The 56,271-nt window shown below is 61.8% G+C and carries 51 protein-coding genes, 5 tRNA genes and 1 pseudogene (2 of these 57 only partly in view); 38 read left to right on the top strand and 19 right to left on the bottom strand.

The window, feature by feature from the left end; all coding sequences use genetic code 11:
• The 3 genes from LIY36_RS18515 to cysN all read left to right on the top strand — a co-directional run.
• Positions 1-219, top strand: partial view of a Nif3-like dinuclear metal center hexameric protein gene (locus LIY36_RS18515; protein WP_192297762.1) — the final stretch only. It extends 540 nt beyond the left edge of the window; only the last 219 of its 759 coding nucleotides appear in the window; its start codon lies off the left edge, out of view; the stop codon is at positions 217-219.
• Positions 220-484: 265 nt separating this feature from the next.
• Positions 485-1,402 (top strand): sulfate adenylyltransferase subunit CysD, encoded by a 918-nt coding sequence (gene cysD / locus LIY36_RS18510; protein ID WP_017735179.1) that lies wholly within the window; start codon positions 485-487, stop codon positions 1,400-1,402.
• A 13-nt stretch (positions 1,403-1,415) separates the two neighbouring features.
• Positions 1,416-3,314, top strand: coding sequence for a sulfate adenylyltransferase subunit CysN (gene cysN / locus LIY36_RS18505; RefSeq protein ID WP_192297761.1), 1,899 nt, complete (start codon positions 1,416-1,418; stop codon positions 3,312-3,314).
• Between the two features lie 115 nt (positions 3,315-3,429).
• Here cysN and LIY36_RS18500 read toward each other — a convergent pair whose 3' ends face one another.
• The 3 genes from LIY36_RS18500 to LIY36_RS18490 form a co-directional block, all read right to left on the bottom strand.
• Positions 3,430-4,329: an acyltransferase gene (locus LIY36_RS18500; RefSeq protein ID WP_226456532.1), complete on the bottom strand. Its 900-nt coding sequence runs from the start codon at positions 4,327-4,329 to the stop codon at positions 3,430-3,432.
• Positions 4,330-6,429, bottom strand: a complete 2,100-nt coding sequence (gene pta / locus LIY36_RS18495) for a phosphate acetyltransferase (protein ID WP_192297759.1) — start codon at positions 6,427-6,429, stop codon at positions 4,330-4,332.
• 79 nt (positions 6,430-6,508) lie between these two features.
• Complete coding sequence (locus tag LIY36_RS18490) at positions 6,509-6,799, bottom strand: DUF3565 domain-containing protein (RefSeq protein WP_192297842.1); 291 nt, start codon at positions 6,797-6,799, stop codon at positions 6,509-6,511.
• Here LIY36_RS18490 and LIY36_RS18485 point away from each other — a divergent pair.
• Positions 6,798-7,283: an FKBP-type peptidyl-prolyl cis-trans isomerase gene (locus LIY36_RS18485; RefSeq protein ID WP_017737905.1), complete on the top strand. Its 486-nt coding sequence runs from the start codon at positions 6,798-6,800 to the stop codon at positions 7,281-7,283. The genes LIY36_RS18490 and LIY36_RS18485 overlap by 2 nt on opposite strands.
• A gap of 316 nt (positions 7,284-7,599) precedes the next feature.
• Here LIY36_RS18485 and rpsT read toward each other — a convergent pair whose 3' ends face one another.
• Complete coding sequence (rpsT, locus tag LIY36_RS18480) at positions 7,600-7,878, bottom strand: 30S ribosomal protein S20 (RefSeq protein ID WP_003171647.1); 279 nt, start codon at positions 7,876-7,878, stop codon at positions 7,600-7,602.
• 256 nt (positions 7,879-8,134) lie between these two features.
• On the opposite strand from rpsT, the gene murJ reads away from it, so the two are divergent.
• The 6 genes from murJ to ispH all read left to right on the top strand — a co-directional run bounded on the left by murJ (position 8,135) and on the right by ispH (position 15,651).
• A complete protein-coding gene (murJ, locus tag LIY36_RS18475) occupies positions 8,135-9,673 on the top strand; it encodes a murein biosynthesis integral membrane protein MurJ (RefSeq protein ID WP_226456531.1) in 1,539 nt (512 codons plus the stop codon).
• Between the two features lie 119 nt (positions 9,674-9,792).
• The gene (gene ribF / locus LIY36_RS18470; protein WP_192297757.1) at positions 9,793-10,731 is read left to right on the top strand and encodes a bifunctional riboflavin kinase/FAD synthetase; all 939 of its coding nucleotides are present in this window, start codon (positions 9,793-9,795) and stop codon (positions 10,729-10,731) included.
• Positions 10,732-10,745: 14 nt separating this feature from the next.
• The gene (ileS, locus tag LIY36_RS18465) at positions 10,746-13,577 is read left to right on the top strand and encodes an isoleucine--tRNA ligase (RefSeq protein ID WP_226456530.1); all 2,832 of its coding nucleotides are present in this window, start codon (positions 10,746-10,748) and stop codon (positions 13,575-13,577) included.
• Positions 13,570-14,079: a signal peptidase II gene (gene lspA / locus LIY36_RS18460; RefSeq protein ID WP_226456529.1), complete on the top strand. Its 510-nt coding sequence runs from the start codon at positions 13,570-13,572 to the stop codon at positions 14,077-14,079. Before ileS ends, lspA begins: the two co-directional genes overlap by 8 nt.
• A 7-nt stretch (positions 14,080-14,086) precedes the next feature.
• Positions 14,087-14,524: an FKBP-type peptidyl-prolyl cis-trans isomerase gene (locus LIY36_RS18455; RefSeq protein WP_177325344.1), complete on the top strand. Its 438-nt coding sequence runs from the start codon at positions 14,087-14,089 to the stop codon at positions 14,522-14,524.
• 179 nt (positions 14,525-14,703) lie between these two features.
• Positions 14,704-15,651, top strand: a complete 948-nt coding sequence (gene ispH / locus LIY36_RS18450; RefSeq protein ID WP_192297754.1) for a 4-hydroxy-3-methylbut-2-enyl diphosphate reductase — start codon at positions 14,704-14,706, stop codon at positions 15,649-15,651.
• On the opposite strand, the gene LIY36_RS18445 is transcribed toward ispH, so the two are convergent.
• Complete coding sequence (locus LIY36_RS18445; protein ID WP_226456528.1) at positions 15,605-16,186, bottom strand: GspH/FimT family pseudopilin; 582 nt, start codon at positions 16,184-16,186, stop codon at positions 15,605-15,607. The genes ispH and LIY36_RS18445 overlap by 47 nt on opposite strands.
• A gap of 192 nt (positions 16,187-16,378) precedes the next feature.
• Between LIY36_RS18445 and pilV the strand changes: the two genes are divergently transcribed.
• The 5 genes from pilV to thiO all read left to right on the top strand — a co-directional run bounded on the left by pilV (position 16,379) and on the right by thiO (position 19,675).
• A complete protein-coding gene (pilV, locus tag LIY36_RS18440; RefSeq protein WP_192297841.1) occupies positions 16,379-16,852 on the top strand; it encodes a type IV pilus modification protein PilV in 474 nt (157 codons plus the stop codon).
• Entirely contained in the window at positions 16,849-17,550 is a 702-nt protein-coding gene (locus tag LIY36_RS18435) for a prepilin-type N-terminal cleavage/methylation domain-containing protein (protein WP_226456527.1), read from the top strand. The genes pilV and LIY36_RS18435 overlap by 4 nt, the downstream gene beginning before the upstream one ends.
• A gap of 9 nt (positions 17,551-17,559) precedes the next feature.
• Entirely contained in the window at positions 17,560-18,090 is a 531-nt protein-coding gene (locus LIY36_RS18430) for a PilX N-terminal domain-containing pilus assembly protein (RefSeq protein ID WP_192297751.1), read from the top strand.
• A gap of 11 nt (positions 18,091-18,101) precedes the next feature.
• Positions 18,102-18,503 (top strand): type IV pilin protein, encoded by a 402-nt coding sequence (locus LIY36_RS18425; protein WP_226456526.1) that lies wholly within the window; start codon positions 18,102-18,104, stop codon positions 18,501-18,503.
• 62 nt (positions 18,504-18,565) lie between these two features.
• A complete protein-coding gene (gene thiO / locus LIY36_RS18420) occupies positions 18,566-19,675 on the top strand; it encodes a glycine oxidase ThiO (protein WP_226456525.1) in 1,110 nt (369 codons plus the stop codon).
• On the opposite strand, the gene LIY36_RS18415 is transcribed toward thiO, so the two are convergent.
• Positions 19,662-19,895 carry a PP0621 family protein gene (locus LIY36_RS18415; protein ID WP_192297748.1) on the bottom strand — a complete coding sequence of 78 codons (234 nt, stop codon included), beginning with the start codon at positions 19,893-19,895 and terminating at the stop codon, positions 19,662-19,664. The two genes, thiO and LIY36_RS18415, sit on opposite strands and share 14 nt — an antisense overlap.
• A gap of 126 nt (positions 19,896-20,021) precedes the next feature.
• A complete protein-coding gene (locus LIY36_RS18410; protein WP_192297747.1) occupies positions 20,022-21,047 on the bottom strand; it encodes an outer membrane protein assembly factor BamD in 1,026 nt (341 codons plus the stop codon).
• Positions 21,048-21,196: 149 nt separating this feature from the next.
• Between LIY36_RS18410 and rluD the strand changes: the two genes are divergently transcribed.
• The 7 genes from rluD to LIY36_RS18375 all read left to right on the top strand — a co-directional run bounded on the left by rluD (position 21,197) and on the right by LIY36_RS18375 (position 26,293).
• Positions 21,197-22,159, top strand: coding sequence for a 23S rRNA pseudouridine(1911/1915/1917) synthase RluD (gene rluD / locus LIY36_RS18405; RefSeq protein ID WP_005784662.1), 963 nt, complete (start codon positions 21,197-21,199; stop codon positions 22,157-22,159).
• Positions 22,156-22,881 (top strand): peptidoglycan editing factor PgeF, encoded by a 726-nt coding sequence (gene pgeF, locus LIY36_RS18400; RefSeq protein WP_226456524.1) that lies wholly within the window; start codon positions 22,156-22,158, stop codon positions 22,879-22,881. Before rluD ends, pgeF begins: the two co-directional genes overlap by 4 nt.
• 130 nt (positions 22,882-23,011) lie before the next feature.
• Positions 23,012-25,576 carry an ATP-dependent chaperone ClpB gene (gene clpB, locus LIY36_RS18395; protein WP_192297745.1) on the top strand — a complete coding sequence of 855 codons (2,565 nt, stop codon included), beginning with the start codon at positions 23,012-23,014 and terminating at the stop codon, positions 25,574-25,576.
• A gap of 303 nt (positions 25,577-25,879) precedes the next feature.
• A tRNA-Asn gene (locus tag LIY36_RS18390) sits at positions 25,880-25,955 on the top strand.
• A 9-nt stretch (positions 25,956-25,964) separates the two neighbouring features.
• Positions 25,965-26,041 (top strand) — tRNA-Pro (locus LIY36_RS18385).
• 5 nt (positions 26,042-26,046) lie between these two features.
• Positions 26,047-26,122 (top strand) — tRNA-Lys (locus LIY36_RS18380).
• 94 nt (positions 26,123-26,216) lie between these two features.
• Positions 26,217-26,293: transfer RNA gene (locus LIY36_RS18375), tRNA-Pro, on the top strand.
• Between the two features lie 193 nt (positions 26,294-26,486).
• Here the strand turns inward: LIY36_RS18375 and LIY36_RS18370 are convergent.
• From LIY36_RS18370 to LIY36_RS18360, 3 genes are read right to left on the bottom strand one after another with little or no spacing between them, the layout of a single operon-like run.
• Positions 26,487-27,785: an NAD(P)/FAD-dependent oxidoreductase gene (locus LIY36_RS18370; RefSeq protein ID WP_192297744.1), complete on the bottom strand. Its 1,299-nt coding sequence runs from the start codon at positions 27,783-27,785 to the stop codon at positions 26,487-26,489.
• Between the two features lie 60 nt (positions 27,786-27,845).
• On the bottom strand, positions 27,846-28,019 hold the full coding sequence (locus LIY36_RS18365; protein ID WP_064450648.1) for a DUF3094 family protein: 174 nt from the start codon (positions 28,017-28,019) through the stop codon (positions 27,846-27,848).
• A 54-nt stretch (positions 28,020-28,073) separates the two neighbouring features.
• A complete protein-coding gene (locus LIY36_RS18360) occupies positions 28,074-28,703 on the bottom strand; it encodes a DUF1780 domain-containing protein (protein ID WP_003188431.1) in 630 nt (209 codons plus the stop codon).
• Positions 28,704-28,802: 99 nt separating this feature from the next.
• Between LIY36_RS18360 and LIY36_RS18355 the strand changes: the two genes are divergently transcribed.
• Both LIY36_RS18355 and LIY36_RS18350 read left to right on the top strand, forming a co-directional pair.
• Positions 28,803-29,492: an energy-coupling factor ABC transporter permease gene (locus LIY36_RS18355; RefSeq protein WP_192297840.1), complete on the top strand. Its 690-nt coding sequence runs from the start codon at positions 28,803-28,805 to the stop codon at positions 29,490-29,492.
• Positions 29,493-29,557: 65 nt separating this feature from the next.
• Positions 29,558-29,773, top strand: coding sequence for a hypothetical protein (locus LIY36_RS18350; RefSeq protein ID WP_003171680.1), 216 nt, complete (start codon positions 29,558-29,560; stop codon positions 29,771-29,773).
• On the opposite strand, the gene yacG is transcribed toward LIY36_RS18350, so the two are convergent.
• Genes yacG through LIY36_RS18330 form a run of 4 tightly spaced genes read right to left on the bottom strand, consistent with a single transcriptional unit; the run spans position 29,770 to position 32,658 of the window.
• The gene (gene yacG, locus LIY36_RS18345; protein ID WP_017737928.1) at positions 29,770-29,970 is read right to left on the bottom strand and encodes a DNA gyrase inhibitor YacG; all 201 of its coding nucleotides are present in this window, start codon (positions 29,968-29,970) and stop codon (positions 29,770-29,772) included. The genes LIY36_RS18350 and yacG overlap by 4 nt on opposite strands.
• Positions 29,967-30,590 carry a dephospho-CoA kinase gene (coaE, locus tag LIY36_RS18340; protein ID WP_226456523.1) on the bottom strand — a complete coding sequence of 208 codons (624 nt, stop codon included), beginning with the start codon at positions 30,588-30,590 and terminating at the stop codon, positions 29,967-29,969. Before coaE ends, yacG begins: the two co-directional genes overlap by 4 nt.
• Positions 30,587-31,453 (bottom strand): prepilin peptidase, encoded by an 867-nt coding sequence (locus LIY36_RS18335; protein WP_226456522.1) that lies wholly within the window; start codon positions 31,451-31,453, stop codon positions 30,587-30,589. The genes coaE and LIY36_RS18335 overlap by 4 nt, the downstream gene beginning before the upstream one ends.
• The gene (locus LIY36_RS18330) at positions 31,450-32,658 is read right to left on the bottom strand and encodes a type II secretion system F family protein (RefSeq protein ID WP_226456521.1); all 1,209 of its coding nucleotides are present in this window, start codon (positions 32,656-32,658) and stop codon (positions 31,450-31,452) included. The genes LIY36_RS18335 and LIY36_RS18330 overlap by 4 nt, the downstream gene beginning before the upstream one ends.
• 202 nt (positions 32,659-32,860) lie before the next feature.
• Here LIY36_RS18330 and LIY36_RS18325 point away from each other — a divergent pair, with 202 nt between their 5' ends.
• From LIY36_RS18325 to LIY36_RS18310, 4 genes are all read left to right on the top strand, one after another.
• On the top strand, positions 32,861-33,274 hold the full coding sequence (locus LIY36_RS18325) for a pilin (protein ID WP_230412800.1): 414 nt from the start codon (positions 32,861-32,863) through the stop codon (positions 33,272-33,274).
• A 35-nt stretch (positions 33,275-33,309) separates the two neighbouring features.
• Positions 33,310-34,713: an O-antigen ligase family protein gene (locus LIY36_RS18320; protein ID WP_226456519.1), complete on the top strand. Its 1,404-nt coding sequence runs from the start codon at positions 33,310-33,312 to the stop codon at positions 34,711-34,713.
• A 39-nt stretch (positions 34,714-34,752) separates the two neighbouring features.
• Positions 34,753-34,825: transfer RNA gene (locus LIY36_RS18315), tRNA-Thr, on the top strand.
• A 137-nt stretch (positions 34,826-34,962) separates the two neighbouring features.
• Positions 34,963-35,268, top strand: a complete 306-nt coding sequence (locus LIY36_RS18310; protein WP_226456518.1) for a DUF6388 family protein — start codon at positions 34,963-34,965, stop codon at positions 35,266-35,268.
• 62 nt (positions 35,269-35,330) lie between these two features.
• Here the strand turns inward: LIY36_RS18310 and nadC are convergent, their stop codons facing one another.
• Positions 35,331-36,179 carry a carboxylating nicotinate-nucleotide diphosphorylase gene (nadC, locus tag LIY36_RS18305; RefSeq protein ID WP_226456516.1) on the bottom strand — a complete coding sequence of 283 codons (849 nt, stop codon included), beginning with the start codon at positions 36,177-36,179 and terminating at the stop codon, positions 35,331-35,333.
• Between the two features lie 234 nt (positions 36,180-36,413).
• Here nadC and LIY36_RS18300 point away from each other — a divergent pair, with 234 nt between their 5' ends.
• The 6 genes and pseudogenes from LIY36_RS18300 to LIY36_RS18280 all read left to right on the top strand — a co-directional run bounded on the left by LIY36_RS18300 (position 36,414) and on the right by LIY36_RS18280 (position 42,770).
• Positions 36,414-38,576 carry a DUF1631 domain-containing protein gene (locus LIY36_RS18300; RefSeq protein WP_226456515.1) on the top strand — a complete coding sequence of 721 codons (2,163 nt, stop codon included), beginning with the start codon at positions 36,414-36,416 and terminating at the stop codon, positions 38,574-38,576.
• A 49-nt stretch (positions 38,577-38,625) separates the two neighbouring features.
• The gene (ampD, locus tag LIY36_RS18295; protein ID WP_192297736.1) at positions 38,626-39,189 is read left to right on the top strand and encodes a 1,6-anhydro-N-acetylmuramyl-L-alanine amidase AmpD; all 564 of its coding nucleotides are present in this window, start codon (positions 38,626-38,628) and stop codon (positions 39,187-39,189) included.
• Positions 39,186-40,022, top strand: coding sequence for a regulatory signaling modulator protein AmpE (ampE, locus tag LIY36_RS18290; RefSeq protein ID WP_192297735.1), 837 nt, complete (start codon positions 39,186-39,188; stop codon positions 40,020-40,022). The genes ampD and ampE overlap by 4 nt, the downstream gene beginning before the upstream one ends.
• Positions 40,023-40,213: 191 nt before the next feature.
• Positions 40,214-41,305, top strand: a pseudogene (locus LIY36_RS27890) (methyl-accepting chemotaxis protein); the annotation flags it as partial.
• Positions 41,282-42,211, top strand: coding sequence for a methyl-accepting chemotaxis protein (locus tag LIY36_RS27885; protein WP_442962222.1), 930 nt, complete (start codon positions 41,282-41,284; stop codon positions 42,209-42,211). The pseudogene LIY36_RS27890 and the gene LIY36_RS27885, both read left to right, overlap by 24 nt.
• A gap of 127 nt (positions 42,212-42,338) precedes the next feature.
• Positions 42,339-42,770 (top strand): hypothetical protein, encoded by a 432-nt coding sequence (locus tag LIY36_RS18280; protein WP_226456511.1) that lies wholly within the window; start codon positions 42,339-42,341, stop codon positions 42,768-42,770.
• Here the strand turns inward: LIY36_RS18280 and LIY36_RS18275 are convergent.
• Both LIY36_RS18275 and cra read right to left on the bottom strand, forming a co-directional pair.
• Entirely contained in the window at positions 42,717-43,493 is a 777-nt protein-coding gene (locus LIY36_RS18275) for a TatD family hydrolase (protein ID WP_226456510.1), read from the bottom strand. The two genes, LIY36_RS18280 and LIY36_RS18275, sit on opposite strands and share 54 nt — an antisense overlap.
• Before the next feature lie 2 nt (positions 43,494-43,495).
• Positions 43,496-44,491, bottom strand: coding sequence for a catabolite repressor/activator (gene cra / locus LIY36_RS18270; RefSeq protein ID WP_226456509.1), 996 nt, complete (start codon positions 44,489-44,491; stop codon positions 43,496-43,498).
• A 293-nt stretch (positions 44,492-44,784) separates the two neighbouring features.
• Here cra and ptsP point away from each other — a divergent pair, with 293 nt between their 5' ends.
• The 4 genes from ptsP to LIY36_RS18250 all read left to right on the top strand — a co-directional run bounded on the left by ptsP (position 44,785) and on the right by LIY36_RS18250 (position 52,023).
• The gene (gene ptsP, locus LIY36_RS18265; RefSeq protein WP_226456507.1) at positions 44,785-47,643 is read left to right on the top strand and encodes a phosphoenolpyruvate--protein phosphotransferase; all 2,859 of its coding nucleotides are present in this window, start codon (positions 44,785-44,787) and stop codon (positions 47,641-47,643) included.
• Positions 47,644-48,564: a 1-phosphofructokinase gene (gene pfkB, locus LIY36_RS18260; protein WP_226456505.1), complete on the top strand. Its 921-nt coding sequence runs from the start codon at positions 47,644-47,646 to the stop codon at positions 48,562-48,564. It begins immediately after the preceding gene.
• Positions 48,565-48,575: 11 nt separating this feature from the next.
• Positions 48,576-50,288, top strand: a complete 1,713-nt coding sequence (locus tag LIY36_RS18255; RefSeq protein ID WP_226456503.1) for a PTS fructose-like transporter subunit IIB — start codon at positions 48,576-48,578, stop codon at positions 50,286-50,288.
• A 193-nt stretch (positions 50,289-50,481) separates the two neighbouring features.
• Positions 50,482-52,023 carry an alkaline phosphatase D family protein gene (locus LIY36_RS18250; protein WP_226456502.1) on the top strand — a complete coding sequence of 514 codons (1,542 nt, stop codon included), beginning with the start codon at positions 50,482-50,484 and terminating at the stop codon, positions 52,021-52,023.
• 149 nt (positions 52,024-52,172) lie between these two features.
• On the opposite strand, the gene LIY36_RS18245 is transcribed toward LIY36_RS18250, so the two are convergent.
• Both LIY36_RS18245 and LIY36_RS18240 read right to left on the bottom strand, forming a co-directional pair.
• Positions 52,173-54,698, bottom strand: coding sequence for a PepSY domain-containing protein (locus LIY36_RS18245; RefSeq protein WP_226456500.1), 2,526 nt, complete (start codon positions 54,696-54,698; stop codon positions 52,173-52,175).
• A 136-nt stretch (positions 54,699-54,834) separates the two neighbouring features.
• Positions 54,835-56,271, bottom strand: partial view of a TonB-dependent receptor gene (locus LIY36_RS18240; RefSeq protein ID WP_226456499.1) — the 3' portion only. Its footprint extends 864 nt past the window's final position; only the last 1,437 of its 2,301 coding nucleotides appear in the window; the start codon falls outside the window, past its right edge; its stop codon occupies positions 54,835-54,837.

Genomic DNA, 56,271 nt, shown 5'->3' with positions numbered 1-56,271 from the left:
CAGGGTTACATCGACCATGGGATCGCGGCCGGCGTGGACCTGTTCCTCAGTGGCGAAGCCTCCGAGCAGACCTTCCACAGTGCTCGGGAAAACGACATCAGCTTCATCGCCGCCGGCCATCACGCCACCGAGCGTTACGGTGTGCAGGCGTTGGGGGATTACCTGGCGCGGCGGTTTGCGCTGGAGCACCTGTTTATCGATTGCCCGAACCCGATCTGACAAATACCGCCGAACAAATGTGAGAGCTGGCTTGCCTGCGATAGCATCACCGAGGTGCAACTGATACACCGAGGTGTCTGCATCGCAGGCAAGCCAGCTCCCACCTGTCCCGTGTTCGTGGTGGGTGATGAGCCAAACCTGGGGGCATATTCATATACCGTTTCGATCTAGTCCGCTCCCTGATTAGAAGAAGGTGCTGTGCTAGCATGCCCCGCTCGAACACGGCCCGCTGGCCGTCCACAAGATCGTTTTTCCGTGAGTAACCATGGTCGACAAACTGACGCATCTGAAACAGCTGGAGGCGGAAAGCATCCACATCATCCGCGAGGTCGCCGCCGAGTTCGATAACCCGGTGATGCTCTACTCGATCGGTAAAGACTCCGCCGTGATGCTGCATCTGGCACGCAAGGCATTCTTCCCGGGCAAGCTGCCGTTCCCGGTGATGCACGTCGACACCCAGTGGAAATTCCAGGAGATGTACAAGTTCCGCGACAAGATGGTCGAGGAGCTGGGCCTGGAGTTGATCACCCACGTCAACCCGGACGGCGTGGCGCAGGGCATCAACCCGTTCACCCACGGTAGCGCCAAGCACACCGACATCATGAAGACCGAGGGCCTCAAGCAAGCCCTGGACAAGCATGGTTTCGACGCCGCGTTCGGCGGTGCCCGTCGCGATGAAGAGAAATCCCGTGCCAAAGAGCGCGTGTACTCGTTCCGCGACAGCAAGCACCGCTGGGACCCGAAGAACCAGCGGCCCGAGCTGTGGAACGTCTACAACGGCAACGTCAACAAGGGTGAGTCGATCCGTGTGTTCCCGCTGTCCAACTGGACCGAGCTGGACATCTGGCAGTACATCTACCTGGAAGGCATCCCGATCGTGCCGCTGTACTTCGCCGCCGAGCGTGAAGTGATCGAGAAGAACGGCACGTTGATCATGATCGACGACGACCGCATCCTCGAGCACTTGTCCGACGAAGACAAAGCCCGAATCGTCAAAAAGAAAGTACGTTTCCGTACCCTTGGCTGCTACCCGTTGACGGGCGCGGTGGAGTCCGAAGCCGAGACGCTGACGGACATCATTCAGGAAATGCTCCTGACGCGAACTTCCGAGCGCCAGGGCCGTGTCATCGACCACGATGGCGCAGGCTCGATGGAAGACAAAAAACGTCAGGGTTATTTCTAAGGGGTTGTCACCAATGTCGCATCAATCTGATTTGATCAGCGAGGACATCCTCGCCTACCTGGGCCAGCACGAGCGCAAGGAAATGTTGCGCTTCCTGACCTGCGGCAACGTCGATGACGGCAAGAGCACCCTGATCGGGCGCCTGCTGCACGACTCCAAGATGATCTACGAAGATCACCTGGAAGCCATCACCCGCGATTCGAAGAAAGTCGGCACCACCGGCGACGACATCGACCTGGCGCTGCTGGTCGACGGCCTGCAGGCCGAGCGTGAGCAGGGCATCACCATCGATGTGGCCTACCGCTACTTCTCCACCGCCAAGCGCAAATTCATCATTGCCGACACCCCTGGCCATGAGCAGTACACCCGCAACATGGCCACCGGCGCGTCCACCTGTGACCTGGCGATCATCCTGATCGACGCCCGCTACGGCGTGCAGACCCAGACCCGTCGCCACAGCTATATCGCCTCGCTGCTGGGCATCAAGCACATCGTGATTGCCGTCAACAAGATGGACATCAATGGCTTTGACCAAAGCGTGTTCGAGTCGATCAAGGCCGATTACCTGAAGTTCGCCGAAGGTATCGCGTTCAAGCCGAGCACCATGGCGTTCGTGCCGATGTCGGCGCTCAAGGGCGACAACGTGGTGAACAAGAGCGAGCGTTCGCCTTGGTACACCGGGCAGTCGCTGATGGAGATCCTCGAGACCGTCGAGATCGCCAACGACCGCAACTACACCGACCTGCGTTTCCCGGTGCAGTACGTCAACCGTCCGAACCTGAATTTCCGCGGTTTCGCCGGCACCCTGGCCAGCGGCATCGTGCACAAGGGCGACGAAGTCGTGGTGCTGCCGTCGGGCAAGAGCAGCCGCGTCAAATCCATCGTCACCTTTGAAGGTGAACTGGAACACGCAGGCCCAGGCCAGGCCGTGACCCTGACCATGGAAGACGAGATCGACATCTCCCGTGGCGACCTGCTGGTGCATGCCGACAACGTGCCGCAAGTGACCGACGCCTTCGACGCCATGCTGGTGTGGATGGCCGAAGAACCGATGCTGCCGGGCAAGAAATACGACATCAAGCGCGCCACCAGCTACGTGCCGGGTTCCATCACCAGCATCGTGCACCGCGTGGACGTGAACACCCTGGCCGAAGGCCCGGCGAGTTCGTTGCAACTGAACGAGATCGGCCGGGTCAAGGTCAGCCTCGATGCCGCCATCGCCCTGGACGGTTACGACAGCAACCGCACCACCGGTGCGTTCATCGTCATCGACCGCCTGACCAACGGCACTGTGGCCGCGGGCATGATCATCGCGCCGCCAGTGAGCCATGGCAGTTCGGCGCAGCACGGCAAGCTGGCCCATGTAGCGACTGAAGAGCGCGCCCAGCGCTTTGGCCAGCAACCGGCGACCGTGCTGTTCAGCGGCCTGTCGGGCGCGGGCAAGAGCACCCTGGCCTATGCGGTTGAGCGCAAGCTGTTCGACATGGGCCGTGCAGTGTTTGTACTGGATGGCCAGAACCTGCGCCACGACCTGAACAAGGGGTTGCCGCAGGACCGTGCCGGTCGTACCGAGAACTGGCGTCGTGCCGCTCACGTGGCGCGTCAGTTCAACGAAGCTGGCCTGCTGACCCTGGCTGCGTTCGTTGCGCCGGATGCCGAAGGGCGTGAGGCAGCCAAGGCGCTGATCGGCGCCGACCGTTTGTTGACCGTCTATGTGCAAGCGTCGCCGCTGGCGTGCGCCGAGCGTGATCCGCAAGGCCTGTACGCTGCCGGTGGGGATAACATCCCGGGCGAATCTTTCCCGTACGACGTGCCGTTGAATGCCGATCTGGTGATCGACACCCAGGCGTTGTCGGTGGATGAGAGCGTCAAGCAAGTGCTGGAGCTGTTGCGTCAGCGCGGCGCGATCTAAAGATCGTCGCTACAAAAAAGCCCGCCACCGAGTCATCGGTGGCGGGCTTTTTGTGGAGGGCTTGAAAACAACTCGGTCAAATGTGGGAGCGAGCAAGCCCGCTCCCACATTTTGATCAGTGTTTGCCTGGGAATTGTGTGTGCAGTTTTTCTAGCAGTTGGTCTTTTTCTTCCCATAGCTGGTTGATCCAGCCCTGGAAGGCCGTCCGGTACTCCCCGTCCTGCTCATAATTCTTGCCAATGAACGCGGCCGGGATCTGCACCTCTTCAAACTGCACCACAACGTCCTGCACATTCCCGCACAGCAAATCCCAATAACCAGGGCGCCCGGCCGGGTAGTGAATGGTCACATTGACCAATGACTTCAACTGCTCTCCCATCGCATCCAGCACAAACGCAATGCCACCGGCCTTGGGCTTGAGCAGATAGCGGAATGGCGATTTCTGTTGCGCATGCTTGCCCGGGGTAAACCGCGTGCCTTCAGCAAAGTTGAAAATACCCACCGGGTTGTCGCGAAACTTCGCACAGGTCTTGCGGGTGGTTTCCAGGTCCTTGCCTTTCTTTTCCGGGTGCTTCTCCAGGTATGCCTTGCTGTAGCGTTTCATGAACGGAAAGCCCAAGGCCCACCATGCCAGGCCGATCACCGGGACCCAGATCAGCTCCTGCTTGAGGAAGAACTTCAGTGGGCGAATGCGCCGATTGAGCACGTACTGCAACACCATGATGTCGACCCAGCTCTGGTGGTTGCTGGTCACCAAATACGAGTGCTGGTAGTCCAGGCCTTCCAGGCCGCTCAGGTGCCAGCGTGTGCGACGAACCATATTCATCCAGCCTTTGTTGTTGGTGACCCAGGCTTCGTGGGTGTGGTTCATCAGCCATTCGCTGAAGCGCTTGGCGAACGGCAGCGCCTTGAACAGGGCCACGATAAACAGGAACGAACACAACAGGATGGTGTTCAGCGCCAACAACAGCGACGCGATCACCCCGCGCACGGCGGCAGGTAGGAAAGCCAGCATTTAAATATCCATAGGTCGGTTGGCGGCTTGGATCGCAGTCAGTGCGATGGTGTACACGATGTCGTCCACCTGGGCGCCACGTGGCAGGTCGTTGACCGGCTTGCGCAGGCCCTGGAGCATCGGCCCCAGGCTCACGCAGTCGGCGCTGCGTTGCACGGCCTTGTGGGTGGTGTTGCCGGTGTTGAGATCAGGGAACACGAACACCGTGGCCTTGCCGGCGACCTGGCTGTTGGGGGCCAATTGCCGCGCAACGTTTTCGTTGGCGGCGGCGTCGTACTGCAGCGGGCCGTCGATCAGCAGCGAGCTTTGCTGCTCGTGGGCGAGCAGGGTGGCTTCGCGGACTTTTTCGACTTCTTCACCGCTGGCCGAATCACCGCTGGAATAGCTGATCATCGCCACGCGCGGCGTAATCCCGAACGCGGCGGCCGAGTCGGCGCTTTGCAGGGCGATTTCCGCCAGTTCCGCCGCACTCGGGTGCGGGTTCATCACGCAGTCGCCGTACACCAGCACCTGCTCGGGGAACAGCATGAAGAACACCGACGACACCAGGGTGCAGCCCGGCGCGGTCTTGATCAGTTGCAGGGCGGGGCGGATGGTGTTGGCGGTGGAGTGGATGACGCCGGAGACCAGGCCATCCACTTCATCCAGCGCGAGCATCATGGTGGCGATCACCACGGTGTCTTCCAGTTGCTGCTCGGCCATCGGCGCATTGAGGCTCTTGCTCTTGCGCAGGGCCACCATGGGTTCGACGTAGCGTTGGCGGATCAGGTCCGGGTCGAGGATCTCCAGACCCTCGGGCAATTCGATGCCCTGGGCGCGGGCGACGGCTTCCACGTCCGCCGGTTTGGCCAGCAGCACGCAGCGCGCAATCCCGCGGGCCTGGCAGATCGCGGCGGCCTGCACGGTCAGCGGTTCACTGCCTTCGGGCAGCACGATGCGCTTGTTGGCCGCCTGGGCGCGCTGGATCAGTTGGTAGCGGAACACCGCCGGCGACAGGCGCATCTCCCGTGGCGTGCCGCAGCGTTGGTGCAGCCAGCGCGCATCAAGGTGGCTGGCGACGAAATCGGTGATGATCTCCGCGCGTTCGCGGTCATCGATGGGGATTTCTTTGTTGAGGCTATTGAGCTGGTTGGCGGTGTCGTAGGAACCGGTGCTCACCGACAACACGGGCAGCCCGGCCTGGAATGCGCCACGGCACAGATCCATGATGCGCGGGTCGGGCAGGGTGTCGCTGGTCAGCAGCAGGCCGGCCAGGGGCACGCCGTTGATCGCGGCCAGGCTGACGGCGAGGATGATGTCGTCGCGGTCGCCGGGAGTCACCACCAGCACGCCGGGCTTGAGCAGTTCTACGGTGTTACGCATGGTGCGCGCGCAGATGATGATCTTGGTCATGCGCCGGCTTTCGTAGTCGCCGGCGTTGAGGATCTGTGCGCCCATCAGGTCGGCCACGTCGCGGGTGCGCGGGGCGTTGAGTTCCGGTTGGTAGGGAATGCAGCCGAGCAGGCGGAAGTCGCCGCTGCGCAGTAACGGTGAGTGTTCTTTCAGGCGGGCGGAGAAGGCTTCCATGCTTTCGTCGGTGCGCACCTTGTTGAGGATCACGCCGAGTACTTTCGGGTCTTTCGGGCCGCCGAACAGTTGGGCCTGCAATTCCACGCGGCCGGAAAGTTCGGTGAGCACTTCGTTTTCCGGGGCCGAGACCAGGATCACTTCGGCATCCAGGCTCTTGGCCAGGTGCAGGTTGACCCGCGCCGCATAGCTGGCGCTGCGGGTCGGCACCATGCCTTCGACGATCAGTACGTCCTTGCCGACTGCGGCCTGCTGGTAGAGGGTGATGATTTCTTCGAGCAACTCGTCGAGTTGGCCGTCGCCGAGCATGCGCTCGACATGGGCCAGGCCCAAGGGTTGTGGCGGTTTGAGGCCGTGGGTGCGTGCCACCAGTTCGGTGGAGCGCTCGGGGCCGGTGTCGCCGGGGTGCGGCTGGGCAATCGGCTTGAAGAACCCGACTTTCAGCCCGGCCCGCTCAAGGGTACGCACCAGCCCAAGGCTGATGGAGGTCAGACCCACACCAAAATCGGTGGGCGCGATAAAAAAAGTCTGCATGCGGATTCTCTGGAGGTGCATGGCTTGGGTGGCGCTCTATGGCTGAGCGTCTACCGCGAATCAGGTGCCAAGGTTATCGTTATTCGCGTGCTTGCGCACACCAGCCGCAGGCAAAGGGCTGGCCTATTTTTTCCAGGCGTTGCGCGGGGTCCAGGACCCAGGCGCGGGTTTGCCAGGGCGGCTGGTGGCGCAGGTGCTGGGTGTGGCCGCAGGAGAGCTCGGCGACCCAGTGTTGGTCGTCGTCCAGATGAAAACCGATGACCGTCGAGTCGCGTGTGCGACCCCGTCTGTCCGGGTTGTGTTCGCTTTCGGGCAAATCCTTGTTTAGACTTGTCCGTTCTTCATTCTTATGCAAAAGGTCTCGCCCCATGACGATCGCCGCTAACAAGGCTGTCTCCATCGACTATACCCTGACCAACGACGCTGGTGAGGTCATCGACAGCTCCGCCGGCGGCGCGCCGCTGGTCTACCTGCAAGGCGCAGGTAACATCATCCCAGGCCTGGAAAAGGCTCTGGAAGGCAAGAGCGTCGGTGACGAACTGACCGTTGCCGTAGAACCTGAAGATGCTTATGGCGAGTACTCGGCCGAACTGGTCAGCACCCTGAGCCGCAGCATGTTCGAAGGCGTTGACGAGCTGGAAGTGGGCATGCAGTTCCACGCTTCCGCGCCGGACGGCCAAATGCAGATCGTGACCATCCGTGATCTGGACGGCGACGACGTTACCGTTGACGGCAACCACCCGCTGGCTGGCCAGCGCCTGAACTTCCAAGTGAAGATCGTTGCCATCCGCGACGCTTCCCAGGAAGAAGTGGCTCACGGCCACGTCCACGGTGAAGGCGGTCACCAGCACTGATCGATGTATTGATCAGTTGCTAGCAAAACGCCCCGACCTGTTCGGGGCGTTTTTTTTTGTGCCCGTATTTTGTGGCGGCCGGGCTTTTGTAGTGAGCGGGCTTGCCCCGCGCTGGGTGGCGAAGCCGCCCCAAATCCAATCACCTCGGTCTCTCTGAAACACCGCGGCGGACCGTTTGGGGCGGCTTCGCCACCCAGCGCGGGCAAGCCCGCTCACTACAAGTATTTTCAGGGACACACAAAAATGCCCCGGACCTTTCGGTACGGGGCATTTCTTAACTGTTGCGTAACCTGGGTTACGCGGCAGTTGTTACCACTTAGGCTGCTGCAGCGACGTTCAGAGCCTTGATGTGGCCATTCAGACGGCTCTTATGACGAGCGGCCTTGTTCTTGTGGATGATGCCTTTATCGGCCATACGGTCGATAACTGGCACAGCCAGAACGTAAGCTGCTTGAGCTTTTTCAGCGTCTTTGGTGTCGATGGCTTTAACTACATTCTTGATGTAGGTACGAACCATGGAACGCAGGCTGGCGTTGTGGCTGCGACGCTTCTCAGCCTGTTTTGCACGTTTTTTGGCGGAAGGTGTGTTGGCCACCGTCGAGCTCCTCGAAAGACTTTTTAGGAAATAGCAAACAAAATAGGCCGCGAATCATGCCGATGAGTTGATTGGTTGTCAAGGGCGGTTGATGCGAACTGCTGAGTGGTCGATCTGAAGAGGCGGGTGATTTATTTCCGGCGCTTGACCTGTAAACTCGCGAGCTTTGGCTCTGTGCTGTTTTGCAGGCGCGCAGTATCGCATAAGTAGGCGCGTTGTTCGCCTGCTGTTTATCTAATAGGCGCAAACTCTTTCAATGAACCTCCTCAAATCGTTGGCTGCCGTCAGCTCCATCACCATGATTTCCCGGGTTCTGGGCTTTGTGCGTGACACTCTGCTGGCCCGCATTTTTGGCGCAAGCATGGCCACGGATGCCTTCTTTATTGCCTTCAAGCTGCCCAACCTGCTGCGGCGGATCTTCGCCGAAGGCGCATTTTCCCAGGCGTTCGTGCCGATCCTGGCCGAATACAAGACCCAGCAAGGCGAGGAGGCGACCCGCACCTTCATTGCCTACGTCTCGGGTCTGCTGACCCTGGTGCTGATGCTGGTGACCATCCTTGGCATGCTCGCCGCGCCCTGGGTGATCTGGGCCACGGCCCCCGGTTTTGCCAACACCCCGGAAAAATTCACGCTGACCACCGACCTGTTGCGGGTGACCTTTCCTTATATATTGCTGATTTCCCTGTCATCGCTGGCCGGGGCAATCCTCAACACCTGGAACCGCTTCTCGGTGCCGGCATTCGTGCCGACCCTGCTGAACGTCAGCATGATCATCTTCGCGCTGTTCCTGACGCCGTACTTCGATCCGCCGGTCATGGCCCTGAGCTGGGCCGTGCTGGCCGGCGGCCTGGCGCAATTGCTCTACCAACTGCCGCACCTGAAAAAGATCGGCATGCTCGTACTGCCGCGTCTGAACCTCAAGGACACCGGCGTCTGGCGTGTGATGCGCAATATGTTGCCGGCGATCCTCGGCGTATCGGTCAGCCAGATTTCCCTGATCATCAACACCGCATTTGCTTCGCTGCTGGTCTCGGGTTCGGTGTCGTGGATGTACTACGCCGACCGTCTGATGGAATTGCCGTCCGGCGTGCTCGGCGTGGCCTTGGGCACTATCTTGCTGCCGACGCTGGCGCGCACCTATGCCAGCAAGGATCGTCAGGAATATTCACGTATCCTCGATTGGGGGCTGCGCCTGTGCTTTGTGCTGGTGCTGCCATGCTCCCTGGCGCTGGGCATCCTGGCCGAGCCGCTGACGGTGTCGCTGTTCCAGTACGGGCAGTTCGATGCCCATGACGCCCTGATGACCCAGCATGCGTTGATCGCCTACTCCGTCGGCCTGCTTGGCATCATCGTGATCAAGGTGCTGGCGCCGGGCTTCTATGCCCAGCAGAACATTCGCACGCCGGTGAAGATCGCGATCTTCACGCTGATCGTCACGCAACTGCTCAACCTGGTGTTTATCGGCCCGTTGGCCCACGCCGGCCTGGCCCTGGCCATCAGTGCGGGGGCATGCATCAACGCAGGCCTCCTGTTTTATCAACTGCGCAAGCAGCAGATGTTCCAGCCGCAGCCGGGCTGGGGCATGTTTGCCCTAAAACTGCTGGTGGCGGTCGCGGCGATGTCGGCGGTATTGCTGGGCCTGATGCACTTCATGCCCGCCTGGGACCAGGGCCACATGCTGGAGCGCTTCATGCGCCTGGGTGTGTTGGTGGTCGCGGGGGTGGTGGTGTACTTCGGGATGTTGCTGTTGCAAGGCTTCCGCCTACGGGATTTCAATCGCAAGTCGATCAGTTAGAGCGTTTGCGGCGATAAAACCATTGTTTTATCGATTCGATCCATTTGGCCTGTTCTGTTGCCTGTCGTCCGGGGCCGGGTGTGGTTATAATCGACCACTTTATGAGCAAGAAGCGCGTTATGCAGCTGGTTCGAGGTCTCCACAACCTGCGCCCCCGGCATCGGGGCTGCGTCGCCACTATTGGCAACTTTGACGGTGTTCACCGTGGCCACCAGGCTATCCTGGCCAGGCTGCGCGAGCGTGCGGTCGAGTTGGGCGTGCCCAGCTGCGTGGTGATTTTTGAGCCACAGCCGCGGGAATACTTTACTCCCGAGACCGCTCCGGCGCGTCTGGCGCGCCTGCGCGACAAACTGCAACTGCTGGCCGAAGAAGGCGTGGACCGCGTCCTCTGCCTGGCCTTCAACCAGCGTTTGCAGAGCCTCAGCGCCGCCGAGTTCGTCGACCGTATCCTGGTCGATGGCCTGGGCGTACAGCACCTGGAGGTCGGCGACGACTTCCGTTTTGGTTGCGACCGCGTCGGGGATTTCGATTTCCTGCAACACGCTGGTGTCAACCAAGGGTTTACCGTCGAAGCCGCGCAAACCGTCGAACTCGATGGCCTGCGCGTGAGCAGCACCCAGGTGCGTAACGCCTTGGCCGCTGCCGACTTCGCCTTGGCCGAGCGTCTGCTCGGTCGCCCGTTCCGCATTGCCGGGCGGGTACTGCACGGCCAGAAGCTGGCGCGCCAACTGGGCACGCCAACTGCCAACGTGCAACTCAAGCGCCGTCGTGTGCCGCTCACCGGGGTTTACCTGGTCAGTGTCGACATCGACGGCCAACCGTGGCCGGGAGTCGCCAACATAGGCGTCAGGCCCACGGTTGCAGGTGATGGCAAGGCCCACCTGGAAGTTCATCTCTTGGATTTTGCCGGTGATCTGTATGACCGGCGTTTGACGGTGGTTTTCCACCAGAAGCTGCGTGAAGAGCAGCGTTTCGCCTCCCTTGAGGCGTTGAAAACGGCGATCAATGCGGATGTCGCCGCCGCCCGTGCACTAGCCGCACCTAGCGCCCATCGCTAACCGAAGAGCCTTAAATGACCGACTATAAAGCCACGCTAAACCTTCCGGACACCGCCTTCCCAATGAAGGCCGGCCTGCCACAGCGCGAACCGCAGATCCTGCAGCGCTGGGACAGTATTGGCCTGTACGGAAAGTTGCGCGAGATTGGCAAGGATCGTCCGAAATTCGTCCTGCACGACGGCCCTCCTTATGCCAACGGCACGATTCACATCGGTCATGCGCTGAACAAGATTCTCAAGGACATGATCCTGCGCTCGAAAACCCTGTCGGGCTTCGACGCGCCGTACGTGCCGGGTTGGGACTGCCACGGCCTGCCGATCGAACACAAGGTCGAAGTGACCCACGGCAAGAACCTGGGCGCGGATAAAACCCGCGAACTGTGCCGTGCCTACGCCACCGAGCAGATCGAAGGGCAGAAGTCCGAATTCATCCGCCTGGGCGTGCTGGGCGAGTGGGACAACCCTTACAAGACCATGAACTTCAAGAACGAGGCCGGTGAAATCCGCGCCTTGGCCGAAATCGTCAAGGGCGGTTTCGTGTTCAAGGGCCTCAAGCCCGTGAACTGGTGCTTCGACTGCGGTTCGGCCCTGGCCGAAGCGGAAGTCGAGTACGAAGACAAGAAGTCCTCGACCATCGACGTGGCCTTCCCGATTGCCGACGACGCCAAGCTGGCCGAGGCCTTTGGCCTGGCATCGCTGGCCAAACCCGCCGCCATCGTGATCTGGACCACCACCCCGTGGACTATCCCTGCCAACCAGGCGTTGAACGTGCACCCGGAATTCACCTACGCCCTGGTGGACGTCGGTGATCGCCTGCTGGTACTGGCCGAGGAAATGGTTGAGGCCTGCCTGGCCCGTTACGAGCTGCAGGGCTCGGTCATCGCGACCACCACCGGCACAGCACTGGAACTGATCAATTTCCGTCACCCGTTCTACGACCGTCTGTCGCCGGTTTACCTGGCCGACTACGTTGAGCTGGGTTCGGGCACGGGCGTGGTTCACTGCTCGCCAGCCTACGGCGTAGACGACTTTGTGATCTGCAAGAAGTACGGCCTGGTCAACGATGACATCATCAACCCAGTGCAAAGCAACGGCGTCTACGCGACTTCGCTGGAGTTTTTCGGCGGCCAGTTCATCTTCAAGGCCGACCAGCCGATCATCGAGAAGCTGCGTGAAGTCGGTGCGCTGATGCAAACCGCGACCATCCAGCACAGCTACATGCACTGCTGGCGCCACAAGACCCCGCTGATCTACCGCGCCACCGCGCAGTGGTTCATCGGCATGGACAAAGAGCCGGCCAGCGGTGACACCCTGCGCAACCGCGCAATCAAAGCCATCGAAGACACCAAGTTTGTCCCGGCCTGGGGCCAGGCGCGCCTGCACTCGATGATCGCCAACCGCCCGGACTGGTGCATCTCCCGCCAGCGTAACTGGGGCGTGCCGATCCCGTTCTTCCTGAACAAGGAAAGTGGCGAACTGCACCCACGCACCGTCGAACTGATGGAAATCGTTGCCCAGCGTGTTGAACAGGAAGGCATCGAAGCCTGGTTCAAGATGGACGCGGCCGAACTGTTGGGCGACGAAGCGCCGCAGTACGACAAGATCAGTGACACCCTCGACGTGTGGTTCGACTCGGGTACCACTCACTGGCACGTCCTGCGCGGCTCGCACCCTATGGGTCACGAGACCGGCCCGCGCGCCGACCTGTACCTGGAAGGCTCGGACCAGCACCGCGGCTGGTTCCACTCGTCCCTGCTGACCGGTTGCGCCATCGACGACCACGCCCCGTACCGCGAACTGCTGACCCACGGCTTCACCGTCGACGAGACGGGTCGCAAGATGTCCAAGTCGCTGAAAAACGTGATCGAGCCGAAAAAGATCAATGACACCCTGGGCGCCGACATCATGCGTCTTTGGGTAGCGTCGACCGACTATTCGGGCGAAATCGCCGTGTCGGACCAGATCCTGGCCCGTAGCGCCGATGCCTACCGTCGCATCCGTAATACCGCACGCTTCCTGCTGTCGAACCTGACCGGCTTCAACCCGGCCACCGACATCCTGCCGGCCGAGGACATGCTCGCCCTGGACCGTTGGGCCGTGGACCGTACCCTATTGCTGCAGCGCGAGTTGCAGGAAAGCTACGGTGAATACCGCTTCTGGAACGTGTACTCGAAGATCCACAACTTCTGCGTGCAGGAGCTGGGTGGTTTCTACCTCGACATCATCAAGGACCGCCAGTACACCACCGGCGCCAACAGCAAGGCGCGCCGCTCGGCGCAGACCGCGCTGTACCACATCAGCGAAGCACTGGTGCGCTGGATCGCGCCGATCCTGGCCTTCACCGCCGACGAGCTGTGGGAATACCTGCCGGGCGAGCGTAACGAGTCCGTGATGCTCAACACCTGGTATGAAGGCCTGACCGAACTGCCGGCCGACTTCGAACTGGGCCGCGAGTACTGGGAAGGCGTGATGGCCGTCAAGGTTGCGGTGAACAAGGAGCTGGAAGTGCAGCGTGCGGCCAAGGCCGTCGGTGGCAACCTGCAAGCCGAAGTCACCCTGTTCGCCGAGGAAGGCTTGAGCGCCGACCTGGCCAAGCTGAGCAACGAACTGCGTTTCGTGCTGATCACCTCCACTGCGAGCCTGGCACCCTTCGCCCAGGCTCCAGCGGATGCGGTCGCTACCGAAGTTCCAGGCCTGAAGCTCAAAGTGGTCAAGTCGGCCTTCGCCAAGTGCGCCCGTTGCTGGCACTGCCGTGAAGACGTCGGCGTGAACCCTGAGCACCCGGAGATCTGTGGTCGTTGCGTCGACAACATCTCGGGCGCTGGCGAGGTTCGCCACTATGCCTAACGCCAGTCGTTTCGGACGTCTGGGTTGGCTCGTACTGAGCGTGCTGGTCCTGGTCATCGACCAGGTCAGCAAGGCTCACTTCGAAGGCTCCCTGGAGATGTTCCAGCAGATCGTGGTGATCCCGGATTACTTCAGCTGGACCCTGGCCTACAACACCGGTGCTGCTTTCAGCTTCCTGGCTGATGGTGGCGGCTGGCAGCGCTGGCTGTTCGCCCTGATCGCTGTGGTGGTCAGTGCGGTGCTGGTGGTGTGGCTCAAGCGCCTGGGCCGCGATGACACCTGGCTGGCTGTCGCCCTGGCCCTGGTGCTGGGTGGCGCGCTGGGCAATCTTTACGACCGCATTGCCCTGGGCCATGTGATCGACTTCATTCTGGTGCATTGGCAGAACCGCTGGTATTTCCCTGCGTTCAACTTTGCCGACAGCGCCATCACCGTCGGTGCAATCATGCTGGCGTTGGACATGTTCAAAAGTAAGAAAACCGGAGAGACCGTCAATGACTGATCAGGTATTGGCTGAGCAACGCATCGGCCAGAACACGGAAGTCACCTTGCATTTCGCACTGCGCCTGGAGAATGGCGACACGGTCGACAGCACGTTCGACAAAGCCCCGGCCACCTTCAAGGTCGGCGATGGCAACCTGCTGCCGGGTTTCGAAGCGGCTCTGTTCGGCTTCAAGGCTGGCGACAAGCGCAACCTGCAGATCCTGCCGGAAAACGCCTTTGGCCAGCCCAACCCGCAAAACGTACAGATCATCCCGCGTTCGCAGTTCGAAGGCATGGACCTTTCGGAAGGCTTGCTGGTGATCTTCAATGACGCGGCGAACACCGAATTGCCTGGCGTGGTGAAAACCTTTGATGACACGCAAGTGACCATCGACTTCAACCACCCGTTGGCCGGTAAAACCTTGACCTTTGACGTTGAAATCATCGACGTTAAAGCGCTCTGATCAACGACACGGTTAAAAATGTGGGAGCGGGCTTGCTCGCGAATGCTGAGTGTCAGTCAACAGATTTATTTACTGACCCGCCGCATTCGTGAGCAAGCCCGCTCCCACCTTTGATCTCTACTGTCAGGTGGGTTGGCGTCTAGCTTGAACCCAAGTGGCTGCAAGACACGAGGCACAGCATGCAAATCAAACTCGCCAACCCCCGTGGCTTCTGCGCCGGCGTGGACCGTGCGATCGAAATCGTCAACCGCGCCCTGGAAGTCTTCGGGCCGCCGATTTACGTGCGCCATGAAGTTGTCCACAACAAGTTCGTGGTCGAAGACCTGCGCGCACGCGGCGCCATCTTTGTCGAAGAGCTGGATCAGGTGCCGGACGACGTGATCGTCATCTTCAGCGCCCACGGTGTTTCCCAGGCAGTGCGTACCGAAGCGGCAGGCCGTGGCCTGAAAGTCTTCGATGCCACCTGCCCGCTGGTGACCAAGGTGCATATCGAAGTGGCGCGCTATAGCCGTGACGGCCGTGAGTGCATCCTGATCGGCCACGCCGGGCACCCGGAAGTCGAAGGCACCATGGGCCAGTACGATGCCAGCAATGGCGGCACCATCTACCTGGTGGAGGACGAAAAAGACGTCGCCAACCTGCAGGTGCGCAACCCCGAGCGCCTGGCATTCGTGACCCAGACGACCTTGTCCATGGACGACACCAGCCGGGTGATCGACGCCCTGCGCAGCCGCTTCCCGGCCATCGGTGGCCCGCGTAAAGATGACATCTGCTACGCCACGCAAAACCGCCAGGACGCGGTCAAGCAACTGGCCGACGAGTGCGATGTGGTCCTGGTGGTCGGCAGCCCCAACAGCTCCAACTCCAACCGCCTGCGAGAGTTGGCCGAACGCATGGCCACGCCGGCGTACCTGATCGACGGCGCAGAAGACATGCAGCGCAGCTGGTTCGATGGTGTCGAGCGTATCGGCATCACCGCCGGTGCCTCGGCCCCGGAAGTATTGGTGCGTGGTGTGATCCAGCAACTGCACGCATGGGGTGCCACTGGCGCCGATGAGTTGGCTGGTCGTGAAGAAAACATCACTTTCTCCATGCCCAAGGAGCTGCGGGTTCGCTCGCTGCTCTGAGCGCCAGGCTGCCGGAGTAGCTCCGGCACAGCGCCTGCTCGGCCCTGTCGCTGCGCAGGCTGATGCGCCCGCTGGGCGCCAGCACCACTTGGTAAAGGCTCTCCGCCTGGTCCGTGGTACATACGTGTACCGTCCCTGCCCGAAACCCTCCGCCTGAAAAGACCGGTTCGCCCAGCCCGCTGAAGCGGACTTGGTTCTTCACTGGCCCATTGCCGACCATCGGCACCTGTCCGCTGTCCTGGTGCTCCAGCAGCACCGGGTTGTCCTCGTCCAGGTGGCCGCGCCCGCTCAGATCCAATATCACCCGCCAGCCCCGGCTCCAATCATCGCCCCGCGCGTGAATCACCACCGCCCGGTTGTGTGCAATGGCCTCGGTGCGGGCAAAGCGCAGCCCTCCTACTAGCGACTGTGCTGCGCTGTGTCGTTGTTGCGATTGCAGAAGATGCTTGAAGCCGGGGACTGCCAGGTGCGCCAGGATGCCGCTCACGATCAGCGCGAGCAGCAATTCAATCAAGGTGAAACCTCGCTGTTTCATCGGTCATCCCTCCATGGATTTGGGTGCAGTGATAGGTATAGCGCCCAGTCCGTGGCGCTGGATGATGGCCTTTTTGTCCAAAGTATTTCCCTTTGTTCCGGCAGCGGCACGCGGTAAAAACCGCCGCTAATCTGGGTTCGCACAGCAGGATTTGCCTGCTTTTTTTGGCCCTCGACACGGATGACGATGGTGATGCCCGCCTGCCCCAACAATGTTTTTTCCCATGCTTCACGTCGATGCCAAACCGGCACGACACTGATCGAAGTGCTGGTTGCGCTGTCGATCCTCACGATCGGTCTGCTGGGTGCGGCGCTTATCCAGCTCAATGCGCTCAAGTACACCGACAGCTCGAGGATGGCCAGCCAGGCGAGTTTTATCGCGTACGACATGCTTGACCGGATCCGCGCCAATTCCACCGCTGACTACACTTGGGGACGCGCCGAGCGCGCCCCGCTCAGCAGTCCTTCCTCCAGCGTGCGTGACCTGGACCTGCATGATTTCGAAGCCAATATCCGCGGCTTTGCCGGAGAGAGCGCCAAAGGCTCGGTGGTGGTCAGCGATGATCAAGTCACCGTCAGCATCACTTGGGACGACAGTCGGGGCACCCATACCCCGGGCGCCCGTGAAACATTCACGCTGACCAGCCGTATGGCGGGGGCGCAATGAAGCGTCATGTGCGAGGTTTTAGCCTGGTGGAACTGCTGCTGGCACTGGCCGTTGGTCTGGTGCTGGTGCTCGGGGTCAGCCAGGTCGCGGTCAGCGCTCGCATGACACACGCCAGCCAGCAGGCAGCCATGCTGTTGCAGGACGATGCGCGGTTTGTCCTGGGCAAGATGGTTCAGGACATTCGCCAGGCCGGTATGTTTGGCTGCCTGGCCACGGCGTTTATCGACAACGCCCCGCCGGCCTTTGATCGGCCAGTGGGCTGGAGTGCCGGTAGCGGGTCAACGGCGCTGATGTTGGTGACGGCTGACGTCGCTGGTGGCACGCCGGACTGGACGGTGCTTTCCGACTGCACCGCAAGCGCCCAGGCTTACGCTGCGCACGGACCGGCGCCTGCTCCCGGGCAGATTCGTTTTGCGATACGCCAACTCACCTACACATTCGAGGCGGGCCAGTTGAAGGTCAGTACGCCCGCCGCACCGGCCAAGGCCGTGCTGGTGGATAACGTGCGCAATTTCGAGATCAGTTTTGGTTTGGCCGCCAAGCCGGATTCGCTCGGTGTGGTGCGTTACGACACCAGCCCCGGCGACGAGTCGTTGATCCGCAGTGTGCGCATCCGGATGACGCTGCAAGACCCTTCCGGGCGGGTAAAGGACCAAACCTACAGCGTCGTCGCCGCGCTACGAAACCGTCTGGGGTAGGGCGCGAGCATGGAAATGACTCAACGTATTGGTGTGCGGCAGGCGGGGATGGTCCTGCTGATCAGCCTGGTGTTTCTGCTGCTGTTGTCGCTGATCGGCCTGTCTTCGATGCAAGGCGCGGTGTCCCAGCAAAAGATGGCAGCCAGCCTCTGGCATCGCAATCAGTCGCTGCAAAGTGCCGAGAGTGGCCTGAGGTTGGGGGAGTCCAACGTGCAACGGGCGTTTGCCGCCTTGCCGGTGTGCCAGTCGGTTGCCACCTGTGCGCCCCCAGGTGAAGCGCTTCTATTGATTGGCGCCGGGGCGAACCCGGTTTCTGGCGTTGACTGGATCGCGCTCAAGGGTGGTTTCTACGGCATTCAGTCCCTTGGGGAAGCGGTGGGGCTGGCGCATTTACCGCCACAGGCTGTGGCCAATGTGTATCGGGTGACGGCTGTCGGGCTCAGCGGCCAATCACGCACGGTGCTGGAGAGCGTGTATGCGCGGCTGATGGAGGAGGGCGGCCCACGGTTTCGGCGGGTAGCGTGGCGGCAGGTTCAATAAGGAGTGGTGTGATGGGCAGGGATAGCCAGGGTTTTACCCTGATCGAATTACTGATCGCCGTGGCGATCATCGGGTTGCTGGCCGGGATCGTTTACCCCAGCTACACCGGCCATATAAAAAAGGTTTATCGCGCAGAAATCGTCGCCCTGCTGAACGAGCAGGCCCAGTATCTGGAACGGTTTTATACGAGCAACGGTACTTTTATTGACGCCAGCGGCGTCAGTGCGGGCAATGATCGCTATAGAATCACCGCTGCATTGAACCCTCAGGATTTCCGCCTGGTGGCTACGCCAGCCGTCGATTCGGTGATGGCCGGCGACCCTTGCGGCGACTTCAGCCTGACCAGCACCGGCGCCCGGGCCAACCCTGGCGCAGCGCCGGACATGTCGCGCAAGTTGTGCTGGGGTCAGTGATGAGAGTGCTGGAAGATTGGGCGCCGGGTGCGCTTGTCCCTATTTATCGGCTGGATCAAATGATGGCTAAGCAACAGCAGGTGGTGGTTGTCGGTGGTGGCGTAATCGGCTTGTTGACGGCGTTCAACCTGGCCTCTCAGGGGCAGGCGGTGGTGCTGCTGGAGCGTGCAGGCGTGGGGCAGGAGTCGTCCTGGGCCGGCGGCGGTATTGTTTCGCCGTTGTACCCGTGGCGCTACAGCCCGGCGGTCACCGCGCTGGCCCATTGGTCGCAGGATTTTTATCCACAGTTGGCGCAGCGCCTGTTTGCTGCGACTGGTGTTGACCCGGAGGTGCATACCACCGGCTTGTACTGGCTCGACCTGGATGATGAGGCCGAGGCACTTGCCTGGGCTGCACGCGAAGGTCGTCCTTTGAGCAAGGTGGATGTCTGCGCCGCCCATGACGCGGTGCCGGTGCTGGGCAGGGGATATTCCCAGGCGGTGTTCATGGCCAACGTGGCCAACGTGCGCAATCCACGGCTGGTCAAGTCGCTCAAGGCGGCGCTGTTGGCGCTGCCGGGCGTGACGCTCCATGAGCAGTGCGAAGTGAGCGGGTTTATTCGGGAGGGTGAGTGCGTGATCGGCGTGAATACACCGGGTGGTCCGATTCTGGGTGATCAGGTGGTGCTGGCAGCGGGGGCGTGGAGCGGTAAGTTGCTCGGCACCCTGGGGCTGTCGCTGCCGGTAGAGCCGGTCAAGGGGCAGATGATTCTGTACAAATGCGCGTCGGACTTTTTGTCGTGCATGGTCCTGGCCAAGGGGCGTTATGCGATCCCTCGGCGTGATGGACATATCTTGATTGGCAGCACATTGGAGCATGAAGGCTTCGACAAGACGCCGACCGAAGCGGCACTGGAAAGCCTCAAGGCTTCAGCGGTGGAGTTGATCCCCGCGTTGGCCGACGCCGAGGTGGTGGGGCATTGGGCCGGCTTGCGTCCGGGGTCGCCGGAAGGCATTCCATATATTGGCCAGGTGCCGGGTTTCAACGGTTTGTGGCTCAACTGCGGGCATTATCGCAACGGCCTGGTGCTCGCTCCGGCGTCCTGCCAGTTGTTTGTGGATCTGCTGCTGGGACGTGCGCCGATCATCGACCCGGCGCCGTATGCTCCCGACGGTCGGATCAACGCTGGATAGACTTCGGCCCTTGCTCCAGATGCGCCTGGGTGCAGTACCACTCCTGGCGTGAATTCAATGCGCGATCCTGCGGCAGGTGCACGCCGCAGTGGGCGCAGCGCACCATCAATGCCGCGTCGGGCTCGGCGGAGCGCTGCTGTTTGGCAGCCGGGCTTTTGAATTTACGCCAGAACCACACTGCGGCGGCAATGACGGCAATCCAGAACAGTAGACGAACCATGATGGGCAGTTTCTCGACAAGGAATGCGCCAGTTTAGCCAAGGACATGGCAGGCGCACAGCGCAATAATGCTTGCCCACAAAAAAGGGAGCCCCCAAGGGCTCCCTTTTTGCGTTGCGTCAACAGATCAGTCGAACACACCGAAGGTCATGTAGCTGAACCACGAGCGGTCCTGATTGTTGCCCAGGGCTTGCGGGGCTTCTTCTTCGATCACGTCGCCGTTCTCGTCGTGGGGCTTGAGCTCCGAAGGAATCGCTTCCTTGGCATCCTGGAACTGCTTCATCACGTCCTGGTTGGCGCGGGTTTCGCCCGGTGGCAGTGGTGGACGGGACTCGATCAGGCCCAGGGTGTATTTGCTCAGCCACGAGCGGTTGTCCGCTTCGGCGACCTGGGGTACGAACTGGCCGTCCTTCAGGCTTGGGTGATCCGGGTAGTTGAGCTTCAGGGTTTCCAGGCTGGTGGTGGCCAGGGCGTCCAGGTGCAGGCGCTGGTAAGCCTCGGTCATCACGGCCAGGCCGTCACCGACGGACGGGGTTTCCTGGAAGTTCTCCACGACATAGCGGCCACGGTTGGCGGCAGCGACATAGGCCTGACGGGTCAGGTAGTAGTGGGCTACGTGGATCTCGTAGGACGCCAGCAGGTTGCGCAGGTAGATCATGCGCTGCTTGGCGTCCGGCGCGTAGCGGCTGTTCGGGTAGCGGCTGGTCAGCTGGGCGAACTCGTTGTAGGAGTCGCGGGCAGCGCCTGGGTCACGCTTGGTCATGTCCAGCGGCAGGAAGCGCGCCAGCAGGCCGACGTCCTGGTCAAACGAGGTCAGGCCCTTGAGGTAGTAGGCGTAGTCAACGTTCGGGTGCTGTGGGTGCAGGCGGATAAAACGCTCGGCGGCGGACTTGGCGGCTTCCGGCTCGGCGTTCTTGTAGTTGGCGTAGATCAACTCAAGCTGGGCCTGGTCGGCGTAGCGCCCGAACGGATAGCGCGACTCCAGTGCCTTCAGCTTCGCTGTGGCGCTGGTGTAGCTATTATTGTCCAAGTCTTTCTGAGCCAGTTGGTACAACTCGACTTCGCTCAGGTTTTCGTCGACGACTTCCTTTGTTGACGAGCAAGCAGCAGTCATGGCGAGGATGGCGATCAGCAGCAGGTGTTTCACTTGCATGGCGGCTTGCGTCCCTATGACGGCCGCTGTCTTGGGCGGGGCCGTCCTGTTATGATGAGCGCCCCGTTGAAAGCCTCGGGGCAAAAGACGCCGTATTTAACCACAAGCGCGCAGCCGAAACCAAAGGCTGTGCCACGCCTAGTCTGAGCATGTCCGATAAAATTGAACTTCGCGCAGAGGTGCCGTCCGAATTGGGCGGCCAACGCCTCGATCAAGTCGCCGCACAATTATTCGCTGAGCACTCGCGCTCGCGCCTTTCCGCCTGGATCAAAGACGGCCGCCTGACTGTGGATGGAGCGGTTATCCGCCCGCGAGACATAGTCCATGGCGGTGCGATTCTTGAGCTGACTGCCGAGCAGGAAGCCCAGGGAGAATGGGTCGCCCAGGACATTGAGCTGGACATCGTCTATGAAGACGACGACATCCTGGTCATCAACAAACCCGCAGGCCTGGTGGTTCACCCGGCAGCCGGGCACGCTGATGGCACTTTGCTCAATGCCCTGTTGCACCACGTGCCGGACATCATCAATGTCCCGCGCTGCGGCATCGTGCACCGTCTGGACAAAGACACCACCGGCTTGATGGTGGTGGCCAAGACCATTCAGGCGCAGACGCAGCTGGTCACACAACTGCAGAGCCGCAGCGTCAGCCGGATCTACGAGTGCATCGTGATTGGCGTAGTGGTGGCCGGTGGCAAGATCAACGCGCCGATCGGTCGTCACGGCCAGCAGCGCCAGCGTATGGCGGTGATGGAAGGCGGCAAGCAAGCCGTCAGCCACTACCGTGTGCTGGAGCGTTTCCGTTCCCACACCCACGTGCGGGTCAAGCTGGAAACCGGTCGTACCCACCAGATTCGTGTGCACATGGCCCACATCAACTTCCCGTTGGTCGGAGATCCGGCCTACGGCGGTCGATTCCGCATTCCGCCGGCGGCGAGTCAGACCATGGTTGAGTCGCTGAAGTCGTTCCCGCGCCAGGCGCTGCATGCACGCTTCCTGGAACTGGATCATCCGACGAGCGGTAAGCGGATGAGCTGGGAATCGCCTCTACCAGACGATCTGGTCTGGTTGTTGTCGTTGCTCAAGCAGGATCGCGAGGCGTTTATCGGATGAGTGACTGGCTGATTCCTGACTGGCCCGCGCCGGCTCGGGTAAAGGCCTGCGTCACCACCCGTGCGGGCGGCGTCAGTCTGGCGCCGTTCGACAGCCTCAACCTGGGCGATCACGTCGAGGACAGCCTGGAGGCCGTCCTCGAGAATCGCCGCCGTCTGAGCGATGCGTTTGGTATCCGGCCGGCCTGGCTGCGTCAGGTTCATGGTGTGACCGTGGTCGAAGCTGACCCAGACCGCACCGCTGAAGCCGATGGCAGTTGGACCAGCACCCCAGGTATCGCCTGCACGTCCATGACTGCCGATTGCCTGCCCGCGTTGTTCTGCAACCGTGCCGGTACTCGCGTCGCCGCAGCCCATGCCGGTTGGCGTGGCCTGGCGGCTGGCGTGCTGGAAGCCGCTTTTGAAAGCCTGGATGCCGAACCCGGCGAGGTTCTGGTCTGGCTCGGCCCGGCCATTGGCCCGCAAGCGTTTGAAGTCGGCCCGGAAGTGCGGGAAGCCTTCGTGCAGCAATTGCCGATCACCGCCGAAGCTTTCGTGCCCAGTCGCAACCCCGGCAAGTTCATGGCCGACATCTATAAGCTCGCGCGCCTGCGCCTTGCCGCACGCGGTGTAACTGCTGTTTATGGTGGCGGTTTCTGCACCGTGACCGATCCGCGCTTCTTTTCTTACCGCCGCAGTCCTCGCACCGGTCGGTTTGCCTCCCTTATCTGGCTTGCACGCTAGACTCTTCTGACCTAGGTCAACTGTCCGACGCTTGAAACTCCCAGAATCCACCCCATCTATAAGGGTATCTGGCAGGTTTCTTCATTCAGGATGTTTTATAGCTCCGGCCTGCTCAAAAGGAAGGTGACTAATGCGTATTGATCGTTTAACCAGCAAATTACAGTTGGCATTATCTGACTCTCAATCCCTGGCGGTGGGCCTCGACCATCCGGCCATTGAGCCTGCGCACTTGATGCAGGCGCTCCTGGAGCAGCAAGGTGGTTCTATCAAGCCCTTGCTGATGCAGGTGGGCTTCGACGTCAACAGCCTGCGCAAGGAGTTGAGCAAAGAGCTCGACCAATTGCCGAAAATCCAAAATCCGACCGGCGACGTGAATATGTCCCAGGACTTGGCGCGCCTGCTTAACCAAGCGGACCGCCTGGCCCAGCAAAAGGGCGACCAGTTCATCTCCAGCGAACTGGTGCTGCTCGCCGCCATGGACGAAAACAGCAAACTAGGCAAGTTGTTGCTGGGCCAGGGCGTGAGCAAGAAAGCCCTGGAAAACGCCATCAACAACCTGCGTGGCGGCGACGCGGTGAACGACCCCAATCATGAGGAGTCGCGCCAGGCCCTGGACAAATACACCGTCGACCTGACCAAGCGCGCCGAAGACGGCAAGCTTGACCCGGTGATCGGGCGTGATGATGAAATCCGTCGCACCATCCAGGTCCTGCAACGTCGCACCAAGAACAACCCGGTGTTGATCGGTGAGCCTGGCGTGGGTAAAACCGCGATTGCCGAAGGTCTGGCCCAGCGCATCATCAATGGTGAAGTGCCGGACGGCCTTAAAGGCAAGCGCCTGCTGTCCCTGGACATGGGGGCGTTGATCGCTGGCGCCAAGTTCCGTGGTGAGTTCGAAGAGCGCCTCAAATCCCTGCTGAATGAACTGTCGAAGCAGGAAGGGCAGATCATTCTGTTTATCGACGAACTGCACACCATGGTCGGCGCCGGTAAAGGCGAGGGCTCGATGGATGCGGGCAACATGCTCAAGCCAGCGTTGGCGCGGGGTGAGTTGCATTGCGTCGGTGCCACTACGCTCAACGAGTATCGCCAGTACATTGAAAAGGACGCGGCCCTTGAACGTCGTTTCCAGAAAGTGCTGGTGGAAGAGCCGAGCGAAGAAGACACCATCGCGATCCTGCGTGGCCTGAAAGAGCGTTATGAGGTCCACCACAAAGTGGCCATCACTGACGGCGCGATCATTGCGGCGGCGAAATTGAGCCATCGCTATATCACCGACCGGCAGTTGCCCGACAAGGCCATCGACTTGATCGACGAAGCGGCCAGCCGCATTCGCATGGAGATCGACTCCAAGCCGGAAGTGCTCGACCGTCTGGATCGGCGTCTGATTCAACTTAAAGTTGAATCCCAGGCCCTGAAGAAAGAAGAGGACGACGCGGCGAAAAAACGCCTGGAAAAACTCCAGGAAGAAATCGTCCGTCTGGAACGCGAGTATTCGGATCTGGAAGAAATCTGGACTTCGGAAAAAGCCGAAGTGCAGGGCTCTGCGCAGATCCAGCAGAAAATCGAGCAGTCCCGCCAGGAGCTGGAAGCAGCGCGCCGTAAAGGCGACCTGAACCGCATGGCCGAGTTGCAGTACGGGGTGATCCCGGACCTGGAACGCAGCCTGCAAATGGTCGACCAGCATGGCCACAGCGAGAACCAGTTGCTGCGCAGCAAGGTGACCGAGGAAGAAATTGCCGAAGTCGTCTCGAAGTGGACCGGCATTCCAGTGTCGAAAATGCTCGAAGGCGAGCGCGACAAGCTGCTGAAGATGGAAAGCCTATTGCACCAGCGTGTGATTGGCCAGGAAGAAGCCGTGGTGGCTGTGTCCAACGCGGTACGGCGTTCGCGGGCCGGGTTGTCCGACCCGAACCGTCCGAGCGGCTCGTTCATGTTCCTCGGCCCAACCGGCGTGGGTAAGACCGAGTTGTGCAAGGCCTTGGCCGAGTTCCTCTTTGATACTGAAGAGGCCATGGTGCGGATCGATATGTCCGAATTCATGGAGAAACACTCGGTGGCTCGTTTGATCGGTGCGCCACCAGGCTATGTGGGCTACGAGGAAGGTGGCTACCTGACCGAAGCCGTGCGGCGTAAGCCTTACTCGGTGATCCTGCTGGATGAGGTCGAGAAGGCCCACCCGGACGTGTTCAACGTGTTGCTGCAGGTGTTGGAAGATGGCCGGCTGACGGACAGCCACGGACGTACCGTGGACTTCCGCAACACGGTGATCGTGATGACCTCCAACCTAGGCTCTGCGCAGATCCAGGAGTTGGTCGGAGATCGTGAAGGCCAGCGTGCTGCGGTGATGGATGCGCTGACCAGTCACTTCCGCCCGGAATTTATCAACCGGGTCGATGAAGTGGTGATCTTCGAGCCTCTGGCGCGGGATCAGATCGCTGGTATCACCGAGATCCAGCTGGGTCGTCTGCGCAGCCGCCTCGCCGAGCGCGAGCTGGACCTGGTGCTGAGCAGCGAGGCGTTGGACAAGTTGATCGCGGTTGGTTACGACCCGGTGTATGGCGCACGGCCTTTGAAACGTGCGATCCAGCGCTGGATCGAGAACCCGCTGGCGCAGCTGATCCTGTCGGGCAGTTTCATGCCTGGCACCAGCGTCGAAGCGACCGTGGAAAACGACGAAATCGTCTTCCACTAAGCCTCTTCAGTGGCGTAATAAAAGAAGGCCCCGCATCGCGGGGCCTTTTTTTTTCGATAGGGCGTTGAACTGTAAGGAAAAGGCTTGTAAAGTGCGCCCCGCAGCAACGTCAGCCCACGGGTTTCTTCTCCCCAAGAAGAAATCAGAAACAAGCGCAAATCATTGTCTTAAAAGCAATTTAAAGGGTTGACAGGGGTTTTTAAGATTGTAGAATAGCGCGCCTCAGACACGACAACGTAGCGATACGGAAGCGTCGAAGAGAAGGCTACACCGCAGTAGAAGTTGTACATTGAAATATGTTGTTCCGTGATAGCTCAGTCGGTAGAGCAAATGACTGTTAATCATTGGGTCCCAGGTTCGAGTCCTGGTCACGGAGCCAATTTCAAATCGGGGTATAGCGCAGTCCGGTAGCGCGCCTGCTTTGGGAGCAGGATGTCGGGAGTTCGAATCCCCCTACCCCGACCATTTTTGGGTCGTTAGCTCAGTTGGTAGAGCAGTTGGCTTTTAACCAATTGGTCGTAGGTTCGAATCCCACACGACCCACCATTTTTGAAACCAGTTAACGCTGGAATCGAATCTTAAGATCAGAGGCCAAAAGCGCTGATCGAAGAAGGCGACTGAAAGGTCGCCTTTTTATTACCGGGGTATAGCGCAGTCCGGTAGCGCGCCTGCTTTGGGAGCAGGATGTCGGGAGTTCGAATCCCCCTACCCCGACCATATTAAAAATCCTCGTATCGAAAGATACGGGGATTTTTTTTGCCTGCAAAAACCTGAATTCACCGCAAAGCAAATGTGGGAGCGGGCTTGCTCGCGAAAGCGGTGTGTCAGTCAGTACATCTGGCACTGAACCACCGCATTCGCGAGCAAGCCCGCTCCCACATTTATCAGGTCACATTCCAGACCCCGGTTGTTAATGCAATTTGAGGCGTGGTTCAGTCCCGCGGCCAATCCTGCTGCCCAGCATCAACATCGCCGTGCGAAAGAAGCCATACAGCGCCATCTGGTGCATGCGGTACAGCGACACATAGAACATCCGCGCCAACCAGCCCTCCAGCATCACGCTGCCAGTGAGGTTGCCCATCAAGTTACCCACAGCGGAAAAACGCGACAGCGAAATCAGCGAGCCGTAGTCAGTGTACTTGTAGCTCGGCAGGGCCTTGCCTTCGATGCGCAATTTCAGCGACTTGGCCAGCAATGAAGCCTGCTGGTGAGCCGCCTGGGCTCGTGGCGGTACGTTGCGGTCGGTGCCCGGCTGCGGGCAGGCGGCGCAATCGCCAAAGGCGAAGATGTTCTCGTCACGGGTGGTTTGCAGCGTCGGCAGCACTTGCAGCTGGTTGATGCGGTTGGTTTCCAGGCCATCGATGTCCTTGAGGAAACCCGGTGCGCGAATCCCGGCGGCCCAGACTTTCAGGCTGGCAGGAATCACCTGGCCGCTGCTGGTAATCAGCGCGTCGGCGGTCACTTCGCTGACCGCCGAGTTTGTCAGCACGGTCACGCCGAGCTTCTCCAGGGTTTTATGCACAGGTCCACCGATGCGTTCCGGCAGGGCAGGCAACACCCGTGGGCCGGCTTCGATCAGGGTGATGTGCATATTTTCCGGTTTGATCCGGTCCAGGCCATAGGCCGCCAGTTCATGGGCTGCGTTATGCAGTTCGGCCGCCAGCTCGACGCCTGTGGCGCCGGCACCGACGATAGCCACGCTGATCTGCTCGACAGCATCAGTCTGCCCGGCATGCGCGCGCAGATAGTGGTTGAGCAATTGCTGGTGGAAACGCTCGGCCTGCTTGCGTGTGTCGAGGAACAGGCAGTGCTGCGCTGCGCCTTCGGTGCCGAAGTCGTTGGTGGTGCTGCCGACGGCGATCACCAGGCTGTCATAGTCCAGTACGCGCGCGGGCACCAGTTCGCGGCCTTCTTCATCGAGGGTGGCGGCCAGCTGGATTTTCTTCTGTTCACGATCAAGCCCGCTCATGCGGCCCAGCTGGAACTCGAAGTGGTTCCATTTGGCTTGGGCGACATAATTGAGTTCGTCTTCCGAAGAGTTCAGCGAGCCGGCGGCCACTTCGTGCAGCAGGGGCTTCCAGATGTGGGTCAGGTTGGTGTCCACCAGCGTGATGCTGGCGGTGCCGCGCTTGCCCAGAGTCTTACCCAGGCGGGTAGCCAACTCCAGGCCGCCGGCGCCGCCGCCGACGATAATAATACGATGGGTCATGGGGGTATCTCGCAAGGCTAAAAGAAATCGGAGCAGTTACCCCCGCGAGCGCCAGGCAGCTCATAGCGTCAGGTAACTCAAAAGGCGGCTCAACAGACCGAGGCCGATCACTGCAACCAGCACCACGCCGAGGAGCAGCCACGGCCGGAAAGGCTTGCGCTCGACTCGGTTCTGGGAGAGTTGCAGGTACTCTTCGACATGCTGTTGGTCATCGGGGTTCAGGCGGCTGGTCATAAAGGCCTCGTCAGGTAGACGTTGCAAAAGGGCGCCACGTTACAGTCCGGGGGCTCAGAGGCTGATGCCCACGTCGAACACTATGCTGCGGCCCAGGTTGTTGCGCAAGAAATCCGGCGCGTCGGGGTGAGCGAACAGCACCCGTGCAAACGTTGGCCCCACCAGCGACAGCGAGCGCCAGCCCTGGCGCAGGTATTCCGTCGGCGGTGGGAAGTGGCTGTTGAGGTCGAGCACTTCGCGCTTGAGGCTGGTGAAGGCGATGAGATCCAGCTCGCCCAGGTCCATGCCGCGTTCTTTATAGTTGTGCGCCTTTTTGCGCAGCGTCGGCGCCAGGCGCAACAGGAATTCATGGGCCGGGATCCGCCGCGGCTTGGCTTCACGGCGCACCAGTTGGCTGAGGGAGAACGCGCTGCGTCGGCGCAGCAACTCGTCGCGCCATTCGTCGTTCAGGCGCCGGCCTTCATCCAGTACAAAAAATACTTCGAAGCTGGCGTCGCGAAACAGCACGTCCGGCGGCTCTTGCCCGGCGGCGTGGAACTCTTCAACGCGGTAGGGCACATTCAAGCCTTGCAGCAGGCGTTGGCAGACCCAACGCTCACGCTCCCATTTGCGGGCATTGGACAAAAACGCGTTGGCTTGTTCGGCCGCTACCGTGAGCAGGCGCAAGTAATCTGAGTCATCCATGCTTGCAGCTTAGCGTTCAAATGATGACCGCAGGAAGTCCCGTTGCATAAGCTCGGTGTAGACTGCCCACTCGACCGTTATTCAAGCATGGGGGCCGCCGTGATCAGTGCTGCAGTGCTCGCACCACAAACCCTTGGCCTTGGCTGGCTGTTATTTGTGCCTGTGGTGGTGTGGGCGATTTTGCGTTCGCCGTGGGTCGAGCTGTTCGCCGACCGACGGCGCCAGCATTTGCTGTTCGGCACGGTGTTCGCACTGTTCATGCTCTGGTTGGTACGCAGGGATTTCGATACCGGGGTGTCCTACCATTTCATCGGCATGACCGCCGTGACCCTGCTGCTGGATTGGCCGCTGGCCATTGTCGGTGGCTTTGCCGCCCAGCTCGGCTTGATGCTGCTGGGGCGCCAGGATCTGGCCGCGCTTGGCGTCAACGGCCTGCTGCTGATCGTGTTGCCGGTGCTGGTCACTGAAGGCTGCGCGCTGTTGGTGGAGCGCGCACAGCCTCGCAACCCCTTTGTGTATATCTTCTGCTCCGGTTTTTTCGCCGCCGCCCTGTCAGCCTTGCTCTGTCTGCTACTCGGGCTGGGCTTGCTGTGGTTCGACGGACGTTTCGCCATGCCGGAATGGCTGGAAGACTTTGTCGGTTACCTATGGCTGATCATCTTTCCCGAAGCCTTTATCAACGGCATGGTCATCAGCGCCCTGGTAGTGTTTTGCCCTGAATGGCTGGAGACCTTCAACCGTACCCGCTACCTCTCGGCGCCCTGGAATGACGACGATTCGCGGCGTTGACCCAGATCAAATCCTATCGGCACGCGCAGGCCCATGCTCTGCGAAATTTTCCAGGAGCACGAATCATGAGTGTGTATGAGTGGGCACGGCAGGAGTTGCGCAGAAGCCAGGACGCAGCGCAGGAAATCGGTTTTGACCCCGGCTTGACCCTGCGCGCCATGCTCAGCGCGGTGGTGCAGCAGAGCAAGGGCGTGCGCAGTTTCGAAGACCTGGCCGACGAACTGCAATACCTTGCAGAAAACCTCGACGACCAGCAGGAATACGCCTTTATGCGGCCTTAGTGGCGCGGCGTCAGGTCTTCGGAAAACAGCTCGTCCTCGGCATCCGGCGCCACGGGAATCTTGTGTTCCTCAGCCGCCCAGGCGCCCAGGTCGATGAGTTTGCAACGGTCCGAGCAGAACGGCCGGTTGAGGTTGGTCGCTGTCCATTCCACGGGTGCGCCGCAGGTTGGGCAGTCGACGGTCAAGGGTTGGCTCATGATCGGCCTCCACGCAAAGTAAGGTAAAAGTGGTGCAGTCGCTCGACCTCGCTGTGCAGCCAGGCGAGGTCCTTGTCGTTGACCAGCACGTCATCGGCATGGCTCAGGCGCTCTTCGCGGCTCGATTGGGCCTTGAGGATCGCCTGCACCTGCTGCTCGCTGATGCCATCGCGCTGCAGGGTACGCTGAATCTGCAGCGATTGCGGCACGTCGATCACCAGGATGCGCTGGGTCATGCGGTGCTGGCCGGACTCGATCAGCAGCGGCGACACCAGGATCGCGTAAGGCGACTGCGCGCGCGCCAGGTGGCTGCGAATCTCTTCGCCAATCAACGGGTGCAGCAAGCCTTCCAGCCAGCGGCGCTCTTCGGGGATTTCAAAGATCAGCTTGCGCAACGCCGCGCGGTCCAGTTGGCCGTCAGGCTGCAGCACGCTTGCGCCAAAATGCTCGGCAATGCGTGCCAGTGCCGGCCGGCCAGGCTCGACGACCCAGCGGGCGGCGTGGTCGGCGTCCACCAGGTCGACACCCAGGTCGATAAAGTGTTGCGCCGCCGCGCTTTTGCCGCTGCCGATGCCGCCAGTGAGGCCAAGAATCCAGGGTGTTGCAACAGAAGTGGTCATCTGAAACCGACAGACTGCAAATAGAAGTCGGTTATTTGACCACCCCAGAGCAATGCAATCCAGCCGGCAATTGCCAGATAAGGACCGAACGGCATCGGGGTCGACGCTTCGGTCTTGCGCAGGCGCATCAGGATCAGCCCGACAAACACCCCCAGCAATGAAGACATCAGCAGGGTCATCGGCAGGATCTGCCAGCCGCCCCAGGCACCCAGCAGGGCCAGTAACTTGAAGTCTCCATGGCCCATACCGTCCTTGCCGGTGGCGAGTTTGAACAGCCAGAACACTGTCCATAGGCTCATATAGCCGATCACTGCACCCCACAGCGCATCGGGCAGTGTAACCAGCAACTCGAAACTGTTGAGGACCAGCCCCAGCCACATCAGCGGCAGTACCAGCACATCCGGCAGTAGTTGGTGGTCCGCATCGATCAGGCTCATGGCCAGCAGGCCCCAGGTCAGCAGCATCACCGCTGCCGCTGGCCAGCCAAAACCGAAGTGCCAGGCAACCACGGCCGAAAGCAGCGCGCAGGCCAGTTCGGTGCAGGGGTAGCGTGCACTGATCGGCTCACGGCAATGAGCGCAGCGCCCCCTGAGGAGCAGGAAGCTCAACAGCGGGATATTTTCCCAGGGACGAATCGGCTGACTGCAATGCGGGCAGCAGGAGTTGGGGTGCATCAGGTTGTAGGTCGGGCCGGGTGGCTCGGTCGGCAGGCCGAGGACTTCCTGGGCCTGGGCGCGCCATTCGCGTTCGAGCATTTTCGGCAGGCGCCACACCAGCACGTTGAGAAAGCTGCCGACGATCAGGCCCAGCACCAGCGCCATGCCGATAAAGGCCCAAGGGTGTTCGCTCAGCAGCAAGCTCAAAATGCCGACCCCAACTGGAAGACTGGCAGGTACATTGCGATCACCAGCGCACCGACAATCCCTCCCAGTATGACCATGATCAGCGGTTCCATCAGGCTGGTGAGGTGGTCGACCAGTGTGTCCACGTCAGCCTCATAGTGGTTTGCCACCTTTTCCAGCATGCGGTCCAACGTGCCGGACTCTTCGCCGATAACGGTCATCTGGATCGCCATGGCTGGAAACAGGCCGCTGGTGGTCATGGATTGATTCAACTGAATACCTGTGGATACATCGTCGCGCAGGCGCTCGATGGCTTGTCTGAATGGCCCATTGCCGACGGCGCAGGCGACCGAGTCCAATGCCTGCACCAGGGGGACGCCTGCACTGAACGTAGTCGAGAGTGTGCGAGCGTAGCGGGCGACGGCGGACTTTTTCAACAGTGTGCCTGCCAGGGGCGCTTTCAACAAACCGGCTTGCAGCCGGTGGCGAAACCCTGGGGACACACGATAGGCCCGGCGCAGCCCGGCCACTGCCGTGCCCAGGCCGAGTGCGAGCAGCCACCAGGCGTTGCGCAGGAATTCCGACAGGGCAATGACCACCTGGGTAAGGCCGGGCAATTTGCCGCCGCTGCCGGCGAACAGGGTCTGGAACTGTGGCACGACGTGCACCAGCAGCAACGTGCTGACTACGCCGGCGACCACCAGCACAGCCGCTGGGTAGGTCATGGCTTTTTTGATCCGCGCCTTGAGCTGCTGGGTTTTCTCCAGGTGCAGCGCCACGCGTTCCAACAGGGTTTCCAGGGCGCCTGCCTGCTCGCCCGCGGCAATCAGGTTGCAGTACAACGCATCGAAATGGCGCGGCTGTTTACGCAGTGCCGTGGCCAGGTTGCTGCCGCCGGCGATCTCCTGTTTCAAGCTTTTGATCAGCGCCTGCATGCGCCGGTTTTCGCAGCCCTCTGCGAGGATGTCGAGGGCTTGCAGCAGCGCAATTCCGGCTTTCAGCAGCGTCGCCAACTGTCGGGTGAAGAGGGCGATGTCGGCGGATTTGATCGGTGGGGCGAGGTCTGGAAAAACACGGGAGCGCTGGCGCACACGCTCGGGGCAGATGCCTTGTTGGCGCAGTTGCGCCTTGATCAGCGCAGGGTTGTGGCCGACGGTTTGCCCGGACACCCTGTGCCCTTTGCGGTTGATGCCTTCCCAAGCGTAGATCGTTGACGCGTTGTCCATGTCACTGTTCCGCATGCCGGTGGTGGAGAATTTATAGCGTAGTCAGGTGACGGATTCGGGCACGCGGGTGGTGCACGATAAAATGTCAGAATGTGCGTCTTGGATACGATTGGCCGCTCGAGGGTGAGTACACTGGCGCGGCTGCACACTACGGGGCGCAGGATGCGCCTTGTCATAGGTTCTATTCTGGAGAGTGAATGTGATGCGTCAGAAAGGCTTTACCCTGATCGAGTTGTTGATCGTCGTGGCAATCATTGGCATTTTGGCCACCATCGGCCTGCCGATGTACACCACGCACCAGGCCAAGGCCAAGTTCACGGCGGGGCTGGCGGAAATCACCGCGTTGAAGGCCGGTTACGAGGACGTCTTCAATCAAGGCACCGTGCCGACCCTCCCCCTGATCGGTGGCACCAGCCCGACCGCCAACTGCAAGATCGATGTGGCGGGGGATGTGGCCACGGGCACCGGTTCCATCAGTTGCGAAATCCTCGACGCCCCGGCGCCGGTGCTGGGCAAGACCATCACGTTGACCCGTGATGCGACCAAGGGCTGGAAGTGTGTTACCAGCGCTGAAGCAAAATACGTTGCCAAGGGCTGTGGCGCCGACGGCGCGTAACGACCCAACCATCCACACGGACGTAGAGGTGGACGATGGTCTTTTCCATACGGCAGCGCGGTAACGTTTTCCTGGTGCTGGCGGTGTGCCTGCTGGTGCTGGGGATCTGTGTGCCGTTCGGCGGTCATGATCTTCAGCGCACGATCCAGATTGCCCTGGCGCTGCTCGCGCTGCTGTATGGGTTGTCGGTCAACCACGGGCCGTGGCTGGATCGGCCCGCCGCCATAGGCCTGGCGCTGGTGATCGCGCTGGGGATGATTTCCTCGGGGCTGGCGCACCAACCGCTCTGGGCGTTCACCGAGGTGTCACTGTTTATCAGTTGCGGCCTGATTGCCGTGGCGTTTGCCGCGGTGCGCCGCGAGGGGGGGGAGCGCCTGGATCGTGTGCTGATCCTGATCGTGGTGCTGCTGTGCCTGGTCAAGTCGGCCCAGTACCTGTATGCCGGCATGCTGGCGTTTACCAGTGGCCAGCGCCTGCTGGACCCGGATCTGCTGCTGTCAGGCTTCTCCAACAAACGTTTCTACGGTCAATTTCAGACCTTCACGCTGCCGTTGCTGGCGCTTCCCTTGCTGTTGCCCACGCTCTCTCGCCCAGTGCGCGCTGCGGTGTTGGCGTTGCTGTGCGTATGGTGGTTGATCGCAATCAGCGGCGGTACGCGCGGTACTTGGCTGGGCCTGGGCACGGCTGGGGTGCTGCTGGCGGCGCTGGGGCCAGGAGGGCGGCGCTGGGTGGCCTGGCAACTGGCGGCGGCGGGCGGCGGGTTGCTGCTGTACTGGCTGCTGTTCACGGGGCTGGCGGGCTACTTGGGGATCGAGTTGTCCAGCGGTGCCAGCGATCGTCTCACCACGTCGCTGTCTGGGCGTGGGCCGATCTGGTGGCAGGCCTGGCATATGATCGTCGAGCGGCCTTGGCTGGGGTTCGGGCCGATGCAGTTTGCTGATATTCCCAACGTGATTGCGGCCCATCCCCATCAGGCGATTCTGCAATGGGCCAGCGAGTGGGGTGTGCCATCAACCCTGGTTGTCATTGCGCTGGCCTGGCGTGGCGGTTGGGCCACGCTCGGTGTACTGCGTGAACGTGGGTTGTCGACCCAGCGTGTGGATTTGTTGCGTCTGTGCCTGTTCGCGGCCTTGGTCGCTGCGCTGGTGCAGTCGATGGTCGATGGCGTGATCGTGATGCCCATCTCGCAACTGTGGCTGGCACTGGTGGTGGGTTGGCTGCTGGCGCTGCATCCGCGAGTGCCGGGCGGTGCCGCGCTGCCGATGGTCGCGGGTATATGGACGGTGCTGAGTGTCGTGGCCGTTGGTCTGCTGATATTTGTTGCTGCACGTGATGTACCGCACATCACGCAGGCGCAGCAGCGCTACATCAATGCGACCCATAACCACCTGCAGCCACGCTTCTGGGCCCAGGGGGTAATCGCGCTGCCACGTCCGTGAGTTGCCGGACACCCGATGCGGTGCTAGCTTTAGCCCACCGCCCGTGTAGCTCAGTTGGTAGAGCAGCGCACTCGTAACGCGAAGGTCGCAGGTTCGATTCCTGTCTCGGGCAAAAAGGCAGCACTGTTTTCAGATGATCCCAAGAATGGTTCTGAAGGCCAGACGAGTCGGTATTCACGCCCGCTCTTTTGTATCTGCGAGACCTTGATGACCCAGATGCATCCCCATTCCTCGATCTAAGAGAACGACATGACCACGACTGAAATGACCCAGGAAGTTCGGCACGCCAAAGCCCTCGAAAAATACATCGAGGAGTCGCCGCAGCTTAAAGAAGAGATCAAGGATTTGAGCGCTGATGACCGGCGTGATCAGATCCAGTGGGCATTCGAGGATGAGGCCGAGAGCCAGGGCCTGCAGCCTTGGGAATTGACCCTCAAGTACACCTCGACACCGGAAGAGTTCGAAGATGCACGCTTGGCCTTGCACAAGGAGGCGGCCGAAGTGTTGGGCGTCGAATGGGAAGAATACTGCGAGATGAATAATCTGGTGGTCTGAGCCGAGCGTGTTGTGGCGAGGCAGCAAGCCCCCTCGCCACAACAGCAAGCTGGTGCCTGGCCTCAGATACTGAGGCGCATCGATAGATCCACCGCCTTCACGTCCTTGGTCATCGCGCCGATGGAGATGTAGTCCACACCGGTTTGCGCGATAGGCAGCAACGTACTTTCATTGATCCCGCCACTGGCCTCCAGCTTGGCCTTGCCGGCATTCAGACGAACGGCTTCACGCATATCGTCCAGGCTCAGTTCGTCGAGCATGATGATGTCGGCGCCTGCCGCCAGCGCTTCACGCAACTCTTCCAGGCTTTCCACTTCGATTTCCACCGGTTTGCCCGGGGCGATCTTGTGCGCGGCAGTAATGGCCTGGGCGATGCCACCACAGGCGGCGATATGGTTTTCCTTGATCAGGAACGCGTCATACAAACCGATGCGGTGGTTGTGGCAGCCGCCACAGGTGACTGCGTATTTCTGCGCCAGGCGCAGGCCAGGCAGAGTCTTGCGGGTGTCCAGCAGCTTGACCTGGGTGCTCGCGACAAAATCCGCCAGGAACCGGGCACGCGTCGCCACGCCTGACAGCAGTTGCAAGAAATTCAGTGCGCTGCGTTCGCCGCTGAGCAGCGAGCGCGCGGGGCCTTCGAGGTGGAACAGCGCCTGGTTGGCGCTGACACGCTCACCGTCGGCCACCTGCCAGTGCACCGCAACCCGTGGGTCCAGCTGGCGGAACACGGCATCTACCCAGGCTGTGCCGGCAATCACCGCCGCATCACGGGTAATGATGGTGGCCTTGGCCAGCCGCTCGGCCGGGATCAACTGCGCGGTGATGTCGCCGCTGCCGATGTCTTCGAGCAGCGCGCGGCGCACGTTGGCTTCGATTTCGGCGGTGAGGTCGGCAAGACGGAGATTCGGCATAACAGGCTCCACAAACAAAGTGCCCCGATTATAGGGGCAGTGTGCGCCCGAACCCAGAACCCACCGCTCAATTGCTGCCAAATGACAGAGTTCGCTGGCGCAACTGCCCCTCTTTGCAAGATAATCTCGCGCCTTGCAATTGGCGTCATAGCTTTGACGTCTTGGTGATGACTGGAATCGCGCAGCGCCCGCCCCATCATTCCCCAACAGACACCGCCGTATCAGGAGGCCAGGATGCACTATGACGGAAAGGTGGTGCCCATTAGCAAGGCACACACCACGCCATCGCCGCTCGCGCGCTTGCCGGTGGTGTTGCTGCAGGTTCGCGACAAGGCGGCGCAGCAGTTGCAGCAGGGCTTGCAGGAGTTGTTCGATAACGCCGACGACACCCTGTTCGAGATGGCCGACAAGGCGCGCAACAACCTCGATCACCACATTTTTTTTGAAGCCATGCGCGACTTGCGCCTCAAGCGCAAGAATTTCGAGCGTGTGTTCATGGAGCAGCTGTTCGCGGCCTTCGCCAACCTGGGCCTGGCCGGGCAGGGGGAGCGGCAGTTGGTGCCGGTGGTGTCCTACGACGCAGTGCCGGGGACGTCCAGCGATGAGTTGGAAAAAGCCGTGGCACTGGAGGCCATGTTGGGGCGGGTGCGACACCGCGACGGCCTGGCCCTGGGCCAACTGACGGCGCGCTTGAGCGCCTTGCTGGACAAGTGCCTGGATGAGCGCGAAAACCCGCTGGGGCCTGCGCTGTTATGTGAGTTCTTCCTGCGGGCGGGGCGCAGCCTTGGCGTGGAGATCCGCGTCAAGCTGATCATGCTCAAACTGTTTGAAAAATACGTGCTCAGCGACGCCGACCAACTGTACGGCGAAGCCAACCGATTGCTGGTTGCCACCGGCGTATTGCCTGAACTCAAGGCCGCACCGTCGCGGCGTCCCGGCGGGCGAACGGCCCGTGAGGGCTTGCGTGAAGACAGCGTGCCGAACGCTGATCCGCCGCTCGATGAGAACGGCCAGCAAGCGTTTGCCGCCCTGCAGGCATTGCTCAAGGCCGTGCGTGGCGGCGTGGCGCCCACCCTGGAAGCCAGCGCCGAACCACAACCGATCGCCACCCGCGACCTGTTGCGGCTGCTGTCCCATTTGCAGCAGTACGTGCCTGCGTCAGAAACCGAAGATGATGTCGACCTGCGCAACCAGCTTGGGCAACTGCTGACCCGGGTCAGCGTCAAGAGTGGCAAGTCCCGGGTGGTGGAAGTTGCGGACGAAGACGTGATCAACCTGATCGCCATGTTGTTCGAGTTCATTCGCAAGGACTGCAATCTGCCGGACCCCTTCAAGGCGTTGATCGCGCGATTGCAGATCCCGCTGCTGAAAGTCGCGGTGCTGGATAAAAGCTTTTTCAGCCGCGCCAGCCATCCGGCGCGGCGGCTGCTCAATGAAATCGCCGCTGTTGCCCTGGGCTGGAGCCCTCGCGAAGATTATTCGCGTGACTACCTCTACCTGCGTATCGAGCAGGTAGTGCAGCGTCTGCTGAATGATTTTGTGGAAGACCCGGCGATTTTTTCCCAACTGCTCGTAGAGTTCACGGCTTTTACCGCCGATGAGCAACGTCGCAGCGAGCTGGTCGAGCAACACACCCGCGATGCCGAAGACACGCGCGTACGCACCGACGCCGCCCGCCAGCGGGTGGCCGATGTGCTTAATCGTCGGCTGCTGGGCAAGACCTTGCCGCAAGCCGTGGTGCAATTCCTGCAACAGGCCTGGAGCCAGGTGCTGTTGCTGGCCAGCCTCAAGCATGGCGAGCAGTCGGTGCAGTGGCTGGCAGCGTTGCGCACCATGGACGATTTGATCTGGAGCGTGGGCCTGCAGGACGACACCGAGGCCGGGCGGCATCTGCTGGCGCGGCTGCCGGGATTGCTCAAGGCTCTGCGCGACGGCCTGACCAGCGCGGCGTTCGACCCGTTCAGCACCCGTGAATTCTTCATCCGCCTCCAAGCGTTGCACGTGCAGCCACTGGACGGCGTCGAAACCTTGAGCGTTGTGCGCGAGCCCTTTGTATTTAGTGCCGAGTTGCCCGACGCCGCCGAGGATTTGCCGAGTGACGATCCCGACCTGATCAACGCCTACCAGACGCGCATTGGTGACTGGATCGAGTTCCAGGACGGCGCGGACACCGTGCAGCGTTGCAAGCTGACGACGATCGTCGCGCCGGCCAATCGCTACGTGTTCATCAACCGCACCGGGCTCAAGGTGCTGGAGCAGCGTGTGGGGCAATTGGCGCTTGGATTCAAGCGTGGCAACTTGCGCAGGCTTGACGACGGGTTGCTGTTCGACCGGGCGCTGGCCTCGGTGCTGGGCCACCTGCGTCAACTCAATCGCGCCAAGGCATCGCAACCATAGGCTTGAACGCGGCATACTGGTCACACTTTGTCACGCTCAAGGACCCTGTATGCAGTTGGACCCCCTCAGCGGTTGGTGCAAGGGCATCCGTCATTGCCCTTCGCCCAACTTCAACGAGCGCCCTGCCGGCGAAATCTCGCTGTTGGTGGTGCATAACATCAGCCTGCCACCTGCGCAGTTTGCCACCGGCAAGGTGCAGGAGTTTTTCCAGAATCGCCTGGATGTCACGGAACATCCCTACTTTGAAGGGATTGCCGACCTACGGGTATCTGCGCATTTTCTGATTGAGCGCGACGGAGCGGTGACGCAGTTTGTCGCGTGCGTCGACCGGGCCTGGCATGCCGGTGTCTCGTCGTTCGAAGGGCGTGAGACGTGCAATGACTTTTCCCTTGGCATCGAGTTGGAGGGCACGGATGACTTGCCGTACACCGACGCCCAATATGCGTCGCTGATCGACCTGACCCGTCAATTGCTGGCAGCGTATCCAGGCATCACCCGCCAACGTATTTGTGGTCATAGCGATATAGCGCCGGGGCGCAAGACCGATCCCGGCCCGGCTTTTGATTGGACGCGCTTTCGCAGCGCCTTGCAGGATGGAGGACACGCACAATGAGTTTCCTGGTATTGGTGCTGGCGGTGTGGATCGAGAAGTTCTCGGCCCTGCGCCAACGATTGCAGCGTGATGGCGGCTGGCTGCGCGAGCTGGCCAGGCTGGAATCGAGCCCGCGCATGGGCAAGCGGCCGTGGCTGATCCTGGCCGCGTTGGTGCTGTTGCCGGTGGCCTTGCTGGCATTGTTGCTGCTGGTGCTGGAACCAGTGGCCTACGGCCTGTTGGCGCTGCCGGTGCACTTGCTGGTGGTGATTTACAGCCTGGGGCGAGGCGATCTGTTGGCCGGGCTCGGGCCGTTTCGTGATGCCTGGCGGCGCGGTGATCTGCAAGCCGCCGAACACGTGGCCGAACGTGACCTGCAACTGGGCGCAGACAGTGGCGAGCAACTGCTTGAACGCGTGCAGGGCCACCTGCTGTGGCAGGCCTATCAGAGCTTTTTTGCGGTAATTTTCTGGTATTTCCTGCTGGGCCCGGTCGCCGCGTTGGCCTACCGCCTGCTGGCATTGGCCAACGAACACAGCAAGAACCCGCTGGTGGCCGAGCGCGCCGGGCAACTGCGTCATGCTTTTGACTGGTTGCCGGTGCGCTTGCTCGCGGCCAGCTTTGCCCTGGTGGGCAACTTCGTTGCCGTCAGCCGCGTGATGCTCCACGAACTACTGAGCTGGGACATCAGCGCCGCGCAACTGGTGGAAAAAGTCGGCCTGGTGGCCGCGGAAATCCCACCGCCGGTGGTGGGGGCCGACGGCATCAACAGCCTGGACCGCTTGTGGGAACTGCTGCTGCGCGCAGCGGTGCTGTGGTATGCCGGCTTCGCGATCTGGACCGTATTGCCATAAACCCGTGTGGGAGCCGGCTTGCTCCCACATTTGTTTTTGCCGCGCGAAACTCTCGTTAACCTTACGTTACAAAACTCCCTTTCAAATTGAGCTATACAGATGCTGGCGTTCTGCCGTCGCCCTGACCTCAATAAAAATAAAAGAAAGGGAGTTCACCCGTGAAGAGCTTGCTCTATCCCGCCGTTGCGCTGATGAATCGCTTGAGCTTCGGCATGAAGTTCAGCCTGATCAGCGTGCTGTTCCTGCTGCCTATGTTGGCCACCAACTATTATCTGGTGCGCGATTCCTGGCGCGAATTCCAGGGCACCCGCGTCGAACTGCAAAGCCTGGATCTGCTCGGCAGCAGCCTGGCCCTGCGCCGCGACCTGGAAACCCTGAACAATCAGGTGCAAATCAACGCGACCCTTGGCCAATCCGGCAAGGCCGGTGACCTGGAGGGCAAGATCAGCGCGTTGGAGCAGAGTGTGCTGAGCCGCCTGCAAAGCCTCAACGCAATGACCACCGATCCCGAACAAATCGCCGTGTTTGACGGCAAGCGCGACGAGCTGATCGCGGCCTTCAAGGCCCAGCAACAGGAAACCTCGCTGCTGAGCAAAAGCGCGCTGATCGGCAAGCTGCTCAACAAAGCGCAGATGCTCAGCCAGATCATCGCCAGCCAATCCGGCTTGAGCCGCGACCCCCAGGGCGATCTGCGCCAACTCAGCGAGCTGATCACCAGTGTCACCCCACAGGTCACCCAGACCCTGGGTGAAGGTCGGGCGATGGGGGCCTACTCCCTCGGCCAGGGCTTTCTCAATTCATCCTCGAGCACGCGCTTCGACGAACTGCTACAGCAGTTGGAAAAACTCCACGGCGAATACGCCTTGAAGCTGCAAGATGCCCTGGGCTCCAGCAAGGCCGCCCACGCCGCGCTCGACAGCCTGGCCACGGCCAGCAACGCCAGCCTCAAGCACGCCAGCGAGTTGTTTGAAGAACAGGTGGTGATGGCCGAAACCCTCGACGCGCCGTGGCAGGGCTTCTATGACAGCGTCAGCCAGTTGATGGCCCTGACCTACCAGCTGGATGAGGCGACCCTGACGTTCCTCGGGCACCAATTGGAGCAACGCCTGGCGCAAAACCGCACGCATATGGTGGTGCTGGTCGCGGCGCTGACGGCGGTGTTTTTGCTGATCTTCTATTTATATGCGGGCTTCTACGCCTCCACCCGCACCACCCTGCGACGCCTCGGCGCGATGATGGACAAGGTGGCCGCTGGTGACATGACCGTCACCTTCGTTGCCCACAGCCGCGACGAACTCGGTGACCTCGGCCAGGTGTTCAACGGCACCGTGGCAAAAATCCATGACCTGATCGAGCGCGTCGGGCACACCGTCAGCCAGGTGGAGCACCAGGCCGGGCAAGTGGAAACGGTATCGGCCCAGAGCAACCAGGCGGTATCCGGCCAGCGCAGCCAGATCGAACAGGTGGCTACGGCGATGAACCAGATGTCGTCCACCGCCCAAGAAGTGGCGCGCAGTGCGGCGGCGGCGGTCAGCAGTGCCCATAGTGTCAATGATGAAACCGTCAGCGGCCGTGGCCTGGTGCAGTCCCAGCAGGGCAGCATCGCGCGCCTGGCCTCGGAGATCGACCAGTCGGTGCGGGTGATCAACCAACTGGCCACCGACAGCCAATCCATCAGCAGCGTGCTGGAAGTGATCAAAAGCATCGCCGAACAAACCAACCTGCTGGCGCTCAATGCCGCCATCGAGGCGGCGCGGGCCGGTGAACAGGGGCGCGGTTTTGCGGTGGTGGCCGATGAGGTACGTACCCTGGCGCGGCGCACCCAGCATTCCACCGAAGAAATCGAGCAGATGATCAGCCGCTTGCACAGCGGTGTCGCCGCTGCGGTGAAAGCCATGGGCAGCAGCCATGAAATGGCGAATGGCACCGTGGAGCAGTCGGAAAAAGTCCAGCAGGCGCTGGAAAATATCCTAGGCGCCGTAGGAATGATCGTTGATCAGAACCAGCAGATTGCCGCCGCCGTGGAGCAACAGACCGCCGTCGCCCATGACATCGACCAGAACATCGTCGAAATCAATCGCGCCGGTGAACACGCGGCCCAGGGCGCCTATCAGACCGAAACCGCGAGCCGGCAACTGTCGATGCAGGTGATCGAGCTGAAGCAGCTGATCGGGGCGTTTCGTGTGTAAGGTCTTGGTGTAGGGTTTTTCTTTTGGGTGTGTGGTGTATGTCCTAATTTGCCTGAGGCTCTTTCCGTGGTGTGTGAGTGGGCGAAACTTCACCTCTCTCACATTCAGGTTTTAGGGACGCACGGCGATGACCACTGCAGTCGGCATCAAAGGGCACTGCGCCCATTGTGACATCACGTTTGAACTCAAGCCTTGGCAGTTGAATGCCATCGCCATCAAGGAACCCTTCGACTGTCCGTATTGCCAGCGGGTCTTGCACCTGAGCTGCCCACGGCAGTTGCGCAAGCTCAGGACGCTGGACCATTGGGCGCTGGTCCACCCGAGCATGATGGTGCTGACCTGCATGGTGCTGATCGTGGCACTGGTGGCGGAGTGGGTCGGGTTGGTCAGCGTGATCGGGCAGCTCAATGTTTCGCTGGTGGTGGTGTTGGTGCATTGCCTGGCATTGCGTTATGCGCGCTACCGGCAGCGGTTGACCCTTAGTCTGGAAGCGGTCAGCCCGGTGCTACCAATGGAACAACTCGCACGCATTGCGTGTGCTCGCCTCAGCCAGCAATAAGGGGCTGATGCCCATCCGCTCGGCCAGGGCGTGGCAAATCTGGGGTAGATGCTCCGGGCTGTTGCGCTGGCCCGGATACATCACGGGCGCCATGTCCGGGGCATCGGTCTCCAGCACCACGCTGTCCAGCGGCAACTGTGCCAGCACCTTATGCATGCGCAGCGCCTGGGGCCAGGTGGCCGCGCCGCCCAGGCCCAGTTTGAAGCCCAGCTTGATGTACTCGCGGGCTTCCTCCCGGCTGCCGGCGAAGGCATGGATGATGCCGCCCCGTGGCAGGCGGATGCGCTTGAGGGTGGCGATCACCGCGGCATGGCTGCGGCGTACGTGCAAAAGCGCCGGCAGCTGGAAGTCCACCGCCAGCTTGAGCTGGGCTTCAAACAGGCTTTGCTGGCGCTCGCGATCCAGTTGTTCGAGGAAGTAATCCAGGCCGATCTCGCCCACCGCACACAGTTGCCGATGGCCGTGCAGGCGCGTGAGCCAATCGCCCAGTTCGGTCAGGTCGGCGGGGCGGTGGTCATCGAGATACACCGGATGCAGGCCAAAGGCTGCGAACAGGCCTTCATCCTCCAGCACCAGATCCCACAACCGCTGCCAATTCTGCTGATACACCCCCAGCACCACCATGCGCCGCACGCCAAGTGCACGGCTGTGGGCGAGGACGGCGCGGCGATCCTTGTCGAACTCCGCGAAGTCCAGGTGGGTGTGGGTGTCGATCAGCTCCACGCTCAAGCCTCGCGGATACGCTGCTTGAACGTGCGGCCGATGGCGTGCACGCCCGGCTGGTACTGCTGCTCTTCAATCGCCGCCAGGGCCAGTTTCAGCGCGGTCTCGGCGATCAATGGGTGTTGCTGGGCCATGGCGTTGACCGGCAGCGGCAGGAAGTCCAGCAGTTGCGTATCGCCAAAGGTGCCCAGGCGCAGCGGGCGCGACTTCAACGGGAAGTCATGCAGCGCGTCAAACACACCTTGCAGCAGCACGTAGGAGGTTGTTACCAGCGCGTCAGGCAAATGCCCCAGGCGTTGCAGTAATTGCTCCATCAGCTGTCGGCCACAGTCACGACTGAACGACTCGCCGTGTTCGACGATCACCTCGCCGCTGAAACCCTGCAGCGCTTCGCGGAAGCCGGCGGCCCGCTCCTGGCTGATGCTCAGTTCGGGCCGCGCACCGATCAGTGCGATCTGCTTGGGCAGCGGTTGCAGCAGGCTGCCGGTCAGGTGCTGGCAGGCCCGGCGGTCGTCGCTGACCACCGAGCAGAAATCCGCAGTGTCCATCACCCGGTCGATGGCGATCACGGGTAGGCCCTTGGCTTGCAGTTCGCGGTAGCTGTCGTCGCCGGCTGGCAGGCAACTGGCGACAAACAGCGCATCGCAACGGCGGGCTCGAAACAGTTGCAGCAACTGGCGTTCGCTGTCGGCATCATCGTCGGAACTGGCGATCAACAGTTGATAGCCACGCGCCCGTGCGCCTTGCTCCAGCAGCTTGGCGATGCGTGCGTAACTGGGGTTTTCCAGGTCGGGCAGGATAAAACCCAAGGTGCGCGTATGCCGACTGCGCAACCCGGCAGCCTGGGGGTTGGGCGTAAAGCCATGGGCGTCAACCACGGCCCGCACACGCTCGACGGTGGCGTTGCTGATCCGTTGTTGTTCGGCCTTGCCATTGATGACGTAGCTGGCGGTGGTCACGGACACACCGGCCAGACGTGCAATATCACTGAGTTTCAAACCGGGATTTCCTTGTTTTTTGGAGCGTGCCCCGACATTTTGTCCAATCGTAACCGATTACTGCACACGACCAATGTCCAAGCTCAAGTGCCGAGTGGTTCTTCAAGGATGCTCAATTAACGCGTAATCTGCCATAAATTCTAGATTAAACGTTTCAGCAAGCGTATTTTTACGATCTTCGCTACTGAGTGGCTACTGCCAATTGACTACTCAGTCAGCTATTTTGAAGCGCTATTACCCTGTTTATTCAAAACAATACCTAGTGCGCCCATCGCACTAACTAGGAGAACGGCATGCTTGAGCTCACCCACGAGCAGATTTCCATGGGCCAGGTGGCTGTGGATAAATCTGCAGCCTTGCACCTGCTCGCTGAAAAACTGGTGGCCGACGGCCTGGTCGCCGAGGGTTATCTCAGTGGCTTGCAAGCCCGTGAAGCCCAGGGCTCGACCTTTCTCGGCCAAGGTATTGCGATCCCCCACGGCACCCCCGAAACCCGCGACCAGGTGTTCGCCACCGGCGTGCGCCTGCTGCAGTTCCCCGAAGGGGTGGATTGGGGCGACGGCCAGATCGTCTACCTGGCGATTGGCATCGCGGCCAAATCCGATGAACACCTGCGCCTGTTGCAACTGCTGACCCGGGCCCTCGGTGAGACCGACCTCGGCCAGGCACTGCGCCGTGCCGGTACGGCGCAAGCCTTGCTCAAACTGCTGCAAGGCGCGCCCCAGGAACTGGCGCTGGACGCCCAGATGATCAGCCTGGGCGTGTCCGCCGACGATTTTGAAGAGCTGGTGTGGCGCGGCGCACGCCTATTGCGCCAGGCCGATTGTGTGAGCAACGGTTTCGCCGCGGTGCTGCAGCAGGTTGATGCGCTGCCCCTGGGCGACGGCCTGTGGTGGCTGCACAGCGAGCAGACGGTCAAGCGTCCGGGCCTGGCGTTTGTCACCCCGGACAAACCGATGCGCTACCTCGGCCAGCCGCTCAACGGCCTGTTCTGCCTGGCCAGCCTCGGCGAAGCCCACCAAGCCTTGCTCGAGCGCCTGTGCGCCTTGCTGATCGAAGGTCGCGGCCAGGAGCTGGGCCGCGCCACCAGCAGCCGCGCCGTCCTCGAAGTCCTCGGCGGTGAACTGCCGCCAGACTGGCCCAACGCCCGCATCACTCTGGCCAACGCCCATGGCCTGCATGCCCGCCCGGCAAAGATCCTCGCGCAACTGGCGAAAAGTTTTGAAGGCGACATCCGCGTGCGCATCGTTGATGGCCCCGTCGGCGCGGTGTCGGTCAAAAGCCTGAGCAAACTGCTGAGCCTCGGTGCTCGTCGCGGCCAGGTGCTGGAATTTGTTGCCGAGCCGGCGATTGCCGGCGATGCGCTGCCGGCGTTGCTGGCGGCGGTCGAAGCGGGCCTCGGCGAAGAGGTTGAGCCGCTGCCGACCGTGCGCGCGCCACTGGCTGCTGTCGAGGTCGAACCGGTGCTCAGTGCGCCGTCCAGCGGCAGTCAGATCCAGGCCATCGCCGCCGCGCCGGGCATTGCCATCGGCCCGGCGCATATCCAGGTTCAGCAGGTGTTCGACTACCCGCTGCGCGGCGAATCTTCGGCCATCGAGCGCCAGCGCCTGCAAGATGCCCTGGCCGATGTGCGTCGCGACATTCAAGGCTTGATCGAGCGCAGCCAATCCAAGGCCATCCGCGAGATTTTCATCACCCACCAGGAAATGCTCGACGACCCGGAACTCACCGATGAAGTCGACACCCGCCTCAAGCAGGGCGAAAGCGCCGAAGCAGCGTGGATGAGCGTGATCGAAGCCGCCGCCAAACAGCAGGAGTCGCTGCAGGACGCCTTGCTCGCCGAGCGCGCCGCCGACCTGCGTGACATCGGCCGCCGTGTGCTGGCGCAACTGTGCGGCGTCGAAACCGCCAGGGAGCCGAACGAGCCCTACATTCTGGTGATGGACGAAGTCGGCCCCTCCGATGTGGCGCGGCTTGATCCGGCGCGCGTCGCCGGCATCCTCACTGCCCGTGGCGGCGCGACCGCCCACAGCGCCATCGTCGCCCGCGCCCTGGGGATTCCGGCGCTGGTCGGCGCCGGTGCCGGCGTGTTGCTGCTGGCCGCCGGCACGCCGCTGCTGTTGGATGGCCAGCGTGGTCGCCTGCATGTGGACGCCGACGCCGCCACCCTGCAACGTGCCACCGTCGAGCGCGACACCCGCGAACAACGCCTGCAAGCCGCCGCCGCCCAGCGCCATGAACCGGCACTGACCCGCGACGGCCACGCCGTGGAAGTGTTCGCCAACATCGGCGAAAGCGCCGGTGTGGCCAGCGCGGTGGAGCAGGGCGCCGAAGGCATTGGCCTGCTGCGCACCGAATTGATCTTCATGGCTCACCCGCAAGCACCGGACGAAGCCACCCAGGAAGCCGAATACCGCCGTGTACTCGACGGCCTCGGCGGGCGTCCGCTGGTGGTACGCACCCTTGATGTGGGCGGCGACAAACCGTTGCCGTACTGGCCGATTGCCGAAGAAGAAAACCCCTTCCTCGGCGTGCGCGGCATTCGCCTGACCCTGCAGCGTCCGCAGATCATGGAAGCGCAACTCAGGGCACTGTTGCGTTCGGCCGACAACCGTCCGCTGCGCATCATGTTCCCCATGGTCGGCAGCGTCGACGAATGGCGCGCCGCCCGCGACATGACCGAGCGCCTGCGCCTGGAAATCCCGGTGGCCGACCTGCAACTGGGGATCATGATCGAAGTGCCGTCCGCCGCCTTGCTCGCGCCGGTGCTGGCCAAGGAAGTCGACTTCTTCAGCGTCGGCACCAATGACCTGACCCAATACACCCTGGCCATCGATCGCGGCCACCCGACCCTGTCGGCCCAGGCCGATGGCCTGCACCCGGCGGTGCTGCAACTGATCGACATCACCGTGCGTGCGGCCCATGCCCATGGCAAATGGGTCGGCGTGTGCGGCGAGCTGGCGGCGGACCCGTTGGCGGTGCCGGTGCTGATCGGCCTGGGGGTGGATGAGTTGAGCGTATCGGCGCGCAGCATTGCCGAAGTGAAGGCGCGGGTGCGTGAATTCAGTCTGAGCGAGGCCCAGGGCCTGGCGCAAAAAGCGCTTGCGGTGGGTTCGCCCGCCGAAGTGCGTGCCCTTGTGGAGGCCGTGTAAATGGCAAGGATTCTGACCCTGACGCTGAACCCGGCGTTGGACCTGACGGTGCGCCTGGCGCGCCTGGAACCGGGCGAAGTCAATCGCAGTGACAACGTGCTGACCCACGCCGCTGGCAAGGGCGTGAATGTGGCGCAGGTGTTGGCCGACCTGGGGCATTCGGTGAGCGTGGGCGGTTTCCTCGGCGAGGCAAATCCCCAGGCATTCAACGCCCTGATCGCCCGCCGTGGTTTTGGTGATGCGTTTATCCGCGTGGCGGGTGAAACCCGCAGCAATATCAAGATCGCCGAACAGGACGGCCGGATCACTGACATCAACGCACCGGGGCCGTTTGTGGATGAGCGGGCGCAAAAGGAACTGCTCAAGATGGTCGAGATCATCGGCCCTGAATTCGATGCGGTGGTGGTCGCTGGCAGTCTGCCGCGCGGTGTCAGCCCACAGTGGTTTCACGGTTTGCTGGTAACCCTGAAAAACCTCGGTTTGAAAGTTGCCCTCGACACCAGCGGCGAAGCGTTGCGCGCCGGTTTGCAGGCGGGCCCGTGGTTGGTCAAACCCAACACCGAGGAACTGGCCGAGGCGCTGGGCAACGCCAGCGATGCCATCAGCCAATTGCATCGATCGGGCGTGGAACACGTGGTGGTGTCCGATGGTGCGGCCGGTGTGAACTGGTACCGCCCTGGCACCGCGCTGCATGCCACGCCGCCCAAGGTCACTGTCGCCAGTACCGTGGGCGCGGGCGACTCGCTGCTCGCCGGGATGCTCCACGGTTTGCTCAGTGGCGACACACCCGAGCAGACCCTGCGCCGCGCCACGGCGATTGCTGCGATGGCGGTGACACAGATCGGTTTTGGCATCAGCGATGACGCGCAGCTGGCGCATCTCGAAAGCGGCGTCGATGTACGCGCGCTGACAGAACAATAAGAGGGTTTTTCATGAAGTTAGCCATTGTTACTGCCTGCCCCAACGGCATGGTCACCAGTGTGCTGTGCGCCCGCTTGTTGGACGCCGCCGCGCAACGCCAGGGCTGGAGCACCAGCGTCGAAGTGGTCGACGTGCAGCGCCCGGAACGCCAGCTGTCCCAGGCGATCATCGACGATGCCGAGTGGGTGCTGCTGGTCAGCAGCGCGCCGGTGGACATGCAGCGGTTCGTCGGCAAGCGTGTGTTCCAGAGCACGCCGGCCCAGGCGCTGGCGGATGTCGAGGCGGTGTTGCGCCGGGGTGCCGAAGAGGCGGTGGTGTATGTCGCCGCCGAACAGGCCACGCCGAATGCGCCACGCATCGTCGCGGTCACCGCGTGCCCAACCGGCGTGGCCCACACGTTCATGGCCGCCGAGGCCTTGCAGCAAACCGCCAAGCGCCTGGGTTATGACCTGCAGGTCGAGACTCAAGGCTCGGTGGGCGCCCGCACGCCGTTGAGCCCGGAGGCCATCGCCAATGCCGATGTGGTGTTGTTGGCCGCCGACATCGAAGTCGCCACCGAGCGCTTCGCCGGCAAGAAGATCTACCGTTGCGGCACCGGCATTGCCCTCAAGCAGTCCGAGTCGATTCTGAACAAGGCCCTGGCCGAAGGCGTGGTGGAAAGCAACGCCAGCGCGACGGTTGCCAAGTCGGAAAAGACCGGGGTGTACAAGCACCTGCTCACCGGCGTGTCGTTCATGTTGCCGATGGTGGTGGCGGGCGGGTTGTTGATCGCGTTGTCGTTTGTGTTCGGTATCCACGCGTTTGAACAGGAAGGCACGCTGGCTGCCGCGCTGAAAACCGTCGGCGACCGCGCCTTCATGCTGATGGTGCCGTTGCTCGCGGGCTACATCGCCTACTCGATTGCCGACCGTCCCGGCATCGCCCCCGGCATGATCGGCGGCCTGCTGGCAGGCACCTTGGGCGCCGGTTTTATCGGCGGGATTTTCGCCGGTTTCCTTGCGGGGTATTGCGTCAAGCTGATCACCCGTGCGGTGAAATTGCCCCAGAGCCTGGAGGCGCTCAAGCCGATCCTGATCATCCCGCTGCTGGCGAGCCTGTTCACCGGCCTGGCGATGATCTACCTGGTCGGCCCGCCCGTGGCGCGCATGCTGGTGGGCCTGACCGATTTTCTCAGCACCATGGGCACTACCAATGCGGTGCTGCTGGGCATCCTGCTCGGCGGCATGATGTGTGTCGACTTGGGGGGGCCGATCAACAAGGCGGCGTATGCGTTTTCCGTCGGCCTGCTGGCCGCCCACAGCGGTGCACCGATGGCCGCGACCATGGCTGCCGGCATGGTGCCGCCGATTGGCATGGGCATCGCTACGTTCCTGGCGCGGCGCAAGTTTGCCCAGACCGAACGCGAGGCAGGCAAGGCGGCGATGATCCTGGGCATGTGCTTTATCTCCGAAGGCGCGATCCCGTTTGCCGCCAAGGACCCGCTGCGCGTGATCCCGGCGAGCATGGCCGGTGGTGCGTTGACCGGCGCGTTGTCGATGTATTTCGGCTGCGTACTGGCGGCGCCCCACGGTGGGTTGTTTGTGTTGATCATCCCGAATGCGATGAACCATGCGTTGCTGTATTTGCTGGCGATTGTGGCGGGGAGTGTGTTGACTGGGTTGGTGTATGCGGTGATCAAGCGGCCGGAAGTGGTCGAGTTGTCGGTCGCACCTGTTAAAGCCTGACGCAGTCTAAAACGGTGGGAGCGGGCTTGCTCGCGAAGGCGGTGGGTCAGTCAAAGATGTTCTAACTGACCCACCGCCTTCGCGAGCAAGCCCGCTCCCACCGTTTGATCTTCATTGATCGCAAGGCCTGTGTCATATCCGCTTCATCCCGGCATGTTTAAGTTGCCCTTTTGATATTCAAGAGGGCACCTGCATGAGCCACTTCGATCTCGGCCGTCGCCGCGTGATGCAAGCCGTCGGCGCCGGGTTGTTGCTGCCGGGCCTGGCGCCGGCGGTGATCGCTTCGGTCAAGGACCGCCCGCAACTCACCGATGGCGTGCAGTCCGGCGACCTGCTTGGCGACCGGGCGATGATCTGGAGCCGCAGCGACCGCCCGGCACGGATGGTGGTGGAGTGGGACACCCGCAGCACGTTCGGCAACCCGCGCAAATCCATCTCGCCCCTGGCCGACCATCGCAGCGACTTTACCGCCCGCGTCGAACTCACCGGGCTGCCCGCCGACCAGGCGATCTTCTATCGCGTGCACTTCGAAGACGCCCAGACCGGTGTCGCCAGCGAACCCTGGTTCGGCCACCTGCGCAGCGTGCCGCAACAGCGGCGCGACATCCGTTTTGTATGGAGCGGCGATACCGTTGGCCAAGGCTTCGGCATCAACCCGGACATCGGCGGCATGCGCATCTATGAAGCCATGCGCCTGCGCCTGCCGGACTTCTTTATCCACAGCGGCGACACCATCTACGCCGACGGCCCGGTGCCCGCGCAGCTCGCGGTGGAGGGCGGACGCGTGTGGCGCAACATCACCAGCGAAGCCAAAAGCAAAGTCGCCGAGACCCTCGATGACTATCGCGGCAATTACCGCTACAACCTGTTGGATGAAAACGTGCGCCGCTTCAATGCCGAGGTGCCGCAGATCTGGCAGTGGGACGACCATGAGGTGGTGAACAACTGGTCGCCGAGCAAGCAGCTCGATGAGCGCTACCAGACCAAGGACATCAACACCTTGGTGAGCCGTGCCCGCCAGGCCTGGCTGGAATATTCGCCGATGCGCCGGCAGAGCGCCGACGGCGGCGGGCGGATTTATCGCAAGCTCGGCTACGGGCCGTTGCTGGATGTATTTGTGCTGGACATGCGCAGCTATCGCGGGCCCAACGATGACAACCTGGGCGGCGAAAAAGCCTTCATGGGCCGTGAGCAACTGGACTGGCTCAAGCGCGAACTCAAGGCGTCCACGGCGCAGTGGAAAGTCATCGCCGCCGACATGCCGATTGGCCTGGGCGTGCCGGATGGAGAGGTCAGCCCGGGCGTGCCGCGCTGGGAAGCGATCGCCAACAATGACCCCGGCGCACCGCAAGGGCGTGAGCTGGAGATCGCCGAGTTACTCGGTTTTTTAAGGGCGCAGAAGGTGCGCAACCATGTGTGGCTGACCGCCGATGTGCACTACTGCGCGGCGCATCACTACCACCCGGACCGGGCGGCGTTCCAGGATTTTGAGCCGTTCTGGGAGTTTGTTGCGGGGCCGCTGAATGCTGGCAGCTTTGGGCCCAATCCGTTGGATAAAACCTTTGGGCCAGAAGTGGTGTTCGAGAAAGTACCACCGGCGCAGAACACCTCGCCGTTTGCGGGATTCCAGTTTTTTGGCGAGGTGCAGATTGATGGGCAGACGGCGGAGTTGACGGTGATTTTGCGCGACTTGGATGGCGTGTCGGTATTCCAGCAAAAACTCCAACCCACCTGATTTGAAACGCGGTTAAACCTGTGGGAGCGGGCTTGCTCGCGAAAGCGGTGGATCGGTGAAATAGGTGTCGACAGAAACACCGCCTTCGCGAGCAAGCCCGCTCCCACACAAGCCCGCTCCCACATGGGGACTTTGGCGCCTATAAGATCTCAGTACACGTCGCGACGGTAACGGCCCTGTTCGATCAACCGCTCCACGGCGTCACTGCCCAGAATATCCGCCAGCGCCTGATCCACCCCGGCCGCCATGCCCTGCAAACTGCCGCACACATAAATCGCCGCACCCTCGGCCAGCCACTTGCGCAGCACATCCGCCGATTCGCGCAGGCGGTCCTGCACGTAGATCTTTTCCGCTTGATCGCGGGAAAACGCCAGGTCCAGCAGCGCCAGATCCCCACTCGCCAGCCAGCCTTGCAGCTCGTCCTGGCAGAAGTAGTCGTGGGCGATGTTGCGCTCGCCGAACAGCAGCCAGTTGCGCTGCTGGCCGTCGGCAATGCGTGCCTTGAGCAGGCTGCGCAGGCCGGCGAGGCCGGTGCCGTTGCCCAGCAGGATCAGCGGCACCGGCGCGTCGGGTAGGTGGAGGCCGCTGTTGCGGCGCAGGCGCAGGCTGATGGCCGAGCCGAGGGCCGCGTGTTCGGTGAGCCAGCCACTCGCCAAACCGAGGCTGCCGTCGGGGTGGCGTTCCTGGCGCACGATCAGCTCCAGCACGCCATCGCTGGCAATCGAAGCAATGGAGTATTCGCGCATGCCCAGGGGCACCAGCGCGTTGACCAGTGCCTGGGCGTGCAGGCCGACCAGATGGGCGCGATGGGTCGGCAGTTGGCGGGTGGCCAGGGCCTGATCGAGGGTGTGCGCGAGGTCGTCGATCAACACGCCGTCGCTGCCGCTCAGGCCGAGGCCTTCGAGGAAGTGTTCGATGGCCCACGGGCAATTGCGCGGCAGCACTTCCACCAGGTCGCCCGCCAGCCAGGTTTGCGGCGATGGCGGGGTGAGGCCCAGCAGGTAGACGCTGGCGCCGACGCTGTCGCGGTTGAGCAGGGTGCGTTGGCTCAGGGTCCAGTTTTCGTACTGCGCCGTTGGCCAGGCGGTGGTGGGGGCGTGGCCGGTCAGTTCGCCGAGTTGCTGGTGCCAGTGGCGCAGGGCGGCGGTGTCGCCGCTGTCGACTTCAACCGGGGCGAAGAGCGCGTTGCCGCCCTGATTGGTCAGCCAGAAATGCAGGCGCCGGGCGAACCCACAGAAGTGTTGGTACTGCCGATCACCCAGGGCCAGCACCGAGTAGTTCAGGCCCTTGAGAGACAGGTCCTGGCCGAGCACGCTGCGCTCGAAACCACGGGCGCTGTCGGGCGCTTCACCGTCGCCGAAGGTGCTGACCACGAACAGCGCGTTTTCGGACTGACGCAGGTCGTCCTGGCTGACGCTGCCCAGGGGCTGCACCTTCACTGGCAGCCCGGCGGCCTGCAATTGGCCGGCGGTCTGCCAGGCCAGTTGCTCGGCGAACCCGCTCTGGCTGGCAAAGCCGATCAGCCATGCCGGGGCCTCGCTGCTGTTGGCGCCGAGGTCTTTGCGCGCATCACGCACCTGGCGTTTTTTGCGGCGGCGGTCGAGGTACAGCAGCCAGCCGGTGATAAAGAACAACGGCATCAGCAGCGAGCTGACGGTGAGAATAATCCGCCCTGCCAGGCCGAAATAGCTGCCGGTATGCAGGGCGTAAACGCTGGTCAGCAGTTGGGAACCGAGGGTCTTGCTGGCGTAGCGGTCGTGGGATTTGACCTCGCCGCTGGCCGGGTCCAGGTTGATCTGGTTTAGCGCGCGGTCGTGGGGCGAGTCCTGCAGCAGGTAGTAGACAGTGGCCAGTTGCCCGGCAACGGCTGGCATGCGGATGTTGTAGGCGCTCAAGCCGGGACCGGCGCGACTGTAGATGCTGCTCCACAGCGCGTCGTAGTTGGCGATTGGCGCCGGGCCAGCGGGTGGCGGGCCGCGCTTGCGCATGCGCTCGTTCTGCGGCGCGTCGGAGAGCAGTTTGGTCAGGCCCTGGTTGTACCAGTCGTAGGACCAATACAGGCCGGTCAGCGCTGCCAGCAGGTAGGCCAGCAGGCACCACGTGCCAAATACCGAGTGCAGGTCCCAGTTGAAGCTGCGGCCCTTTTTGCGCCAGTCCAGCGTCAGCCATACCCGCCAGTTCGCCACTTGGCGCGGCCAGCGCAGGTACAGCCCGGACAGGCAGAAGAACACCAGGATCAGCGTGCACGCGCCGGTGATGTTGCGCCCGGTGTCGCCCATCACGAGGAAACGGTGAAATTGCAGTAGGAAGCCGAACACGTCCTGGCCGACGGCGTCGCCCATGTAGGCGCCGGTGTACGGATCGAAATAGCGCATCTGCCCGCGGCGCTCGCCCGGTGGCGGGGTGAAGAACACGCGTGCGGCATTGCCGCTATCGTTTTCCACCCAGAGCATGGAGACGGTCTTGCCTTCGGTGGCTTCGAGCTTGCGCACGAGTTCGGCGGGCGGCAGCACACCGGCTTCGCGTTTTTCCACGCTCAGTACCGTGGGGTTGAGCGCGCGCAGGATTTCATCCTGGAACGACACTGCAGCCCCGGTGATCCCCATCAAGGCCAGCACCAGCCCGGCGCTGATGCCGAAGAACCAGTGCAACTGGAACAGGGTTTTCTTCAACACGTCTGACCGCCTCGTCTATCTGGGTATGTAGGACACGGCGCGCATTATGCCGTGGCTTGTCGAGAAACATTCTGTTCAACACGCAAAAGCCCCACGCATCCGATGCGTGGGGCTTTGTGCTGCGTGAGGCTGTTGCTTAGAAGTGGAAGTTGGTGGACAGCAACGCCGTGCGCCCGGCCGCCTGGTTGGCGAAGTGCGAACCGTAGGCCTTGTCGTAGTAGGTCTTGTCGGTCAGGTTCTGCACGTTCAGTTGCAGGTCGACGTTCTTGGTCAGCTTGTAGCTGGCCATGGCGTCGTAGCGGGTGTAGGACGGTACGTAAACCGTGTTGCCCGCGTCGCCGTAAACATCGTCGACATAGAACGCACCGCCGCCGACGGTCAGTTTTGGGGTGATGGCGTAGGTGGTCCACAGGCTGAACGAGTTTTCCGGGGTGTTCGGCATCTGGTTGCCTTTGTTCGAACCCGTGGTGACGACGCCCTGACGGTTGCCGTTCTTGCCAGGATCAACCAGCTCGGCTTTCAGGTAGCTGTAGCCGGCGAACACTTGCCATTGCTCGGTGATCTTGCCGCTGGCTGTCAGTTCCAGGCCGTCGACGCGAGACTCACCGGCGGTTTGGTAGGTGTTGGAATCCACCAGGATGCGGGTGTTTTTCTTCTCGGTACGGAACACCGCCGCCGACAGGGACAGGCGGTTGTGGAACAGGTCCCACTTGGTGCCCAGTTCGTAGTTGACGGTTTCTTCCGGCTTCATGTCGCTGGTGTTGATGCCGGTCGGGATCGCGTTGCTGTCGACGCCTTCACCGACCAGGCCGCCGGCCGGCGATGCCGAGGTGGCGTAGGAGGTGTAGATGCTGCCGTTTTCCAGCGGTTTCCAGACCAGGCCGGCCTGCCAGTTGAAGAATTGGCTGTCGTCCTTGACCTTGGTACGCCCGGTGGTGGCATTGGTGTTGGCTTCGGTGTCGAAGGTGTCGTAGCGCAGGCCAACGTTCAGCAGCCATTTCGGGTCTAGCTCGATGGTGTCGAACACGTAGGCGGCGCGGCTGGTGGCCTTGGTGTTGGTGCCCATGTAGTTGCGAGCGGTGGCGCCGGTCCAGGCGTCGTCCGGGTTCGGGTTGCCCAGGGAGGTGCAACTGCCGCCGCTGTTGCCGACCATGCCAGGCGTGCAACCGTTGGGCGTCGGGTTGGCGTTCGGCGTCACGGTGTAACCACTGACGCGGGTTTCTTCACCCGTGAACTCCAGGCCGGTGGAGTAGCTGTGCTTGAAGCCCAGGGCCTGGAAGCTGCCGAACAGGTCGGTCTGGTTGGTGGTGGTCGTGGTGGTGGAGACGCGGGTGTTGGCACGACGCCATACGGTGCCGTATTTGTTGACGTTGAGCTTGCTGTCGTCCGGCTGGGTGAGGATGTAGTCCTGGCCGGTGCTGCCATGACGCAGGGTGTTTTTCAGCGTCATGCTGTCGCTCAGATCGTGCTCGATGGAGATCGTGCTGATGTCGGCGCGGGTCTTGCGGAAGTCGCGATCCTTGAGGCCATAGAAGTTGCTGCTGTCGCCGCCGTCGGTGGGTTTGTCATGGCC

This window comes from Pseudomonas sp. AF03-9 (assembly GCF_020515815.1).
Lineage (GTDB): Bacteria > Pseudomonadota > Gammaproteobacteria > Pseudomonadales > Pseudomonadaceae > Aquipseudomonas.
This window is presented reverse-complemented; position numbering and strand designations above follow the sequence as displayed.

Excerpts from the sequence above, each read along its gene's own strand:
- pilV (WP_192297841.1), top strand. The coding sequence starts at position 16,379 with ATGCCCGCCTGCCCCAACAATGTTTTTTCCCATGCTTCACGTCGATGC.
- LIY36_RS18300 (WP_226456515.1), top strand. The coding sequence starts at position 36,414 with ATGCACTATGACGGAAAGGTGGTGCCCATTAGCAAGGCACACACCACG.
- clpB (WP_192297745.1), top strand. The coding sequence starts at position 23,012 with ATGCGTATTGATCGTTTAACCAGCAAATTACAGTTGGCATTATCTGAC.
- ampE (WP_192297735.1), top strand. The coding sequence starts at position 39,186 with ATGAGTTTCCTGGTATTGGTGCTGGCGGTGTGGATCGAGAAGTTCTCG.
- LIY36_RS27885 (WP_442962222.1), top strand. The coding sequence starts at position 41,282 with ATGACCGTCACCTTCGTTGCCCACAGCCGCGACGAACTCGGTGACCTC.
- ribF (WP_192297757.1), top strand. The coding sequence starts at position 9,793 with ATGCAGCTGGTTCGAGGTCTCCACAACCTGCGCCCCCGGCATCGGGGC.
- LIY36_RS18255 (WP_226456503.1), top strand. The coding sequence starts at position 48,576 with ATGAAGTTAGCCATTGTTACTGCCTGCCCCAACGGCATGGTCACCAGT.
- nadC (WP_226456516.1), bottom strand. The coding sequence starts at position 36,179 with ATGCCGAATCTCCGTCTTGCCGACCTCACCGCCGAAATCGAAGCCAAC.
- murJ (WP_226456531.1), top strand. The coding sequence starts at position 8,135 with ATGAACCTCCTCAAATCGTTGGCTGCCGTCAGCTCCATCACCATGATT.
- pgeF (WP_226456524.1), top strand. The coding sequence starts at position 22,156 with ATGAGTGACTGGCTGATTCCTGACTGGCCCGCGCCGGCTCGGGTAAAG.
- LIY36_RS18430 (WP_192297751.1), top strand. The coding sequence starts at position 17,560 with ATGGAAATGACTCAACGTATTGGTGTGCGGCAGGCGGGGATGGTCCTG.
- LIY36_RS18370 (WP_192297744.1), bottom strand. The coding sequence starts at position 27,785 with ATGACCCATCGTATTATTATCGTCGGCGGCGGCGCCGGCGGCCTGGAG.
- coaE (WP_226456523.1), bottom strand. The coding sequence starts at position 30,590 with ATGACCACTTCTGTTGCAACACCCTGGATTCTTGGCCTCACTGGCGGC.
- LIY36_RS18490 (WP_192297842.1), bottom strand. The coding sequence starts at position 6,799 with ATGGGGCGAGACCTTTTGCATAAGAATGAAGAACGGACAAGTCTAAAC.
- LIY36_RS18330 (WP_226456521.1), bottom strand. The coding sequence starts at position 32,658 with ATGGACAACGCGTCAACGATCTACGCTTGGGAAGGCATCAACCGCAAA.
- ptsP (WP_226456507.1), top strand. The coding sequence starts at position 44,785 with ATGCTTGAGCTCACCCACGAGCAGATTTCCATGGGCCAGGTGGCTGTG.
- ileS (WP_226456530.1), top strand. The coding sequence starts at position 10,746 with ATGACCGACTATAAAGCCACGCTAAACCTTCCGGACACCGCCTTCCCA.
- LIY36_RS18250 (WP_226456502.1), top strand. The coding sequence starts at position 50,482 with ATGAGCCACTTCGATCTCGGCCGTCGCCGCGTGATGCAAGCCGTCGGC.
- LIY36_RS18445 (WP_226456528.1), bottom strand. The coding sequence starts at position 16,186 with ATGAAACAGCGAGGTTTCACCTTGATTGAATTGCTGCTCGCGCTGATC.
- yacG (WP_017737928.1), bottom strand. The coding sequence starts at position 29,970 with ATGAGCCAACCCTTGACCGTCGACTGCCCAACCTGCGGCGCACCCGTG.
- LIY36_RS18325 (WP_230412800.1), top strand. The coding sequence starts at position 32,861 with ATGCGTCAGAAAGGCTTTACCCTGATCGAGTTGTTGATCGTCGTGGCA.
- cysD (WP_017735179.1), top strand. The coding sequence starts at position 485 with ATGGTCGACAAACTGACGCATCTGAAACAGCTGGAGGCGGAAAGCATC.
- LIY36_RS18360 (WP_003188431.1), bottom strand. The coding sequence starts at position 28,703 with ATGGATGACTCAGATTACTTGCGCCTGCTCACGGTAGCGGCCGAACAA.
- LIY36_RS18320 (WP_226456519.1), top strand. The coding sequence starts at position 33,310 with ATGGTCTTTTCCATACGGCAGCGCGGTAACGTTTTCCTGGTGCTGGCG.
- LIY36_RS18410 (WP_192297747.1), bottom strand. The coding sequence starts at position 21,047 with ATGCAAGTGAAACACCTGCTGCTGATCGCCATCCTCGCCATGACTGCT.
- LIY36_RS18425 (WP_226456526.1), top strand. The coding sequence starts at position 18,102 with ATGGGCAGGGATAGCCAGGGTTTTACCCTGATCGAATTACTGATCGCC.
- ampD (WP_192297736.1), top strand. The coding sequence starts at position 38,626 with ATGCAGTTGGACCCCCTCAGCGGTTGGTGCAAGGGCATCCGTCATTGC.
- ispH (WP_192297754.1), top strand. The coding sequence starts at position 14,704 with ATGCAAATCAAACTCGCCAACCCCCGTGGCTTCTGCGCCGGCGTGGAC.
- pta (WP_192297759.1), bottom strand. The coding sequence starts at position 6,429 with ATGCAGACTTTTTTTATCGCGCCCACCGATTTTGGTGTGGGTCTGACC.
- LIY36_RS18435 (WP_226456527.1), top strand. The coding sequence starts at position 16,849 with ATGAAGCGTCATGTGCGAGGTTTTAGCCTGGTGGAACTGCTGCTGGCA.
- LIY36_RS18485 (WP_017737905.1), top strand. The coding sequence starts at position 6,798 with ATGACGATCGCCGCTAACAAGGCTGTCTCCATCGACTATACCCTGACC.
- cysN (WP_192297761.1), top strand. The coding sequence starts at position 1,416 with ATGTCGCATCAATCTGATTTGATCAGCGAGGACATCCTCGCCTACCTG.
- thiO (WP_226456525.1), top strand. The coding sequence starts at position 18,566 with ATGGCTAAGCAACAGCAGGTGGTGGTTGTCGGTGGTGGCGTAATCGGC.
- LIY36_RS18415 (WP_192297748.1), bottom strand. The coding sequence starts at position 19,895 with ATGGTTCGTCTACTGTTCTGGATTGCCGTCATTGCCGCCGCAGTGTGG.
- LIY36_RS18350 (WP_003171680.1), top strand. The coding sequence starts at position 29,558 with ATGAGTGTGTATGAGTGGGCACGGCAGGAGTTGCGCAGAAGCCAGGAC.
- LIY36_RS18500 (WP_226456532.1), bottom strand. The coding sequence starts at position 4,329 with ATGCTGGCTTTCCTACCTGCCGCCGTGCGCGGGGTGATCGCGTCGCTG.
- LIY36_RS18365 (WP_064450648.1), bottom strand. The coding sequence starts at position 28,019 with ATGACCAGCCGCCTGAACCCCGATGACCAACAGCATGTCGAAGAGTAC.
- lspA (WP_226456529.1), top strand. The coding sequence starts at position 13,570 with ATGCCTAACGCCAGTCGTTTCGGACGTCTGGGTTGGCTCGTACTGAGC.
- LIY36_RS18310 (WP_226456518.1), top strand. The coding sequence starts at position 34,963 with ATGACCACGACTGAAATGACCCAGGAAGTTCGGCACGCCAAAGCCCTC.
- LIY36_RS18280 (WP_226456511.1), top strand. The coding sequence starts at position 42,339 with ATGACCACTGCAGTCGGCATCAAAGGGCACTGCGCCCATTGTGACATC.
- rluD (WP_005784662.1), top strand. The coding sequence starts at position 21,197 with ATGTCCGATAAAATTGAACTTCGCGCAGAGGTGCCGTCCGAATTGGGC.
- pfkB (WP_226456505.1), top strand. The coding sequence starts at position 47,644 with ATGGCAAGGATTCTGACCCTGACGCTGAACCCGGCGTTGGACCTGACG.